Genomic DNA, 41,865 nt, shown 5'->3' with positions numbered 1-41,865 from the left:
ATGGGTGTTAGGAAGTTCTTGCATATCTTCTTACCTCGTTTCTTGGTCGATTTGAGGTTAGTATAGCAAGAACTTTCTTTTTTTGCTTGATTTAACTTTTTTAACTAGCACTAAGGGTATATATATATATATATATATGGCAGTGCCTTTTCAAGCTTTTCTAACTCAATTTTCTGCATGAATTTACTCATATAATCCCAGTGTGGATTGCCATTAGAATCTGCTGGAAGCATTATTTTTTCTCTAGTAATTCTTTGGTCATTTATCTCTCTGCTGAAAGAATATTTTTCACTGATTCGATTAATCACTGTTGACATAAATAAATAGATATTTTTATCAGGGTTCTTCAAAGATAATCCAGTAACATGATCACTAGCAACATATTCATAAGCATGATAGAAACAAGAACCAACACTACCACTATTTGCCAATGATAGATTATTATTATAGCTCCTTACATTTTTAATATTCCCAATAAATGAATCCACTCCATTATTTAAAGCAGTAGAAGAAACATACGGAATATCACCATCAATGTGATCTGCTTTCTTAAGTCTTTTTCCTCTTTTTATTTCTCTAAAAATTTCTGTAAACGAAAATGTCTTCCACTCCACGTCTTCTAATCCTACTAAATCAAACGCAGTTTTCATCATTTTTTCTTCATAGTAGTCTATGATCTTCTGAGCTTGAATTCTTTGTTCTTGCTTGATGTAGTCTTCCATGAACTGCCAGTTGGGTTTATTAAATTCATCAATAGGCAACATAATACGAGTTCTGTTCAATCTTCCTAAGGTAGCTCCATTTCCACCCCAGTTAAATTTCTCCATCTGAATTTTTAGAAGGGGAATGATAAACTGTGCTACCTCTTTATTTAAAAACTCATTCTTTAGAACCTGAATGTTTTGTCCTGTGTAAAATGAATTAGGCTGATAGAAAACAGTCTGAGTATCTAACCCAATTGTAATTACATTCCCTTGATCCTTCTTAAATTTCGGGTTTTGTATGTCAGTTACGAATAAGTTTATGCCATTAGAAGCATCACTCCTGGTGATATATGGAATTGATCCCTCGCTTGCATTAAGCTTGTTCTTATCTATGCCACTTTTTGTAGATTGAATATCAAAGAGTCCTTCTTTGCCACCAATAAAAAAGCTTTCCCATTCATAATCACTTAATCGCAATCTACTCATCTTCTTCACCATCTTCTGCTACATATAATGGTTGCCAAGTATCTTGAGATGTTTGATAAGAGATAATATTTTTTTCCTCTTTCTTTATCTCTACTTCATCTTCAATGCCAAACAAATATCCTCTGCCATGGGTAATCATATTCACTTCAAAAGTAAGATAATCGGCTATTGTATTTCTAAAATCTTCTTCTGAAGGTATTTCATCATTGAAGTAATAGAAAGAATGCAACCACTCGTCCGTGTCTTCAACGGTTGTTTCAACACAGAATTTTGTAGGTGCTTCTATATGACCTTTCCAGACATCAAGTAGTTTTTGCTTTTTATCTTTTGCACTACCATCATCAATTAATCCTATATGCTTGCTCACTACATAACCATCATTCTCAAAGTTTATAAACTTACATAGCTTGCTCTTAGGATGAGGTCTTCCAGCGATAAAAATTCCAATACAAGGATTTGTACCCACACCATAAAAAGTGTTCTTATTCAAAGTGATAACACCCTCTAAAGTATGGTGTTTTAAAATATTTTTCTTAAGAGCCTGTTCCTCTTTTGTTTTTCCTGTAAAGGTTGATTGAGGAACAATTACAGCTACTCTTGCACCTTCAATAACTGATTTCAACAAGGTTTCAGTAAAGTTGATTTCATACAGTTTTGGATTTTGCTTTGAACCTTGTGAATAAGGTGGATTCATCATTCCAACCGTACAGCCTTTTAATTGTAACTGGCTTGGATTTTGTGCAAAGAAATCCTGATTCTCTAAATTACTCTTGCCATCTCCTCTTAAAATCATATTTGTTGTAGCAATAGTAAACATATAAGGTTGTTCTTCAATCCCAAATAATTGGTCTTGCCTGATTCTTCTTTTCTCTTCTTCATCATCAGTTTTTGAAAGCATATCATGCATAGCTGCAATTAAGAACCCTCCTGTGCCCTCTGATGTCAAGGTAATGTTATAAAAAAGAGCACTGATTTATTCAATGCCCTTCTCAATATTTAAGCTTTCAAAACCACTTCTATTTCACCACCACGAGAGACGATAACCTTATCAATATATCGCTCTACAATCTCCCTCGTGAGTGTGTCGGTCACCTCTAGCTTTTTGTATTCTTGTTCTTCTACTTCGTTTTCTATCATCTCAATATCCACATCAATCGAGCATTTCTTTGCAATGAAATCTTCTCTAGATAATTTACCAGTCTTGTACTGATGGAAGGCTTCTTCTTTTTCAGATTCTAATAAAGCAATCCGATCTAACTTCGTTGATTTCCACTGTGGTTCTTCCTCAATACTTCCTTCAGATTGAACTTTATCTTTCAGTAAGTTCCAAACCGTTTCTTCTATCAGTTCCAACTTCATCCGTTTTATTTCTAATTTTTTAGCCTTGCAAGTTCTACAAGACATATAGTTAAACTTTTTTATGCCGTTCTTTTGATGTCTCGTAGTACTCTCTCTTGCAAGAATATGACCACATTCTTCACAGACAATAAATCCTTCTAGTGGATATCTGATTTCTTTTAGCTTAGAATAGTCCATATTTTTAAACGCTTTGGATTTATTCTGTTCTCGAACCTTATCGAACATTTTTCTTGAGATAATTGCTTCATGATTATTAAATACTCGTCCCCAATCTTTTCTTGGAACTGGTATTGACTTTCCACCACTAGCAAATGATTTCTGAACCATGTTATAACAGTATGTTCCAGTGTAATTTTCATTACCCAGGATTTTAATGACTGTTCCATGCATCCAGATTGGCTCTTTATGGTTCTCAGTCGTTGTTGTCTTATAAGAGTAATCCATCCTCGAGGTTTGTTTCTTTCGTCTGTAAGGCGTGATGTAATTCTTCTCATTAAACAACTGAGCGATTTTTCTAGTTGGCATTCCTTTTAATGATAATTCAAAGGCTTCCCTTACTATATGAGCTACTTCATCATCTACGATTATTTTATGTTTATCATTTGGATCTTTGATATACCCAAATGGTGGTTGCCATGCCATAAATTTACCTTTAGCCTTCAAAGCGTTCTGAACTGACCTCACTTTTTGACTGGCATCTTTTGCATAGAAATCATAGAGTAAGTTTTTGAACTGGATATCCAGTTCTGTTCCATTCCCTTTTTCTTTACTACTATCATAATTGTCATTGATGGCAATAAATCGAACCCCCATGAAAGGGAAGATATTCTCAAGATAATCACCCATCGCAATGTAATCACGCATAAAACGAGATAAATCTTTTACAATGATAGTTTTCACTAAATTAGCTTTCACATCATTCATCATCCGTTCAAATCCAGGTCTCTTGGTATTTGAACCACTAAAGCCATCATCAATGTATTCTTCATAAGGAAAGTCCTTCAAATCACTTTGTGCTTTGAAAAATGAAGTAACATAATTCCTTTGAGAAATGATACTTTCACTTTCTTCTCTACCAGATTGTTCTTCTACCGATAAACGGAAGTACAGTGCTACTTTATTCATTAGATACCTCCGTTCTCACTAAAATCATATAAGAAATGAATCTCTATCTCAGTTTTTGAAATAACATCAATTCTTTCGATTAACTCCTTGATGACTTCAGCAGAAAGTTTTGTCTCTTTCCTTGCCTGAAAAATCGTTCTTGCAATTTTTCTGCTTTTTCTTTCATCTTTTTTAAGGTTTGAAATCATCATCTCTAGCCTAGAAATCTCCGAACAATAACTTGCATGTTTCCTTGATTCATCCTCCTTAAGCATGATGTATTTCGCTTTATCAAGGCTTCCTATGGCATAGCGTTCATATAAGCGAGCAATAGCAGCTTCCGATAAATCTTTTTTCATTGAAAGCTCTTTAAGTCCAGTCTCTGCAACTTCTTTCCTTCTCAAAAATTCATTTTTAATTTTCTCCAAGAAGCTCTTCTCTGAAATCAATTGAGAAGCGATTCCTTGAATCGTTTGAAGTACCATCGCATCTAAGTTTTCTTCGGTAATAAAGATATTCACTTTCTCTAAGCTTTTCCCTGTGAAATTATCCGGTTGGAAACAATAGAGTAATCTCTTTTCATTCTTCCCATAAATTCTTGTTCTTCGGTACAAGGCTCTTTCAGTATCCTTTAGAAATACAAGTCCTAGATAGCGATTTTCAGGGTCTCTCACTAAGTCATTCCTTTCAGAAGCAAAATAGTGATTGTCTTTACGTTCACGTCTAATCTTTTGAATTTGCTGAAACTCTTCATCCAATATAATCGCTTCATGAGCGTTTTTAGCTACAATCCAATCCTCTGGATCTGTAGAATGCTGTGTTTCTCCTTTGACGAGACTCTGCTTTCTTTTTCCTTGCTTGAGTGTGCCTGTATAGGTCTCATTGATTAGCATCTTTGCTACCGTGCCTTTACTCCATTCTTGACCATCTTCTGGTCGGTAAATTTCACCAGTTTTATGGTAATGAGTGGCTGTAGCAATTCTTAATCGATTAAGCTCAAGTGTAACTTCATATTGGCTTTTTCCTTCAAATGTCCAATCAAATATCTGACGAACGATTGGAGCTGTATCTTCATTGATGACCAGTTTCTGGCCCTTTGGTGTCTTTTCAATTTTATATCCATAGGGCGGAACCGAGCCAATGAAATAGCCTTCTTTTGCTCTTGTATGTTTGGCTGAAATAATTTTTGATGAAATGTCCTTTGCATACATATCATTGATGATATTTTTAAGCATGACCTCAAAGGACTTGTTATTATCCAGTCCATCTATGGTATCTAGATTATCGGTAACAGAAATAAATCGCACGCCCAGAAATGGAAATACTTTGTCTATCAGTTGTCCCATCTCAATATGCTCTCGACCAAGCCTGGACAAATCACGCACAATAATGCAGTTAATCTTTCCATTTCGAACATCTGACATCATCTGAATATAGGCAGGTCTTTCAAAGTTTGTACCAGAGTACTCATAATCTTCATAGACTTGAATCACCTGTATACCTTTGCTTTTTGCGTGTTCCTCACATATATAAGCTTGTGCTTTGGGAGAAGAAGATTTTTCTCTCCATTCTTCGTGTCTCTCACTTGAAAGCCTAACATAAACGCCAGCACGATAAACCGATTTTGATATTTCTTCTTTTTGTATTTCGTATCGTCTTGATGTTCTAGCCATGACATACCACCTCATCACCACTGACACGATTTAAAGGGAAGGCAATCAGTTTTCCTTCCTTTGATTTTTCCTTTATTTGTGCTTGCTTGATTAGTGTTTCCAGTGCATTCAGTTCATCCATATGGTTGAACACCACAGAGATTTTCTTCTCTTCACCTATCTTGATACGATTGACCAGATAGACTAATCGCTTGCGATCAAGCTTGCCATCTTCCTTTAGTTCATCTAAATCAATAAGCCACTGGCGATTGCGAATTTTCTCTTGAACCTCGTTCATTATTTTATTCTTGTTTTCTATTTGCACAGAAATTTCTTTAATCTTCAAAGCATAGCTTGCTCTAAATCGATTGAATTCTTCCTCCGTAATGAGATCATCTTCCAAGTCCATAAATAAGGATTGACGAAGTGTTTCGTATTTCTTTTTCTCTTGAAGCAGATCTTCTACCTCAGCTTTAAATTCAATCGAATTAAAATCTTGCCTTAAAGCATGGTGATAAATTCGTTCATTGTAGTGTAAGAAATCATTTAGGAGATGTTCAACAACATCCTTAAGCTCATCTTCCTTTACACTATGCCTAGAACACTCACCACTATCATTGTGGCTACCGCAGATATAAAAAACATTGGTCTTGTCTTTATACTTCACAACCCGTCTAATCATTTGCGAGCCACAATCTTTACAAAAGAGCATTCCACTAAAAAGACCTGGTATGCCTCGACTATTCACATCTCGAAGTAGCATTTCATTTGCGATGGCAAATATGCTTTGAGATATGATACCCTTGTGAGCATTTTCAATGACTACCCAGTCTTCCTTTTTTATATCGATTCGCTTATCACTTTTGTAGTTGAGCTTCATTTGTTTTCCTTGCTCTAGCGTTCCTATATAAACAGGGTTGCTGATGATTCTGTTAATCATCTTCGCATCCCATTTTTTGTCTTTACCAACAAAACCTACGCTGTCACCAAGTTTCTTTTCCCTGTGACGAGCAGGCGTTACTATTCCAAGCTCATTTAGGTACTTCGCAATGGAACTTGATGAATAGCCATCTACCTTCTTATTAAAAATGGTTTCAATGATTCCCTTTACTTCTTGGTCAATGATAAGTTGATATTTATCATTAGGATTTTTCTTGTAACCAAAAGGGGCAAACGCACCTATAAACTCACCCTTTTCTCGCTTCATCCGTTGAGAACTTTTCACCTTCATGGAAATATCACGACAATAGCTGTCATTGATAAAGTTCTTTATTGGTAAAACAAGGTGGGTATCATTTGCATCTGCATTCATTGAATCATAATTATCATTGATTGAAATAAAACGAACCTTTTTCTCTGGAAAAATCTTTTGGAGATACTTTCCAGTTTCGATATAGTCACGACCAAATCGAGATAGGTCTTTTACGACAATCGTTTCAATCTTTCCTTTTTCAAGCTCTTCCATCATTCTTTTAAATGATGGTCTGTTGAAGGTTGCTCCACTTACACCATCATCTACATACTCACATGAAATATTTAGCCCATGCTGTTTGCCATAGGCTTTTATGAGTTCTCTTTGACTGGAAATGGAATTACTTTCGATTTCTTCGCCATCATCTCGTGATAGCCGTAGATACATTACTGCTATTTTTTTCATTACTTTTCCTCCTTAAATCGTTACTCACTGCAAATGGTTATTTAAGGATTCAAAGCTTCCACATCTAAATCTTACCGCCCTTTACCTAAAATGTCAGCGGCTAATATTAGATTTGTGCGTACTCACTCAGCATGCAATGTTTGGTACACTCTGATAGTAAAATGTTGAGAAAATCTTCTTGATTCATCTCACATGTCACTTCAAATCCATTTATATAATCAACTAATATGACTTGTTCTAGTGTCTCGTTGTTTTCAAGGATCATTACTTTGCAACTCATAGCTTTTTCCTCGTTTCTATTAGTTTTGGTTTTTAAAATAAGTTTTTTGACATTAACGAGTGCTATGGGTTAGCTACATAGGAATCTCACCTCCGCCCCTGTTCAGATGAGCCGGCTTCAACTGTAGAAGTATCATTGTCCTCAAAGTGGTCACTGCGAATGAAAGTTCCCGACTTCCATTTTTCAGTCATCTTTTATCGCTCGCTTCCTTGTTTCCTCTGTCTGGACAAACAGGTATTCATTTTTACCAACTCGTGGTAGGAAGGTTTCGGCGAAGATGCATACACGCTACACTTTGATTAACGTCTCGTTATGGTCTATTCAGTTTTCAAGGATCAGTCCCTAATGGGAGAGGAGTCCTTTTTTTGTTTGCACTTACCGACTTGTCGTTTGGTAAAAAAGCAAAAAGGATCAAATTCCCCCTCACCTTTAGAGTGAAAATTCGACCCTCTTGAACACACCTAACTTAGAAATTTTCTAAAATTATTTTTAGTTTCTTTAGAATCTGATTCCTTTTTCTGATTAGGCTGGTTTGATGAAGTCCAAAGCTACTGGCAACATTCCTTGTTGTTTCATCACGGAAATAAAGGGCATCAATGATTTCCCTTTCTTCATTTGTTAGAGAAGCTAATGCTCTATTCAGTTCTTCAATTCTTTGTCGGGTTTCAACGAGTTTTTCTACATCGACATTTTGGTCAATAAGATTTCCCTCAAAGTTTCCGTCATGATCTAAGTCACAAAACAAAAGCAGCTGGTTTTCTCTATCCAGCCGCCTTTGATAATTCTCTTTATTTGTTTCATGCCAGTATGCTTGGTACACCTCTTTGCTTACTACAATTCGTTTTCCTTCAACGAAAATAAAATATTCTTTACTCATGGTATCCTCCTAATTAATTTCAAGTTTTGTTTCTGCTTTGTTCTTGAAATCAAAAAGGAGGAGCTCTGCACTGATACATAGTCCCTCCTGAAAAACGGCATAAAAAAAGACCCAGGATATTTCTCCTCGGTCTCTTGCCTTTCTTATTTAGTTTTCGGGTTGCCCCATGTTATCAGTCTATAGGTACTTCAGTACACATTCAATTCGAACGTACTCGGCAGCTGGTCCAATATCAGTCGGCATTCAATCTGCAACTACTTTGGCTTTATTTTCTTTTCCACCATTCGAGCCAGGTCCTCGGTTGTATAAATTGGAATCGTTGATTTTATCTCCTCATAATAAATCGCCTTAAGATTCTCTTCATGCAATTCCTGAATTATTCTAGGCAATTCAAATCCCCATAGGGAAACGCCTAAAAGAGTAATGGCTTCTCTTTTTCGCTGGTAGTAGCAGCTTCTTTCTAGGTTCAACATCTGCATACAAGCAGCATCTTTTGTTTTCATTTTTCCAAGATAGCACTGCATTAAAATAGCTGAATATATTTCTCCAAATTCTGGATAATCCTTAATTTTGACCAGAGACTTATCTATAATTTCAATTAGCCACTTTGATTCAAACAGGTGACTGACACCGCTCTCAAAGTCTTGTCTTTTAAACTCAGGAGCAAAAGTCGAAAGATAAATGAGTGCTTCATCTAAGTCTTTCCCATAGGTCTCTTGAGTCTCATAAATCATGGAATCAGCAGTATTCTTAAGTGACCAAACGACATTACGATATATCTCTAATAGAGCTTTTGATCGCTCGTAAATAGTAAGTACATCTAAGCTCTGTTCCTGGTATAGCCGCTCAATTTGCTTTAGTGTTTTAGTTTTTCTCAATTTTCTCACCTCTTAATTTTAAACTTGTATTATTGTACATGAAAGGATATAATATAGGTACTTAAGTTCTTATTAATGAATATAATAAACTATTTCACGATTAAAAACAAGTACTTAAGTTCCGAAATATTAAATAATAAGTACTTTGAAACTAACTAGGAGGAACAAAAATATGAATTTTGGAGAAAAACTAAAAAAATATCGCTCAGAGAACAAGATTACAAGGGAGAATTTCGCAAAGCAAATAGAAATAAGTCCAAAGACTTTGTACTTTTATGAAACTGGTCAACGCTTCCCTAAGAGTATGGAAACCTACGAAAAAATTGCGAAAGTAATGCAGTGCGATTACAACTACCTCTTAGAAAATGATGATATTTTCGTTTCTGAAGTTGCGAATAAATACGGTCAAGGTGAAGCTAGAAAGGCCCAAGCTTTAACTGAAGGTCTCGTTGCCCTCTTTGCTGGCGGTGAACTCTCAGATAATGATAAAGATGCTGCTATTCAAGCACTAACCGAAGCTTATTGGAAAGCAAAAGAAGAGAATAAAAAGTATGGTCGTAAGAACAAAAAGTAAGGTAGGTGTGTATCTTGTCAAATCGTTGGATCTATGAAAAGGTTCAATCTTTGATTAAAAAATACAAGACGAGGGACCCCAATGAACTTATTTGGTTTTTGAACATCAAGGTCTGCCCTCTTGAAGACACAAAGCACCTTCTTGGAATGTACCATGTCATACAACGCAATAGATTTATTTTCATTTCTACTGAGGTTGGAAGACAGAAAGATTTAATACTTGCACATGAATTAGGACATGATCAGTTACATCGTGACCAAGTCATTAGCGGAGTAGCATTCCATGAAAATGGTCTCTTTGTTGATAACTCAAAGAATGAACTTGAAGCAAATATTTTCGCAGCTCATTTGCTCATTGCTGATGAAGATATCATCCCACTTCTTCGTGGACAAATAGATGATGTAGACCTCTCTTATGAACTGGGAGTAGACATCAATCTGGTAAATTTAAAGATATCTGAAATGGTAAAACTTGGGTTACTTAATTTAAATGAATGTTGTGTTGAAAGACCTCGTGGGGACTTCTTAAAAAACTACCGACCAGATAAAGATGATTGGTCTGAATGCTAGGAGGCAATATGTACGCAATACTTTTTATGGTAATCGCATTCTCAGTTGTAGCTGCGATTACATTATTCAAATTAATTGCTGAACACTCAGTAAAAATTTCCGCCTATGCTATAGACTTCACACTAGTTTTTGGTCTATCGGCATACTATATCCATCAATTAGTGATTAGTAAAATGGTGACTGGCTGGATGGTTTATGTGCTAGATATTGGTGTTGGAATTCTTGCAACCTTAGCCTATGGAATTCTAATTGTTGTCATTCACAATAAGCTTCCAAAGATTAGTTCGGTGTTAAATTTAGTTATTTCAATCATAGGAATGTCAATCGCATTTCCTCTGGCACTTGATTTAATTTCTTCTGTTCTTAAAGTCTTTGGAGTAGTAAAAGAATCATTCACGCAAATTACTCTATTTGAAAATCAAACAGGAAATACAATCCTCAACTATGGAATCATTTTGGTTTTGGCTATCCCTGTTTATAGGGGACGAATGAAGTATCTGAATGGTGAGAACAAATAATTTTTAGAAATATTATTAAATCTACCAGCTGACATTTCTTGTCCTAAGCGGTACAATCTTGGTATCAACAACCGAATAACAGCTTAACGCTGATCTACAAATCATTCTTTTGTAGCAAGCACAGTAAGTGTACGGACACTTACGAAAAATTGATGGAGCAGGAACCCAACCCCCTGCTCCTTTTTTATATCAATTTTAACTTGTTAGGGAGAACCCTAAGACCCCGAAAAACATCATAAGGAGGGAAATATTATGGCGAATAGAGTACGAACAGAAAGACTAGAAATAAAGCTGACCAAGGAAGAAAAAGAGTTGTTTCAAGCAAAGATGAGACAAGCAAAATGTAAAAGCATGAACCATTTTTTAAGAAAATGCGTATTAGAAAAAGAAATTTATACCGTTGATTTAAAGCCTTTTAATGAACTACAAGGACTTCTTGCTAATGCTACAAGTAACATTAATCAAATTGCTAAACGTGTTAATTCTACGGGAGTTATTTATAAAGATGACATCAATGATATGAGGAGAGAGATAGAGCAGTTCTCAAAAGAACTGTGGCAGATTCATTCGCTACTACTCAATAGAACACAAAGAAACAAGGACGACTAAGATGGCTATCACAAAAATCCATCCCATAAAATCAACTTTGAATTTTGCCATTGACTACATCACAAACGCAGATAAAACAGATGAGAAGTTACTGGTTTCTTCCTATCTTTGCCACCCTATTTCTGCCCATACTGCATTTATTAAAACTAGGGAAGATGCAAACACAAGTGGATCAGTCATTGCCAGACACCTGATACAATCATTTTATCCAGGGGAAACAACACCAGATAAAGCTCATGAGATCGGTCTGGAGCTTTGTAAAAAAATACTGAAAGACGAATACCAATATGTGCTTTCAACCCATGTAGATAAGGGACACATTCACAACCATATCATCTTCAATAATGTGAATAGCAGGACTGGCAAATGCTATCAATCGAATAAGCGAAGCTATCACCAAATCAGATTCCAAAGCGATACTTTATGTAAAGAAAATAACCTCAGTGTGATTGACGAATACTATGAAGCCTATAAAAGAAAATATAAGACCAACGGCAAAAGCTGGTATGAGAATGAACAACATAAAAAAAGAACTTCTTGGAAAAGCAAACTACAATTTGACATCGATAGGTTCATCAAACAATCGAAAGACTGGAACGAATTCCTATCAAAAATGAGTTCGCAAGGTTATGAAATCAAGCAAGGAAAACACATTGCTTTTAAACATAAGGACAAAGAAAGATTCACCAGAGCTAAGACAATCGGCGAAGATTATACCGAAGAAAAAATTAAAGAAAGGATTCAAGAAGCTGTCAACACACGCTCAGAAAAGCCGAAATCAAGAGTTAAAAATATAATTGATGTTGAGTCTAACATAAAGGTTAAAGAGTCAAAAGGATATGAATTCTGGGCTAAGAAACACAACTTAAAGGTAATGGCAGACTCGGTTCTTTTTCTCCGAGAGCAAGGCATTAAGTCCGTTGCTCAACTAGATGTACTCATCCAAGAACAAGCCGATAACCGACAAGAATTACAAGAAAAGATTAAATCGATTGATGATAAATCTACCCAGCTATCAGCGGTCATGGAGCATGCTCACACCATTAAGCAGTTCAAGGAAATATACAAATATCACAAAGAAAACCCAAATGATACGCAATTTGAAAACGAGTATTCAAGAGAAATTGCTTTGTACAAAGTGGCTGCAACTGAACTACTGGAAACTTATAAAAAACTACCAGATACAAAAGAGATACTAACTGAATTAGATGTACTTCAAGAAAAAAAGAATACCCTGATGAAAGAGTATTCTGATTCAAAAACCAATATGGATGACCTGTTCACCATCCGTAAAAACTTTGAGCAATACATGGGGAAAGAGATGGAGAGATAGTTCTACTGTCTCCCTTTTTCTCATTCGTAAATTTTATTTTCAAAAATGAGCCACTTGATTTATTTAAGCACCTTATTGGCATAAGCTGGCTATTATATTCTTTTAACTTTACCTTTCAAGTATACTATTCCTGAGCATAAACACCGAGCAGGAGGTTTTTCAAAATGAAAGAACGAAAACTTAAAGTCACCTATGCACCTGGTGCAAAATATAAAGAACAAATCCCTCGCATTGTTCTGCAAGGGAAATGGTTGAAAGATCTTGGTTTTGAGGTTGGTGAGCATGTTATTGTAAGAGAATCATGCTCTGATGAAAATTCAATAATATTAGAACTTCACCTAGTTCTTAGGCAATAAAACAACTTTCTCACAAAACTTTATAAGCCTTATTAAACTTCCTATCGTTTTGAGATTCTTGTTGAAACACGTTAATTGTTTCAACATTTCCTCTATGTCCAATAGAAAATACTTGTTTAGATATTGCTAAGCAATGTTTGGGATTGATTGTTGAAAAAATATTTAAAACTGAATTCGCCGGAAGCTTATTAATCTCTATTGCTAAGGCATCAACAAACTTTGAATTAAATTTTCTAACACCTTCAAATTCCTTTTTATATCTGGATATTTTTATACAAGGTAGATCCATTTTTTCATCTGGTAATTGCCCCAAATTAATACTATAGGTATCCTCTAAAATGATATTGTACTCTCTTGTCTCCACATCAATCCCGAACTCGCTATATTCAACTATAGCATCTGTATCTTCGCAATCTAGATTTAATTCTTCAACAACATAGTCATCAAACACATCATTTATAGCTAGTTTAAACTGCATATAAATTGGCACACTAATTAAGCTGCATTTTGAGTATCCTAGGATCTTAGAACAAAACCAATACCATGAATAACTATGATTATGATATTGGGATCCTTTATTAAAAGTTTTTTCTTTGTTTTTAGCTCTAACAAATTTAAATAATATCAAAAGGAATAGTAATGCTGCTATTACAAAATTACCAGCTTTTCCCAAATAGTAGTATTTAATATTGTTAAAATCAATTTCTTGATTTCTAAAAATTAAGGAAATAACATTAGAAACATCCAAAATATAAACAGCTGGAAAGCATAAAATTAGAAGTATAATTTGTAGTATTTCTCTTCTTGAATCAGTTATTTTTTTCATCTAGTTTATGCTCCTTCCAGTAAAACGTGTTGATTAGAGTAATCTTTCCATCCTTGTCATATTGCCAAATTCGATAAGCATCTATACCTATTATCACATGGTAGAAGTATTCAACATTTTTTGAGTCTTTAGCAATCCGTTCCCAATTTTTTAAGTCTATTCCAGAATAGTTTGGAATTTTTTCTGGATGAGTATGCCATTCTCCGATATAACGATGAATTTGACGAGATTCATCGTATATCCTGTTAAACAGAGTTACATGACCTTTATCTTTTCTATGAAATCTATATTTTCTCCTGATATCTCTTTTAAGTGGCTCTGTTGCACTTATAAATACTAAATCATTATTTGACAGATTCTCCTTACCTATTATTATTCCACCAGCTTCCAATGAGCCACAACCTTTTTGAATATACTTTTCAAAAATAGAAATAACAAGTGGGGAAATCTTAATTTTTATTTCTGGCTCTTTTATATCATTTACCTCCACATATATCACAGCATTTATTGACCAAGTCTCTTCCATAAGTGATTTTTATTATTTCATTCTGGCTTTGATATACATCTGATACCTTCAAACCCGCTTGCTCAAAATAATACTTATCACCCTTCTGAGAATATAGAGCATTGTCCATCAATCTTCCCGTAGCAACTTCCTTTAACACATTTATGAATAGTAAGCTTGTTTGTACCGAAATTAATGAGCCATATGGAATATATGAGCCTTGGCAGCCTAGATTAGATTTTACTATTTTTTGACCTTTCTCAGTATATGCACTTTTATCAAATAGTTCTCCATTTTCATCTCTAGCAAACAGGCAGCCATAACAAGATTCCAAGTTTAAATCAAAAAATCCGACATGAGATCCAATATCTAATGGTTCATTCCATAAATAAAAAACTGGTGTCTTAATATTATTTTCATGTATATAGTAATTTATCCACCGATTCAATATCGCATCGCCCGTTGCAGCGATTATATAATCATACTCACTTAGTTCAATTGAACCATCTTCAACAAGCTCTTCAATCCGATCATCTAATGTATTAATGTTCAAATCTGGAAGCATATTCTTCCCATATATCCTAAGTGCTTCTGCTTTATATCCATGTTTAATTGATTCAATCCCCAGTAAATGCCTATAAATATTCTCCGCCTTCAGCTTATCATGGTCAACGAGAGTAATTTTATTTACACCAGACTTGATAAGGTTTTGGAATACATAGCTTCCAATAGAACCACACCCCACTAACAAGAAATTTTTATTCGAAAGGACGTTTTTACTTTCTGATGTTCTTCCAAGTAGATATTCGGTATCTAGTCTTTCGCAGATGAGAGGAATAATTTGCTTGACACTCTTTAGTTCAATCTCATCATTAACAATATTAAACTCACAGTTTTCCAAGATTACTGCAAACACATTTATAATTCCATTGGGTTGGTTAATTCCAAATACGATCAAGGATGAATTCATATTGGGATTATATTTGCAGTCTCTGATTGAACCACTCTTGAAAATCCGATTTAGATACTCTTTAGTTATCGGCAAAGAATAATTTGGTGGCAATATTGCTTCATCAGGACTTGAATAAAAGTACAATGCATTTTTTTGCGTTACACTCCCATATCCCCATTTATCAAAATCACTTGCTCTAGTTGAAGCAAAAAAAGTTAATACTTCAGTTCTCTTTTTATAGTCAGCATGTTTTTCGTTTTTACGTTGAACTTTACTTGGATTACTTGTTGGGCAAAACTTAATTTTCTGCGTTTTCTTTTCATTTGGTAATACAACTTTCAACATTTTTTTGTTTTTTATATTACCAATATACGAATCAAATTCATCAATAAAATCGTTAGAATTTGCATTTTGAAGTCCTAACTCTATTATATCTTTTGCACGTTCAATACATTGATCTAATATACCAAATAAAACCCAATCGATTACTGAGGCTTCTAAATCAAAAAGACATATTTTTCCATTACTTTCCAAATGTGGGATGAACGGTAATTCAGGCTCAACAATATATATATCTACCAGTCTGATTCTCCATTGCCAAGGGATTCCTATTACTATGGAAAATATACCGTTAGATGTAGATAGCTTTCCGTTCACCACGTATTCATAAGATATTCCTTCGAAAGTCGTCTCATTTCTAATTTGGCACTCCGACAGATTGCTATTGTCCAATAAGTGATTATACAAGGCTTCTCTATTCAATATCATGCTACATACCAGATGAGCTGGAAGATGGAATATAATTCAACTGATGCTTAGCTACTTCCGTTTCATCTGGAACTTCAAAATCATCACCGAATATTTTATTCAGTTTTTTACATTTTTCATATTCATCAATTTCATTGTTTACCGCTTCCAGGTCTGATTTAAATTTGCTAATTTTATCTTTAAAATCTGTCATCTGACCATCTGTCATTTTTTCAAAAACATCATTTGGCGTCTCAAAATTTAAAGTCCAAGGTAAAGATAATTCAATTCTGTATAGTGATCTGTAATCATCATTTGTACCTACAAAAACAAAGGCACGTTCAATCGCACTCACCACATTTATTAATTCATCTAAATCCTCATTTTTATAAATAAAATTATCAACAGCAAGTAGTGTCAAACCAATACTAGCTGGTGAAATATGACCTAAGTCAGAAAATCTTCTATTCTTCCATTTTTTTAGATAACGCACGACTCTCCTGAATTGATCTCGTTCTGCTTCGTTTAAAATTTCAGTATTGATATAATTGACTAACCCTTTAGGATCTGCCTTTTCCCATTTTATCGAATCAGTATTAGTGGAGATTCCCTTAGCGATGTATAATTGACTGCTTTTATCGTAAGAGTTTTCATAAGCATATACAACCAAATCAACATGATATGCTATTTCTCCACCTTTTTTATAAGTGACTGTCACGCATGGTTTCTTAATTTCAGCTCCATAGTCAGTGTGGTTAACTAGCAAATTGTGAATTTTATTCTTCAGTTCCATCGGTATAAAGTCAGCCTTATTAACGTTAAACAATAACGCAACATCTATATCGTACTCTTTCCCTTCTTCGGGTTTTATTCCTGTACGCATTATGTAACTACCTTGGTTATACACATCGAACGAAGGGATATCAGCATCATCTTTCAAAATCCCTATCAAAATATCTCTTTTTTCTGCTAATTCTTTTTTTGACTTATAGCCCGCCTTAATGTTATCGTTGAATTTCTCAAATTGTGTTTGTACGCTCATTTTTTGCCTCCATTTATTTATCTTCATCATCACTATTGTAATCTTCCATAATCGCCTTAAATACGGAATCAGATAACCACTTCTTAAACAGATCATTGTCATTAAATTGTTTGAAAAGCTCCATGTTGTCTTTCATGATACTTACCATAACGCTTACTAAGGCTCTAGAGAACTCTATTTTGATATTTTGTGGATCTGCATTTTTCAAGGCATTTCTCAATTTCTCATCCTTAACAACCATCTCAGGAATTGCCTTGATTTGTTTTGCCACATTATCCTTATCTTCCCAATCTATGTTCCCAAAAATATCATTGAAGCTATTGATGATATTATCTAGTGTATCAATTTCTGGATCTATAATTGTTGCAATGCCAGCTGTCGGAGTGGCAACTTCGCCATCCGTATCATCCATAACAATGTTGATTTCATTTTGTTTTTCTAAACGATAACTCTCTAAATCTATGGTATCCAGAACACCTTTTGAAAGGTCATCTTCTCTTGGTGTAGGAAGTCTATGCACAAGCAATTCAAAGAAGATATTCTTGATTGCCCATTCTTTTTGTCCAAATGGCAAGATTGAAGCAAGAAAATTATATGTTCTAATAAATGACTTAACGCCGCTCTTGAACTCGACCTGCTCCTCTTCTTCAAGTTTTATATACCTTGCTACACATGAATCCAGTATCGAGTCGTTATATTCTCTTGGTTCATTGTTCAAGAAGTTCTCAACTACATTAATGACTTGTTCGTCATCAAACACATCCATACTTTCAAGAAGTGAAAGCAAATCATAAAGTTTATTCGGATCTGTTTCCTTAACTAGCTTCGTTTGCTTATAGTATTTTTGGAAAGATTCCTCAATTTGTTTTGGGTCATTCGCAAAATCTAATACACAAGTATCAATCTTATTCTTCGCACTACGATTTAATCTTGATAGCGTCTGTACAGCCTTAATGTCATTCAAAACCTTGTCCACATACATAGTATGCAATAAAGGTTCGTCATATCCAGTCTGGTACTTATCAGCCACAATCAAGAATCGATATTTATCTTTCTTGAATTCTTTAGGAGTATCTTTGTCAGAAAATCCATTGATTAAACTTTCAGTAAGCTCTTTGCCTTTATATTCTTTTGTGCCAGAAAATGCGACAATCGCTTCGAAGTTACCCCCTAAGTCTCTTAGAATATCTGATATGGCATAGTAGTAGTCGATTGCACGTACAATACTATCCGTTACAACCATAGCTTTCGCTTTTCCACCAATCTTCTTTGAACTTGTTTCTACGAAATGGCGTACCATCTCATTTGCTTTTTCTCTAAGTGGAAACTCCTGTCCTTCAACAAACTTCCTTAATTTCTTTTTCGCTTTTCTAGAATCAAACTCTGGATTTTCTTCGATTGTTTTGAAAATTTTATAGTAGCTCTCATAAGTCGTATAGTTCTTTAAAACATCAAGAATAAAACCTTCTTCAATCGCTTGTTTCATTGAATAAAGGTCAAACTCACCCATACTTCCATCTTCTTTACGCATCCCAAACATTTCAATTGTTCTAGGCTTTGGGGTAGCTGTAAAAGCAAAATAACTCGCATTAGTTATCATACGGCTTGCTTCAATTAATTCTGCAATTTTATCTTCTATATCTAAATCGTCATCGCTAGCACTTAATTCTCCAGACAAGGACATGTTCATACTGCCAGCAGCTTTACCACTTTGAGAAGAGTGAGCTTCATCAATAATAATAGCAAAGTGTTTGTTTTTCATTGATTTCCCGATTGTATCTAAAAGATATGGGAATTTCTGAACAGTACTTATAATAATTTTTTTGCCATCTTTTAATAGCTCTTCAAGATTTTTAGCAGATTCAGCATGACCAATATTGCTGGATACCTCAAGGAATCTTTTTACATTCTTTGTAATCTGATCATCTAAATTTCTTCTATCAGTAACAACAATAATAGAATCAAAGAGTGGCTTCCCTTCACGTTCAACGCCAACTAATTGATATGCAAGCCAGGTAATCGAATTTGATTTTCCACTACCTGCACTATGCTGTATTAAATATTTTTTGCCAACACCATGCTCTTGAACATCGGCCAATAATCGTTTAACTACTCGCCATTGATGATATCTTGGAAAGATTTGAACTTCTTTTTTCTTTTCACCATCTTCTTTTTCTTCAATTACTTGAGCAAAGTTTTCTATAATGTTTGTAAGTTCCTTCTTGTCCAAAAAGACCTTCCAAAGATAATCTGTCATCGTTCCATCAGAAGGTGGATTGCCAGCTCCATCATCATCGGTGCCTTTATTAAATGGCATAAATCTCGTATTAACGCCATCTAATCGTGTTGTAAAAGAAACTGCATTTTCGTCTACAGCAAAATGAACCAAACAACGCTTGAATGAGAAAAGAATCTCCTTTGGGCTACGATCATTTTTATATTGCTCTTCAGCATTTTTATATGTCCAGCCTGAAGATGATGTACGGTTCTTTAATTCCATCGTAATTACAGGTAAACCATTAATAAAGATACATAAATCAAGTTCTAACCCTTTATCAACCTCAGAAAAAGTCAACTGATTGCTTACAGAAAAGATATTATAATCAAATTCAGTATAGGACTCTGGTCTTTTAGATGTTGGATTTAGAAAGAACATCACAACTGAATTTGAAGCTCGATAGTCTTTGATTCCATTCTTCAAGACATGAATAATGCCATTTCTAGTTATTTCAGTAGAAAGTCGATTAAAGAACTGTTCTCTACTCAGATTATCAACCAATCGTAGTTCTTCATAAGTCGTTGGTTGTGAAGTACGAATAAAACGCAGTAAGCGTTCTTCATCAAATGCAAACTTAGGATTGTAGCTCAGTTTTATCTCTTCTGGTGTTACGTATTCATATCCCGCTTTATCTCTCAAATATGAAATTATGCTTTGTTCTAATCCATTTTCATCCATATTGCGTTTTAATCCCATTCGTCTTCTCCTCCTTCTACTTGATCTTCGTCTTCTTCAAAAACACTTTCGACCTTTTCATACTCTGGAATATCAATATTTCTTATATCTATTCTCCCTGTCACTACCTCAGAGATTAAGGTTTGTTTTAAATCCTCCATAGATTTTATTTTACTTAAAATGGTTTCTATAGCTTTATTAATTCTATCTTCACTTTCCAATATTATTTCCACTACGTTTCTCTGTTCAGCCAAATCTGGAACAATAACTTTTAAGTTCAAGATAAATTCCGAATTAGCTCTCGGCATTTTAGTACCATAAGTTGAACTATTCACGAGATCAATAAATTTTGATGACAGCATTAAATATTTCAGGTATTCAGGTGTCACCTTAATCGGATCTAAAACTAGAAATTCCGAAGAACAAATAGCTTTATCTTCAACAATTATACTTTTTGCTAAATATGGTCTTAGTTTCCCAAATATAACCATATTTTTTTCTGCTGATATTCCGTCATTATTAAATTCTAATTCATCAAAGGAAATATTCATTACTCCTTTTTGGGATATGACATTTTCTAGTGCTATATATCTTCTGCATTCATTGTCCCGTCTAGTGATTTGATTCGCCAAATACTTAATTTTAGTACCATCACAAGATTTATCGTCTAGATTTAAAATTTTGTACCTTGAATCAATATACATCTGCATTGTTTGATTTAATTGCTTTATTTTTTCTTTTTCAATAAGAATTAACCTATCTATCTCATTGATTTTCCATTCCAGAAAATTAGCAATTTGCACTTGCTCTTTGAATGAAGGTATTGGCAAAGTAATACTCTTCATAGATTGAAAATTTGTACTCCATAAATCAGCAACAATTCCCTTGCCATTTCTATAAAACTCTTCTTGAAACGGGACAGACTTCAATAGATAATGCATATATTTAGGATGATTCTTATTTATTTTAAGAACAATGTTAATCAGAGAAACTGAACCTTCAAACTCACTTAATCCTGATGACCCTTTTCTATCCGATCTACCATTAATGACAAAATCATTGATTACCACTTTTTTTCTGTTATCACCATCATCTGTTTTAGCAACATTATCCAATTGCTTAAAAACACCGTTTTTTGTAACAGAAAGTGGCTCATAATCTTTGTCCGATACTTTTTCTCTTCTCTCCTCAAAATTAGCATTAATTTTCGATATTCTCCAATGTTCAGGAACTTCTTTAATCCAAGGAAGGTCTACGTCGTAATATTTTTCATATCTCATTGCAGCCCCTCCAAGATTCCAGCCATCATCCCCTCCGATTTTTTTTCTAGTTCCAAAATTCTTTCAATAATAGTCTCTATACTATCCAGTTCTTTTGGCTTATAAAAATGTTTTGTAAAGTTAATTTCATAACCAACTTTTGTGGTCTTATTATCAATCCACGCATCATTGTGATAAGGTAAAACTTCTTGATTAAAGAACTCTTCGATACCACCTTCAAATAATAATGGCACAATTTCAGTATCTCTTAAATCCGTATCAGGCTCTAATTCACCATTTGACTTCTTTATAGGTTCAGCTTTCTCATCTTTTTCCGAAAACATATCGAGCAATCCAGTAGCCGAAAATTTAGATAAGGTTAATTGTTTTAATCCTTTGTCCTTGGCTCTTTTGTTGAATTCTTTTTCAAAGGATACATAGTCTAAATAGTCATCAGAGTTTTCCAGACTTTTTAACACTTCATAATAAGCAATCATCTTCTCCGTGTTCTTTACTTCCGCCTTCGAAGCTTTCGTTTGCTTTAATCCATTTTGTTCAGCTTTTTTTATCTTTGAATCAGTAACCTCTTCATCAAAAACTCCTAAAGTTTCCATTAGAAGCTTTAATTTCTCAAGTTTTTCTTCAGCAACACTAACTTTAATTCTTAACGGCCTTTCAACAGTAATTTTATAGTATCCAAAATCCTCATTACTAAAAATCTTACTGTACTCATTTTCCTCAAAATTAGAATACAATGAAATAATTGTTTCCTTATCCTCCATGGATAATTCGCAATTTTTCTTTCCCATATTTTTTCTAAGAGGTTTCTTCATTGATGAGGCATCAATGAGTTGAATCTTACCTTTTCTTTTTTCTTCTTTGCGATTGCTTAGAATCCAGATATAAGTAGTTATTCCAGTGTTATAAAAAAGGTTCTCTGGTAACTGAATAATTGCTTCTATCAAGTCTGATTCAAGCATATAGCGTCTAGCATTACTTTCTCCACCTTCAGCGTCACCAGTGAAAAGTGCAGAGCCATTATGAACTTCTAAGATTCTGCTTCCCATATCAGTATTCTTCATTTTAGAAATATTATTTAGAAGGAAAAGCAGCTGTCCATCACTCACTCTTGGTAACATGGCATACTCCGGATTATCTCCATAGTTAATGATGAATCTAGGGTCTGAAATATTATCTCCCCCCATTTTTTCTTTATCTACCTTCCATGATTTACCATATGGAGGATTTGAAAGCATAAAATCAAAGCTCTTGTCGTAAGCTTGATCATCCGATAAAGTTGAACCATAATAAACATGGTCGCTTTCTGTTCCTTCACCTTTAATTAAAATATCTGCTTTGGCAATAGCATATGTCTCGGGGTTCACTTCTTGACCAAATATATGGGTTGATACAGTTTTTCCTTTTTGTGATGCAATGCTTTCCAGTTTTTCTGCTGCGACTGTTCCCATACCTAAAGTTCCAGCTGCACCATCATAGATTGTATAGGTTGAATCCTTTATTTTATCCATAACTGGAAGAATTGCTAAATCTGCCATCAATTCAACTACGTCTCTAGGTGTAAAGTGTTCCCCTGCCTCTTCATTATTTTCTTCATTAAATTTCCTAATGAGTTCTTCAAAAAGAGTTCCCATTGCATGGTTATCTAAACCTTTGTGCAATACTTTTCCATTATCATCTACCACTTCATAAGGGCTTAGATTAATGTTATTAGAAGTAAATTTTTCGATGACTGAACCAAGAATTCCAGCTTCAGACATTGTTGTAATCTGAGTATGAAACTTGAACTTTTGAAGGATTTCTTTTACATTGTCAGAAAATCCATCCAAATAACTTTCAAAATTCTTTCTCATATTCTGATTACTAGTTGAATTTAGAAGTTCTTTCAAGGTGAATTCAGAAGTATTATAAAAAGACTGACCTGCAACACCCGATAATGCTACACCTTGATTTAAGACGCCATTTTCATCTAGCATTTGTTTTGTTTCTAAAACTTGTTTTTTTGTTGGTTCTAAAACCGAATCCAATCTTCTTATTACTGTCATTGGGAGAATAACGTCCCTGTACTTTCCTCTCACATATACATCACGTAAACAATCATCGGCAACTGACCAAATGAAACTCACCAATCTATTGTGTTCTATAGCACTTAATCCATTATTTAGACTCATTATTTATTCTCCTCATCTCTTCTATTTACAGCTACCAAGTCTCCAAAATCAACATTTAAGCTCGTTGCAATTCTGTATAGAACTTCCATGCTTACAAATTCACCACGCCCCATTTTTGCAATAGTAGCTGGTGCTATTCCAATGGATTCATGCAGATCTTTTTTATTCATACCTTTATCTATTAACAGTTTCCATAATCCGTTATAATTCACTTTCATATATACACCTCAGACTTTCGCTTTTGTGAAGTTATTCTATTAGATTATATCATATAAGTACGTAATATTAAATATAAAGTTATCAACAAAACAAAAAAAGCCGGTGCAGCCCGAAGACCACACCGACAAATTCCTTATCTTTCTTGTCCTTTATTTTCTTTCTTTGCTAAGTCGTCACTCTTATCATTCTTCTGATAATCTTTGATTGCTCCTAGAATCGAAGTTTTCTTTTCTTGCTTTTCAACCTTCTCATTCATCTGTTCACGGCTCTTTAGCAACTTAGATGACAAGATACGAACATTGGAATGCTCCTTCCCGTTTTCATCAATAGAAGTTCTCAGTTGACCAAACAGTTTTACAAAGTCCCCGCGTTTAAAGTCTTTAGGAATTTCGCCTTTTTCTCCATAAGCAGAGCAGTTTGTATAGGTTTTATTACCATCATCATCTTTTAAAGCAACAGAGAAATTGACAACCTTGAAGGCTGTTCCATCCTTATTTTCTCGATCTACAACTTCAACTTCGCCAACGACATTGCCAACAATATTTACTAAATCATCTTGATCCACTTCAATAGCATCAGACTCTTTTAATTGTCCTTGTTCTCTTAGATTTTCAATCGAATAATCAAAGTCCTCGTGAAGTAAGCTACCATTATCACTTGCCATGAAGTCCTCAAACACAACATCCAAGGCTTCGTTATCATCAATTCCTTTTTCAACACTCACCAAAGCTTTTATAAAGTCCTTGTAGTTCTCATCAATCATCTGGTTAATTGTTTGTTTTGCTTCGTCAAAATTCATTTTCTATTCCTCCTATGTGTTAAATGATTAAGAGGCAGCACAGTGGCTACCTCTCTTTTTCTTGATTCTTCTTTTCTGATTGTTCTTCGTTTTTCTTGCTAGATTGATAGCTTCTAATTTGACTTAAGATTGATGTTTTTTCTTCGTTATTTTCAAGGTCTCCTATATCATCAACCGTGCTATCTCTGAAATTTGCATCATAACGGTCTTTAACTCCATCATTATCCATATCTTTATCAAGCGGATCATACCAAGTCCCATCCTCATCAATTCTAAGCCCTGTTTTAGCCTCTAAGTCATCTTCATCGACAAATACCATATCAGAGAAAGTCACGCTCTCGACATGGCGTTTTAGGGCTAGTAAGGCAAGCTCTTCGCCTTCTTGTTCCATAAATCTACCTGAACTTATAACTTCTCCATCTACTAACTGAGACCAGGAATAACTTTCCAAATCGAGTTCATACTGGATTTCATGCCTTCCATCTTCTGATTCTGTGTAGGCAATACCCACATGTCTTAAATCAGGATACAAAGCATCGAATTCTTCGTACTTATTTTCTTCATCATATTCTTCATTACAGAAGTCAATGATGACACGCTTTACATCTTCTAACAGTGGAGATTCATTTACTTTTTCCTCCACTTCTCCCATATCCAAGATCCGATTTAGTTCTGCAAGACGTAGGACTTTTTCTTTTAGTTCTCCTGCTTTCTCAAAAGGTTTCTCTACTTCCACCTTGGCAGTGATTAACTGATCTTTCGTTGCTTCTAGCTTTTCTTGAAAAATTTGAAGCCTTTCATCCATCTTATCGAGAACATTATCAAGCCTTTGGATATTACCATCAGCACTTACACCAAATTCACCCTGATGTTTGGCTTTACCTTGCAAGGTGAACTTATATAGGTTATGAAAGCTATCATAGGACGCTTCTAAATCAAAATTACGGTACTTTCCGATAACTTTACTGTCTCGGATGCCAACAGACTTAACAGACTCCAACAAGGCTTCTCCAGCGTCTTCTTTATCCGTGTATCGATGGTTATCAAGTGTTAAAGACGTGAACTTATCCTCACCCAACGCCTTTGGTTCTACTACCACTAAGTCTTGCTTAATGTTATCAATCAAATTCTCTAACCTTGCTATCTCATTTGGATAGGACTTTAGAATTTTATCATCCAGTCGATATTGATTAGACTTGTAGTTGGCTTCAAGCATTTTTAACTTCGTCACTTCATTGTCCAGGTCCATCTTTTCTTTAATCATGGGATTCCCTGTTGCTAAAGCTTTAATTTCTGCATAGCTTAGGCTTGATTCATCAACATCTTCAGCCACACGAACTGGAGTCTTAGACGTCATAATCTGTGAAATAAACTTTTGCTTGTTCTCGATTGTCTGCCATAAATAGCTATCGAAGGTATTTTCAGTAACGTACCTAAAGATATTAACTTCCTTGTTTTCATTCCCTTGACGCACGATTCTTCCTGCCCTTTGCTCTAAATCTGACGGTCTCCAAGGAACATCCAAATCATGGAGTGCAATCAGCTTATTTTGAACATTTGTGCCAGCTCCCATCTTTTGCGTAGAGCCCATCAGGATACGAACTTCACCACTTCTAACTTTGGAAAAGAGTTCATCCTTTTGCTTGTCACTATTGGCTTCATGGATAAAGGCTATTTCTCCTTTAGGGATTCCTAATGCAACCAACTTCTCTCGAATATCATCATAAATATTAAATTCTCCATCACCTTTGGGAGTAGACATATCCGAGAATAAAAGCTGAGCTGAACGCTCGTTAGATGTTTTATCCCAAATGGCAAAGACATTCTTTACACAGACATTGACCTTGCTATCCGGGTGATCTGGTAATAGAGGATTGATGAGCCTTTGGTCTAGAGCAAGTTTCTTTCCATCATTGGTGATTTTAAGCATATTGTCCTCTTCAGGTTCAACACTTCGATTTCTCACCTTATCTGCACGTTCAGATAGACTTGCGAGGATTTCTTTTTGTTCTTCTGATGGCATAGTCTTAATTACTTCGAATCGTGCTTCTGGTATTGGCAAATTCAGCATATCTGCTGTTTTAATATCCGCTACTTCTTTGAACATGCTCATGAGTTCTGGAAGATTGAAAAACTTAGAAAATCTCGTCTTTACTCTGTATCCTGTTCCTTCAGGTGAAAGCTCAAAAGCAGAAACTGTTTCACCAAAATTGGCTGCCCATGAATCAAAGTGTTCCAATCCATTCTTTTTTAATTCATTGAACTGAAGATATCTTTGCATGGTATAAAGCTCTGTCATAGAATTTGATACTGGCGTCCCTGTAGCAAATACAATCCCTTTTCCACCTGTCATTTCATCCATGTAGCGGCATTTCATATACATGTCCGAAGACTTAAAAGCTTCCGATTGACCAATGCCAGCAACGTTTCTCATCTTGGTATGAAGAAAGAGATTCTTGTAGTTATGAGCCTCATCAATGAATAACTTATCGACCCCAAGTTCCTCAAAAGTAATGACATCGTCTTTCTTAAAATCATCAGTCAGTTTCTCAAGCCTTGTTTGAAGTTTTTTCTTGGTCTTTTCTAATTGCTTAACGGTAAAGTTCTGATTTCTATCATACTTGTAATCGTTGATATAATTGATGATTTCATCAATCTGATCGTTAATATGATTCTCTTGGTATTCCTTACTCATGGGAATCTTTTCAAATTGAGAATGACCGATAATAACTGCATCATACTCACCAGTTGCAATGCGGCCGATCAGTCTTTTTCTTTTCTTTGGTTCAAAATCTTTCTTATCAGCCACCATGATGTTTGCACCAGGGTATAACTGCATGAATTCACGACCAATCTGTGAAGTTAAGTGATTTGGCACGACAAACAAGGATTTGCTGCACATACCAAGACGTTTGCTTTCCATTGCACTTGCCACCATCTCATAGGTCTTACCAGCTCCAACAACATGGGCAAGCAAGGTATTACCACCATAAAGGCTTCTAGCTATCGCATTACGCTGATGTTCTCTTAAATCGATTTTTAAGTTCATCCCTTCAAAGGATAAATTACTTCCGTCATACTCACGATTGCGAACGGAGTTGAACCGCTCGTTATACATATTCTCTAAGCGATTACGCCTATCTGGTTCTTGAAAGATCCAGTTCTTAAATTCCTCTTTTAGAAGTTCCTGCTTCTGTCCTGCCAGTAATGTTTCTTTTTTATTGAGTACGGAACTTTTTGAACCATCAGGATTGATAACTTGATCAAAGACTTTTGTTTCTTTTAGGTTTAGTGCATCTTCTATGAGCTTGTAAGCATTCACTCGGCTTGTACCAAAGGTTAATTCGGCAAGGTCATTGCCTCGATCAACGCTTTTACCTTCAACATTCCACTCACTGGTCATTGGCGAAAACTTCGCCTTAATATCCCAGCGATTATATCCAGGTGTTTTTAATATCTCGAACATGAAATGCTCTACATCTTTGCTTGGAATCCATGTTGCTCCTAAACGCACATTGATATCTGAAGCAGTGAGCCTCTCAGGCATCACTGCTTCAAGTTTTTGATGTTGATGTTGAAGTGCCATATATTCTTTTTCCAGTACTTGTGCTTCTTTTTCATCAATCTCAAATCGTTCTCCCCCTTGGTAGTAAGAACGCTTCGATAAAAGCTTAGAAACATGGGATTCGTACTCTTTGATGACACCGAGCTTTTCACGAATATTTCCGCTCAAGTACTCATCTGCTGTCACATAGTTAAAACGATACTCCGCATCATCCAGCACATTCTGGAAAGGTTTATTATTGCCAAACTGATCGAACTCTTGAATATCTAGATAGATTTCGCCATGTAGTTCTTGAATAAGTGTTTCTTTGTCCTTACCAGTCAATTCAGACATATAGTCGAAGTCAACTCGTCCTCTTTGGGATATAGACAAAACTAAGGCTTCTAGTGATGTATCAACATGGTCAATACTTTGTGCTTTGATAATCGTTCTCTTGCTAAATATATCGCCTTTCGCTTTAAAATTTTCCTCATCATCAAGCACCTCGATTGAGGATACTAATGGGAAATTACTATCTTCTTTTAAGGCTCTAGTATTAGATAAGGAATTCAGATAACCATGTTTTTTAGAAAAGGCATCATAGATTTCATTTAGAACAACTTGCTTGTTTTCAATGACCTCATCACTAGTCCCTTGCATCTGTGCTTCAATGACATATTTTAGAGCCTCTGTGACTTTCAAATAGTCTCCAATTTTTTCTTTATTCTTATCTGTCGTTTCTTTTTGAATGAGAATAGAGTTTTCTCTAAAATAGACCTGGTTATCAATGATGGTATAGGAGAAGTTTTTGATATCATCCGTTGCTGGAAGCGTTACTTCTTCATCAACATCAAGTTCAATTTCTTCATAGTGGTTTTCACTTGCAATTTTCTCTACAGCGTTCTGTAGTTGAACTTTGAAATCTACTTCATTTGGGATACAAACAACCCTGTTACCAAAGGGCCCGCTTTCCTCGGTCATTTTACCTAGAATCATCTCCGGATTTTCCACAAAATACTGATTGTAGTTTAGTCCTTTATCATCGCTTCCTAGGTGAATCCAAGGCTCATCCCGATCCCGAATGCTATCTCTTTTCTTTAGAAAGATGATATCGCTCGTTACTTCTGTGCCTGCTTGCCCTTTAAAGGTAGTATTTGGTAGTCTTATCGCTCCAAGGAACTCCGCACGTGCAGCAAGATACCTTCGAACACTCTCATCTTTTTTATCAAGTGTTCCACTAGAAGTAATGAAGGCAATCACACCACCATTTCGAACCTTGTCTAAGGTCTTAGCAAAGAAGTAGTCATGAATTAGAAAATTATTTTTGTCGTACTCTCTGTCATTTACTTTGAAGTCTCCAAAGGGAACATTACCGATGGCAATATCAAAGAAATTGTTTGAGAAATTTGTCTCTTCAAAACCTTTAATCTGTATATCACTCTTGGGATAGAGTTTTCTTGCAATGCGGCCACTAATACTATCTAACTCAACACCATAAACTTTTGAATCCTTCATCGAATCAGGAATACAGCCTACAAAAGCACCAACACCCATACTAGGCTCTAATATATTCCCTGTTTTAAATCCCATTTGTGATAGAGCTGAATAAACCCCTTCAATTACTTGTGGGGGAGTGTAGAAGCTTGTAAGAGTACTTTCTTTGGCACTATCGTATTCTTTGGAAGTCAGGTTTTCTTTTAAGAACTCTCGCACGGCTTGCCATTGACCAGTTTTGTTTTCATCAAAGGTATCTGCCAGTCCACCCCAGCCAACATAGCGACTTAGAACCTCTTGCTCTTTAAGTGTCGCATTACGATTTTCTTTTTCAAGTGCGAACAAGGTCTCTAGGGCTTTTTTATTGTTCTCAAGCCTTTCGGATGGTGTCAGATTTTCTTGGAAAACATCAGTAGACATGTGATAGTTGCTTGCAACTAGTTTTGGAGTAATGATATCTGCTTCAACATCAGCTACAAGTTCATCTTCATGAATTGGTTTTAGAATTGAATCAAGGTCTGATTCTTTACGATAAATAACAACTTCTGAACCAGTAATAAATCCGCCTAGAAATCCTTCATGATCTTTTACTGTCACCGTTTTAATATCACCCACCCCATCAAAGCCAGTGATTGTCCAAGCTTTTTCTCTATAGAGAACTTCATCTCCAATCAAGAAAGTTGGCCTTTCGAGTTGAATCTTCTCGAAAAGTTCTGTTTCATTTTCAAAGCTTACGATGGGGGTTGTTAGGTTCTTCTCATCTACTGGTAAAAGCCATAAATCATACTTCTTTGTAATTGTGTTAAGAGCAGCTTCTCGCCTTACTGTATACGCTCCATGGTCATAATAAACAAGTTGCCCAACCTTTAAACTTGGTAAATAATCTTCGTTTTCTAAATCAAGTGCACTTTTATCATTCGTTTTATCTGGCTCAACAATAACTCCTTTATTTGTTTTATTAAGCTCAAGCATTTCATTGCCTTTGGCTATGAGTTCAAGCGTAGTCAGAAAGCCTTGGTTTAACTCATTAATTTGTTCAATGGAAATGCCCGCTTCTACATAAGAGCGAAGGATATTAAAGTCACCAACATCTAGCTTTGAACCCGCTAAAGCATTTGATTGCTCAATAGATATTCTTTTTTCAAGCGACCAACGAGTCTGCTCCATCTGCCAGGAAGAAATCCCACTTTTCCTATAGCTTAAAACTTGGTCTAAGGATAAAGTTTCTAGTCCCTTTTTGATTTGTTCTTTTTGCTCATCATTTAAATTGCTAATATCAATCGGAGCCTGAGTTATAAAAACATTGGAATCACTCTGTGTCTCAGATCTTCTTTCATTGTCTGTATAAGCTACAAATTTAATCTCACCAACAATTTCATCAGGCAGATTTTCTTCATAGAAGATGATGTTTCTGTTCGCTTCAATTAGGGCAAGTTTTTTATAGTCTCCAGTTCCTCGATCTTCTTCAAGTTTATTGCCTACCACATAGCCATTGCCCATCGAGTAAAATCCCAGGTCATACTCAGCAAGTTTCTCATCCTGTTTTTGCCAGAATTTCGGCCGAAAATTATTCCACCACTCTTTTGAAACCTCTTGATAAATGTCTTTTCTAGCAAAGGACTCTTCTATCCAGTTATATGAGCTGCTTTCTCCATCGATTTGAGCAATGAGCTTTCCATCTTCTGCATTCCTATTTGAGTAAAAGACATCTAAACCCTCATCTGTTTCTTCATATGACAACTTTGGTAACTGGGTATCTTTCACCATAAAATCATTAATGGTATATGAGGTAAAGAGTCCGCTATCTATAAGTTCATCTACTTTTTGACTTTCTTCAAAGGTCACTCCTCTATAAAGGGGATAGGTTGTTTCGTCCATTTGAATTTCACTATTTGTTTTTTCAATTTTGATATGTGAAATATCATAAGAAGAAACTAGAACAAACTCATTCCCAACTTTTACAGCAACTTTTTCTTCAATACTTTCTGCTTCTAAATTGTTTGAAAATACTTCTGAGCCAAATACGCTTATCAGCTCATCGCTCGTTAGTTGTTTAGAAAGCTCTGTATCTAAAAGCTCACGATAAGTTTTGGGAAAGTCTTCTAGGATAAGCCTTTGAGCTCCAAGGCTCTTTAATTCATTCAAATTGAAATATCCAAGCTCTGGTTCAATACCAGCAACCAAGCCAAAGGCATCACCAGACGCTTCGTCATATTCAGTCAAATACCATGTCCAATTGCTTCTTAGTGGAATAACATAGGCTACATGAACTACTTGATCTAAAAGTGGTGTATCTTCTTGTCCGTAAAGTTTTGGAATATTATCTAGAATCTCATTTGGCATCAGTTCATCGGGATTATCTTTTGAATAAAAAGAAAAAGAAGCCGATTGTTCGACTTCCTCACCTTCGTTTCCTTCTTGATTTTCTAAGCTTCGACTACTTCCTTGATGATGATCTCCTTCAAGCTCGAAATCAGATTGTTCATTTGCTCCTCGTATTCCTGTGGCTTTTCTGTCTTCATCTCCTCCGTCAAGTCCCAAGCTTCCATCATTCTCGGTTTCTCGACCCTCATCATTTGAATGGCTCTTTCCTGTGTTTCCATGAGATGTGGCACTAATTTCTTCTCGTAATATAGGTCTGTCAGAAGTTCCCACTGTTCCTGATTCTCGCTCTCTGCTAGAAACTCTAGCCTCATCGCTGCGTATATCGGATTGGGATATCTCTCTATGAAATCCTTGCTCTCTTCTAGCTGATTCAGTGTTTTCTCCTTGATTCTCTCGGCTATCTCTTGCGTTGTTGCCAGATCTGAGAACTCGTCCGTCCTCGTTAAGTCTATCATTGGTATCTCTTCGAAATACATTATCTAATCCTCCTTCTTTATCGTTACTTTTATTATATTCGTCAGCCCTTACATTTGTCAGCAGCCTATTTTTCATTTTCTCATTACTTTTTGTAATGAGTTCTTCCAAAATTTCTTTATTAAGTCTTGTAAGTTCGTCACCCACTTGCATAAGCGAGATTCCATCTAGTCTTTCTAATCCCTTTTGAAAGGCTATAGAATCAACCTCAACTGATATACCTAACCTTGTCGAAAAACTTACAAGTGCTGATTGTTCTAGAAACGCTCTAAATGCACCTTGGTCTTCTTCCTGAATTCTAAGGTCATTCATCAAAGAGCTAAATATATTTTCACTTTTTAACCTGATGAGCGTATTGAAGTCTCCTCGTAAATCTCCCGTCACCTCTTGACCTTCCATTAAAATCATATTAGAAATGATCTCTTGATCCTCTTCTTTAAATTTCCATATACGGACTTCGTTGACCTCTTTATTCTTCGATATGGTTTGTTCTACATCAAAAATATGGTCTACCTTCTGGTAGTACCCATAATCTTCAATGATTGGAATCCCTTTTTGCCCCATCATTACCGTTCGGTTCAAATTCTGTCTCCAGAAGTCAAACTTGGCACAAGCTGTTGCTCCTGGATTTTTGTCGTATATGCTTAACTGGTTGATAAAGTCATATCGCCAGTTATTGCCCATCGTTTGCAAAAGCTGAACATAATTCTTATCATCGTTCAATACCTCTTGCTTGATGAGTTCTATCTGATGCTGAAAATCATTAATTCTCATGTTTTCCTCCTTCTGTTGTTTTATAGATTTGGTTCATTTCTATCCTTTTTCTTGTCTTGAAAGAACCTTCCCAAGTCAACTTCATAACCATAGTTGTCAAAAGCTTGTACTGTTACTTTCGTCTCAACTAAATGATATTCTCCAAGTCTTGTGTAGCCTTGACCATGAATTAGAAATACTAAACTTTTTTCATTAACATATACATCCATACCATTTTTGAAGTCTGTGCCTTCAAGGATATCGTTTAAGCTCTGCAAATCATCATTCGTAATATATTTCTCTCGATGATCCCTGTGATACTCATCTACATATTCAACGGTATACAGACAGTCATAGTTCTTGATGGAATAGATTTTTTCAAAGATGTTTTCTATTTCCTTCATATGTTTTTCGTGTTGTGCTTCATCACAATCTAAAATGCTAATCTTGTTTAGTGCCTTCATTTTCTTCTCCTTTTATAATTTCTTTTAAAATGCTTTCAAGAACAGGCACAACGATGCTGTTACCTGCTTGCTTGTATAAAATGCTTGATGTTGTTTTTTCTTTTTCTGGATAGATTTTTCTTAATCTCTTGAAATCCTCATCGTTAAACCCCATAAGCAAAAAACACTCTTTCTCGGTCAAATAGCGATACTTACCATTTTCTAAATCGACTAGCCCAGCATTTGGAATTCTCATTTGCTTGGTACTAATCGTATAAGCAAAGTCTCCAATAATTTGAACTCGTGCCTTGAAGTCTCTTCGGTAGTCATTATTGGTATCCATGAGCTTTAGCATGGAAGGCTGATGCACGAGGTACTTCTCTGAAACATCCGTTTCTAGGATTTCCTTGATACTGGGAGCTTGCCATTTTTCAAGATTCTCAAATTGAAACATATTGTCTTTTAAACCACTCACGACAAAGATTCGTTCTCGTTTTTGAGCTATACCAAAGTCTATAGCATTTAAAATCTCAAATTTATTTTGATAACCGAGTTCCTCAAGCTCTTTCAGATAATAAAAAAAGGATTCCCGCATATTCCGATCAAGGACTCCCTTTACATTTTCCCATATGACCCATTTGGGTTTTTCTTTCATCTCTTTGAGGATTCGTATTGTTTCAAACAGAAGACTGCTTCGAGTACCACTGCCAACCTCACCACCTTGCTTCATGCCTATTCGACTAAAATCTTGACAAGGACTGCCGTGCATAAGAATATCTATCTTCTCATCTGGCGGATGATAATCCGTTACTGACTGGGGTTTATAATCTTCTCCATAGAGCTGGTTATAGCTTTTCACACAATTTTTATCGTTCTCGATATAGTCAATGACCTTATATGGTATTTTCTGATTGATGAGTGCTTTTCTAATTGCTCCAATCCCTCCAAATAGTTCTAACACTAATATTTGTTCGATTGCTTTCACCTCCCTGGAATAAAAAAAAGAGGGACAAGCTTTCATCACTCATCCCTCAAAATCTGCTGTATTCAATTATTTATGGTACTGATTTACCAGGTTTGAAATATCTCTTTCAATATCCTTTAGAAAATCCTTTGAACTCTCTTTACCATCTGCAATCCTCGAAAGTTTCATCTCCCATTCCGCTGTCGTTTTAGGAGAACGAAACTCTTCAGATACAATCGTAATTAAGCTCATTCCCTTATGTGTTGCAAGAAGATTTTTCTTATCCCTTTCGATGAAGCCTTTATAAATTAAATTCTCAATAACACCTGCTCTTGTTGCCGGTGTGCCAAGACCTTTACGTTCAACTTCAATTCCTTTTTCGATATCCTCTGCCCCTGCAAGCTCCATTGCCTTTAGAAGTGTTTCTTCTGTGAAATGCTTTGGTGGTTGCGTGAATTTTTGCCTAACAATGCTTCCTTTGATGGAAAGAACATCTCCTTCACTTAGTTTAGGCAAAATTGTTTCATTCTTTTTGTTATTCAAAAAAGGTTTCACGAACCCAAAAAAGCCTTCTTCAAGAACAGTTTTTCCGCTTGCTGAGAATGTAACTCCATCAAACTCCACTATCACTTTTGTTGTGCTTTCAATCAGATTTGAACTCGCACACATCAAGAGTTTGGCTTGTATCAGGTCATAGATTTTCTGCTCCGAAGAGGGAAGGGTACCAGGACCGTTCTTCATTGCTGCAAGTGTCGGCAAAATAGCGTGATGGTCACTTACTTTTTCATTTTTGAAGATAGAATCTAGATTTTTAGCATCCCTTTCAAAGCCTCCCCCCATTGTGTTTAACATTTCAGAGACTGTATCTTTCATATCATCAGTTAAATAGCGACTATCTGTTCTTGGATAAGTCACAAGCTTCTTTTCATAAAGACTTTGAAGGTAATCAAGAGTTTGTTTTGCACTAAATCCAAAATATCTATTCGCCGCTCTTTGTAAAGCAGTTAAATCAAATAACGGTTCAGGTTTTGTTATCTTCTCTTTATTGATGACTTCGGTAACGATAAGATCTTCTGGAACTAGATTTGAGAGTTGTTCAGCAATTTCTTTTGAATCAATACGCTCTGTAGATAGCGTAAACTCATCTGTCACAATCTCAACTACATAGTAGGGTTCTTTGGCAAATCTTGAAATCTCACTATCTCTTTCAGCAATCATTGAAAGCGTTGGTGTCTGCACCCGACCAACCGAGTAGTTTTGATTATAAAGGCAGGAGTAAAGCCTACTAAGGTTCATTCCAACCAACCAATCAGCGATGGCTCTAGACTTCGCACTTTCAAATAAATTCTCAAAATCTTTGCCACTAGCAAGACTCTCAATCCCTTTTCTGATTGATTCATCTTCCATAGACGAAATCCAAAGCCTTTTGATAGGTTTCTTACATTTGGCTTCTTCATAGACTAAACGGAAGATAAGCTCACCTTCACGCCCAGCATCGCAGGCATTGATAACTGTATCGACCTCTTTTAGGTGAAGTAGTTTCTTAAGCACTCCATATTGCTTTTTCGTATTCTTAGAAACCTCGTATTTAAACTCTTTCGGTAAGATTGGCAGATCATTTAAATTCCATTTAGCATACTTCTCATCATATTTATCTGGACTTGCCATTTGAATCAGATGACCGACACACCAACTCACCATGTAGCCATTTCCTTGGGCATATCCATCTTTTCTACTACTCGCTCCAACAACTTTTGCAATAGATAAAGCTACGCTTGGTTTTTCTGCAATTATTAATTTCATTGTTCCTCCTTGTAAAATACAAAGAGCAGCCATTTCCGACTGCCCCTTGTTCCTCTTTAATTTTTAGCGATTAAAGAATGATGTTCTCATCATCTTCGTCATTTGTTTCTTCTACTTCCTCTGACTCATATTCTTCATCTGTGTCATCATCGTTTGCTTCAGATACATAATCATCAGGTTCTTCAAGTTTTTTCAGTTCCTCCTTTTCTTTGCCTTTTACAACTTTCAGGTAGTATCCACCTGCTATGACACCACCGATAACCAAAATCAAAATTAAGTAAGTTCCAAAGTTGCTCTTTTCTTCCACTTCTTGAACTGGCTCTTCTTCGATCTCAACTTGCTCTGGTTCTTCTTTAACAACTTCTTTTAAAGGTTCTTGAACCTCTTCTTCTTCCACCATGTGCATTAAATCGGCTTCAGAAACCTCGGTAAGAAGTAAGACATTCTCCGATTCCTCATCATGGTTGATGATGAGATAAAAATTCTTTCCCGATTTGGTTTGGAAGGTTACAAATTGTCTTGCATCCGCACTATAAAGCTCACTAGATTCATCTCCGTGATGAACTGGATATTCGCCATTCGCATTATCGACATTCTCAGTCACACTGGCATTTGCACCACCTGTACCAGACTTTTCGGTCTTCACTGCCACTTGGCTATTTTGATTTGAAGCACCGTAATAACTATCTGCTGTTTGTGATGTTGCGTCTCCTGTAGTTGAAGTTTGTCCTGTTTCTTTTGGTGTTAGCTTGTTTGGATACCTGATTTGAACTTCTGTTTCAGCTGCACTATCGCTTGATGTTGAGCTTGATGACTCTTTGATTGGCGTGCTAGTAGCAGTGATAGTCCCCGAGGTTGAACTCGTTGTACTGGTTGTACTAGTCGAATCTTTAACTGGAGAGGTCGTAACAGACTTTGTTTCCTCATTCTTTACAGTAGTATCTGAAGTAGTCGTATTTTTTTGACTATCCTTTGCTTCAATAAGTTTTTTAAGTTCCTCCAGCTGCTTGCTCATTTCATCATATTTCTTCTGAATGGATTCAAGCTCCTTAGAAGTTTCTTTATTTTCAGCTGTTTTCTTTAGTTCATCTATCTGCTTTTGAAGATCCGCCTTCTCAGACTGTAATTTCTCAATCTCTTTCTTTTGTTCCTCATTGACAGAATCTTGAGACTCAGCCGCCTTATTGCTTTCAGCTATTTTCTTTGATATCTCATCCAGCTGCTTTGTTAACTCCTCGATTTTTTTCAAGCTCTCATTTTTACCATTGATTTTGATTTCAATCTTGCAGCACTTTTCAGCTTCTTTCTCCAGAGCTTCAACACGTTTTTCAAGGTCTTTTAATTGTTCTTGAAGTTTGGTAGTTGCTTCTTCTGCTAGTTTAAGTTCTTCTTGAACCTTTTTATTCTCTTCAGTTAGTAATTCAGTTTGCTTTTTCAGCTCTTCAATTTGCTGATCCTGTTCTTTGTTTACTTCCTGTTCTGAAACAAGAGCTTCTTCAATCTTCTTCAGACGCTCATCAAGTTCAGCAGACTCATCTTCCAGGACCTGGATATCATCCACTTTTAAATCAGTTTGCGTTTCTTCAGATGTGACTTCATCGGCTGCCGCAACCATAATTGGATAACCAACGATACCTCCTACAAGCCCTGCCAAAATGAGTACTGTGCTCATTAGTGCTGTAGTCTTAGACTTCCATGTTTTTTTCATAAGTTCTTTTCTCCTTCTTTTCCTGCTTTAATTGCTTAAACTGTTCCATCACTTCTTCTAAAGTGATATTAGCTTCACGGAAAACGATAATGACCTCTTCGTTTTCAAGTTCTTCTTCTCTCAAAGATAAAAGCTCCAATTGTTCATCAATCAGAGCTTTCTTTTCTAGTAATTTCTTTTTCTTTTGTCTAACTTGTACTAGTTCTTTTCGCATAATTCTCCTTCCTTATGGTGTCACCACCGATGCATCAAAGTCTTTGTACATCTCATAGTAAGCATGGGCTGCACTGATTCTTCTTTCATAATGAGCATAGTTCACATTTGGTCTTTCAAAGAGCCAACAGAATTGACTTGTTGCTTCTTCAACGCTTGTAAGGCGCTTAAATCCATTTACACCACCTGGAAATACTGTTCCTTCTGCTCCATTCATTTCATAATCTAAGAAAGCAATCTGAACACCGATATCTGACCAAGGTTTGCCTTGTGACTGGGCAAATGAAATAAGTTGTGCCTTTCTGCCAAAGCTCCACTGGATTAAGCCAATCCCTTCTCCAGGGTTTGTAACAGAGCTTTCAACTGCTGAGGTATTGAAACCAGATTCAGCTTCAATGTTGCCCATAATTCCAGCTGCCGCTTCTGGCGTATAACCATGTGTAACCAGATATCCCCAAACCGTTTCTTGAACATCTCCACCTTGCCAGTTAAAGGAATTAAAGCTAGAGACACTCGGTCTAGTGTAACTGTTAAAGGCTTCTTCTGAATAAAGATAAAAGTATGGGTTCACCCTTGTTCCATCGGCTAGGTAAAGTTCAAAATGCAAATGTGAGCCAGTACTGCTACCAGTCGTTCCCATCTTTGCAATCTCATCTCCTTTTTTAACCTCTTGACCAACCCTTGAGCTAATAGAACTTGCATGAGCATACCTTGCCATGTTGCCTTCTTTATCTGTCAGCTCAACATAATTTCCATAGCCTGTATCAGAATGCTCTGTATAGGTGATAACCCCATCAAATACAGCTAAAAGAGGCGTTCCTTCGCTATCCGCAATATCGATGGCAGTATGGAACTTCTTTTCTCCTGTAAATGGATCTGCTCGGTATCCATACATACTGGTAATCTTATTTTTCCATTCTCCTTGAATCGGGGAATGAAGATTCATAAAGTTTCCCTTGGTCTCATTAAGAACTTCATAATGTTCTTGTTGTTCTTCATTTAATTTGCCATCAAGTACATCCTCTAATCTTTTTGAAGTTAATGTTGTGATTAAAATTCTTCTAGTCTTTTCCACCTCAACTTCCTCTGTTGTTGTTTCGCCAGTTTCAGGGTCTGTGCTCGTTCTGGTTTCAGTCACCGTATAAGTTTCAACTCTTTCTTCTAGTTTCAGCTGATACATACTCTTAAAAAGTTCATTAATCTCATCCTCAACCTCTGAAAAGCGATACTCTCCATACTTGGCAGTCAAATAAGCGACTAAGACTTGAGGATCATGCCCAATCGAACCCACTTGATACTGATAACGATCATAGCCTGGATAATTTGTTGGGATATTTTGTATTTTGATGATTAAATCAGCTTCCAGTTCTTGTAGAAGTTCATCCGATACTGTAATCTCCTTATCACTTGTCAAATAGGAACTGGAAAGAATCATGCCAGAAATTCCGCCTAATCCTCCCAGTAGCGAGACAGCGTTCAAAATAACCGATAGGAAAAGAAAAAGGCTAACAAGAATCACTCCGATTTTTGTCGCCTTCTTTTTAATCAGCTCTTTTGTACCTTTGATTGCACCTATAAAAGCCTTCTTTATTCTATCTTTGATTCCGACATCGTTCTGCTTGTAGATGCTTGCCTTCATCCGCTTTCTTTTTTGAAATTTCCTATAAACATTCATTTTCTGATAAGATTCTTCTGCTTTTGAAAGCTTTGTAGCATCTCTAAATTCTAACTTTGATTTTCTTAGTAGAATCTTGTCATCATATTTTATGATTGCCTTAACTTTTTTATTCTGTCTTTTAATTCGGTAGTCTTTGATTCCATGAACGAGCTTTGAACTTGCTCCAAGGGATTTTTCACTGGCATCCACACCAGCATTATCATCATTTTCTTTTCTTAAATACCTTTTTGTGGTTTCTAAAACGGCACCAGTGGATGCTAAGGCAAGTGAATTTTTCTTTTTCAGATTTCCTTTTGAATCTTGAACTTTATAAAGGTCTTTTCTTTGCTTATTTTGAATGTTTTTAATTTTTCTATCATCAGGTAAATCTTTCAGCAACTCCTCATTTTTAGTCCTTTTTGTCTCCAATACAGGTTCTTGAGCTTTACTGCTTCTATGAAACTCTTGTTTATAGTTTTTCCTCTTATAGTTTTTCTCTTGAACCAGCTTTCGATCTTTTTCCTCGTAGCTGATAGTCGAATCTCTAAAATCATTGTCATAGCGATCGATTACCCCATCATTGTCCATATCTTTTGAGAGCGGATCATATATTTCTAACACATACTCGCTTTTTTGCACGACAGCTGTTTGGGTTTCTAACTGAGCTTCTTTTTCTTTTTGAATCTTTGCTTGCTGGTTTCTTTGTTTAGCCTTTTTCTCTTTTTGATTTTGAGTAGATTCAATAGGATTTGCTTCATTTCTTCGCTCACCCGATTTATTCTTAACTGCTTTCTTTTCAGTATCTGGTGAGTATTCACTTTTATAATCTTGCTTGCTATATCCAGATAACTCATCTTTTGAAGGCTCTTTTATTTCATCACTACTTCTATGCCTTTTCCTACCACTACTTAATTCAGTTTCCGCAGCTTTTCTTCTACCAGCTCGATTACTTTGCTCCTTAACCTTCTCTTGAAAACGCTCAGATACTTCCACTCGCTTATTACTGTAATCATTAGAATGTTTGAGCTTGCTCCTTTCAAGCTCCTCTCGCTCAAGGAGTGGATTATCACTTGTTCTTCCAAGAGGCTTATCCGAAAAATCTCTTCTTCTTTTGTTTGACATAGAGCACCTACTTTACTTCTTCAGGCTTTGTTGTCATTTTCTCGTAGAGGATGGTATCTTTTGGAAACTTATCGACAAATGGAACAATCGTATTGCCAAAGACTAGCAGTCCTTCACCTGCATTGGAATTGGTAACGTAGTTCAACTGAAATGGCGATATTTTGAGCTTCTTCGCTAAGATATCTCTATCACCACTGGCTTGATTGAGCATGAGTACAAAGTCTGTGTTGTCAAAGATATTCTCAATTTCCTTGCTCATCAGAAGGTCTTTTACATTTTGGGTGATTCCTGTTGGAATACCGCCCCATTTACGAAACCTCTTCCAAATTTCCACCGAATACTGAGCTGTTTGCTCATCTTTTAAAAGCAAATGGAACTCATCAATATAGTACCTTGTCGCTTTACTTCCTCTGTTGAGTGACACCTTGTTCCATACCTGATCTTGAATGACTAGCATGCCAATTTTCTTCAGCTGTGTTCCTAGTTCTTTAATATCGAAGCATAAGAGCTGCTTGTTCAAATCTACATTGCTTTGATGATTAAACACGTTGAGCGAACCAGTCACATAGATTTCCATCTCCGTTGACAATTTTCTTCCTACATGTTCTTCTTGGTTCTTCAGCATATCGTATAAGTCTTGTAGGATTGGCATATTCTCAGCTTTTGGTTCATTAAAATAATTCTCATAAATCTTTGGCAAACAGCGGTCAACGATTGATTTTTCTTCGGCTGTCAGTCCTGTCCCACCCACGACTAGTTCAAGCATTGAAATGATGAAGTTGGCTTTGTCCTTTAAGGGAGCATCACCATCGCCATAGTTCATGTTGATATCTAAAGGATTAAGATAGTCTTTACTCT

30 protein-coding genes and 1 pseudogene (1 of these 31 only partly in view) are annotated in these 41,865 nt (G+C 35.8%); 6 read left to right on the top strand and 25 right to left on the bottom strand.

The window, feature by feature from the left end; all coding sequences use genetic code 11:
• Positions 1–110: 110 nt before the first annotated feature.
• From NPA36_RS06800 to NPA36_RS06765, 8 genes and pseudogenes are all read right to left on the bottom strand, one after another.
• Entirely contained in the window at positions 111–1,190 is a 1,080-nt protein-coding gene (locus NPA36_RS06800) for a restriction endonuclease subunit S (RefSeq protein ID WP_256945365.1), read from the bottom strand.
• Positions 1,183–2,124, bottom strand: a pseudogene (locus NPA36_RS06795) (HsdM family class I SAM-dependent methyltransferase); the annotation flags it as partial. The gene NPA36_RS06800 and the pseudogene NPA36_RS06795, both read right to left, overlap by 8 nt.
• A gap of 62 nt (positions 2,125–2,186) precedes the next feature.
• Entirely contained in the window at positions 2,187–3,674 is a 1,488-nt protein-coding gene (locus NPA36_RS06790; RefSeq protein WP_256945363.1) for a recombinase family protein, read from the bottom strand.
• Positions 3,674–5,326, bottom strand: a complete 1,653-nt coding sequence (locus NPA36_RS06785; protein ID WP_256945362.1) for a recombinase family protein — start codon at positions 5,324–5,326, stop codon at positions 3,674–3,676. Before NPA36_RS06785 ends, NPA36_RS06790 begins: the two co-directional genes overlap by 1 nt.
• Positions 5,319–6,962, bottom strand: coding sequence for a recombinase family protein (locus tag NPA36_RS06780; protein ID WP_256945361.1), 1,644 nt, complete (start codon positions 6,960–6,962; stop codon positions 5,319–5,321). Before NPA36_RS06780 ends, NPA36_RS06785 begins: the two co-directional genes overlap by 8 nt.
• Before the next feature lie 106 nt (positions 6,963–7,068).
• Positions 7,069–7,242 (bottom strand): hypothetical protein, encoded by a 174-nt coding sequence (locus tag NPA36_RS06775; protein ID WP_256945360.1) that lies wholly within the window; start codon positions 7,240–7,242, stop codon positions 7,069–7,071.
• A gap of 466 nt (positions 7,243–7,708) precedes the next feature.
• Positions 7,709–8,119, bottom strand: coding sequence for a sigma-70 RNA polymerase sigma factor region 4 domain-containing protein (locus NPA36_RS06770; RefSeq protein WP_256945359.1), 411 nt, complete (start codon positions 8,117–8,119; stop codon positions 7,709–7,711).
• 254 nt (positions 8,120–8,373) lie between these two features.
• A complete protein-coding gene (locus tag NPA36_RS06765) occupies positions 8,374–8,997 on the bottom strand; it encodes a hypothetical protein (RefSeq protein ID WP_256945358.1) in 624 nt (207 codons plus the stop codon).
• Positions 8,998–9,169: 172 nt separating this feature from the next.
• Between NPA36_RS06765 and NPA36_RS06760 the strand changes: the two genes are divergently transcribed.
• The 6 genes from NPA36_RS06760 to NPA36_RS06735 all read left to right on the top strand — a co-directional run bounded on the left by NPA36_RS06760 (position 9,170) and on the right by NPA36_RS06735 (position 12,956).
• Positions 9,170–9,571, top strand: coding sequence for a helix-turn-helix domain-containing protein (locus NPA36_RS06760; RefSeq protein WP_256945357.1), 402 nt, complete (start codon positions 9,170–9,172; stop codon positions 9,569–9,571).
• Between the two features lie 14 nt (positions 9,572–9,585).
• A complete protein-coding gene (locus tag NPA36_RS06755) occupies positions 9,586–10,140 on the top strand; it encodes an ImmA/IrrE family metallo-endopeptidase (protein ID WP_025434837.1) in 555 nt (184 codons plus the stop codon).
• A gap of 8 nt (positions 10,141–10,148) precedes the next feature.
• Positions 10,149–10,658 (top strand): hypothetical protein, encoded by a 510-nt coding sequence (locus NPA36_RS06750; protein ID WP_256945355.1) that lies wholly within the window; start codon positions 10,149–10,151, stop codon positions 10,656–10,658.
• 252 nt (positions 10,659–10,910) lie between these two features.
• Positions 10,911–11,267: a plasmid mobilization protein gene (locus NPA36_RS06745; RefSeq protein WP_256945354.1), complete on the top strand. Its 357-nt coding sequence runs from the start codon at positions 10,911–10,913 to the stop codon at positions 11,265–11,267.
• A 1-nt stretch (position 11,268) separates the two neighbouring features.
• Positions 11,269–12,600 (top strand): relaxase/mobilization nuclease domain-containing protein, encoded by a 1,332-nt coding sequence (locus tag NPA36_RS06740; protein ID WP_256945353.1) that lies wholly within the window; start codon positions 11,269–11,271, stop codon positions 12,598–12,600.
• 164 nt (positions 12,601–12,764) lie between these two features.
• Complete coding sequence (locus NPA36_RS06735) at positions 12,765–12,956, top strand: type I toxin-antitoxin system SymE family toxin (protein ID WP_256945352.1); 192 nt, start codon at positions 12,765–12,767, stop codon at positions 12,954–12,956.
• A gap of 10 nt (positions 12,957–12,966) precedes the next feature.
• Here the strand turns inward: NPA36_RS06735 and NPA36_RS06730 are convergent, their stop codons facing one another.
• The 17 genes from NPA36_RS06730 to NPA36_RS06650 form a co-directional block, all read right to left on the bottom strand.
• Positions 12,967–13,782, bottom strand: coding sequence for a hypothetical protein (locus NPA36_RS06730; RefSeq protein WP_256945351.1), 816 nt, complete (start codon positions 13,780–13,782; stop codon positions 12,967–12,969).
• Positions 13,766–14,272, bottom strand: coding sequence for a Mov34/MPN/PAD-1 family protein (locus NPA36_RS06725; protein WP_256945350.1), 507 nt, complete (start codon positions 14,270–14,272; stop codon positions 13,766–13,768). Before NPA36_RS06725 ends, NPA36_RS06730 begins: the two co-directional genes overlap by 17 nt.
• Positions 14,259–16,001: a ThiF family adenylyltransferase gene (locus NPA36_RS06720; RefSeq protein WP_256945349.1), complete on the bottom strand. Its 1,743-nt coding sequence runs from the start codon at positions 15,999–16,001 to the stop codon at positions 14,259–14,261. Before NPA36_RS06720 ends, NPA36_RS06725 begins: the two co-directional genes overlap by 14 nt.
• 7 nt (positions 16,002–16,008) lie before the next feature.
• Positions 16,009–17,028, bottom strand: a complete 1,020-nt coding sequence (locus tag NPA36_RS06715; RefSeq protein ID WP_256945348.1) for a nucleotidyltransferase domain-containing protein — start codon at positions 17,026–17,028, stop codon at positions 16,009–16,011.
• Between the two features lie 13 nt (positions 17,029–17,041).
• Entirely contained in the window at positions 17,042–20,002 is a 2,961-nt protein-coding gene (locus tag NPA36_RS06710; RefSeq protein ID WP_256945347.1) for a type I restriction endonuclease subunit R, read from the bottom strand.
• Complete coding sequence (locus NPA36_RS06705) at positions 19,993–21,261, bottom strand: restriction endonuclease subunit S (protein WP_256945346.1); 1,269 nt, start codon at positions 21,259–21,261, stop codon at positions 19,993–19,995. Before NPA36_RS06705 ends, NPA36_RS06710 begins: the two co-directional genes overlap by 10 nt.
• Positions 21,258–23,429 carry a type I restriction-modification system subunit M gene (locus NPA36_RS06700; protein ID WP_256945345.1) on the bottom strand — a complete coding sequence of 724 codons (2,172 nt, stop codon included), beginning with the start codon at positions 23,427–23,429 and terminating at the stop codon, positions 21,258–21,260. Before NPA36_RS06700 ends, NPA36_RS06705 begins: the two co-directional genes overlap by 4 nt.
• On the bottom strand, positions 23,429–23,647 hold the full coding sequence (locus NPA36_RS06695) for a helix-turn-helix domain-containing protein (RefSeq protein ID WP_256945344.1): 219 nt from the start codon (positions 23,645–23,647) through the stop codon (positions 23,429–23,431). Before NPA36_RS06695 ends, NPA36_RS06700 begins: the two co-directional genes overlap by 1 nt.
• A gap of 134 nt (positions 23,648–23,781) precedes the next feature.
• Positions 23,782–24,447, bottom strand: a complete 666-nt coding sequence (locus tag NPA36_RS06690) for a DNA-binding protein (protein WP_256945343.1) — start codon at positions 24,445–24,447, stop codon at positions 23,782–23,784.
• 46 nt (positions 24,448–24,493) lie between these two features.
• Positions 24,494–33,118, bottom strand: a complete 8,625-nt coding sequence (locus tag NPA36_RS06685; RefSeq protein WP_256945342.1) for a helicase-related protein — start codon at positions 33,116–33,118, stop codon at positions 24,494–24,496.
• Between the two features lie 20 nt (positions 33,119–33,138).
• Positions 33,139–33,561, bottom strand: coding sequence for a hypothetical protein (locus NPA36_RS06680; protein ID WP_256945341.1), 423 nt, complete (start codon positions 33,559–33,561; stop codon positions 33,139–33,141).
• Entirely contained in the window at positions 33,539–34,516 is a 978-nt protein-coding gene (locus NPA36_RS06675; RefSeq protein ID WP_256945369.1) for a DNA cytosine methyltransferase, read from the bottom strand. The genes NPA36_RS06680 and NPA36_RS06675 overlap by 23 nt, the downstream gene beginning before the upstream one ends.
• Positions 34,517–34,591: 75 nt before the next feature.
• On the bottom strand, positions 34,592–36,307 hold the full coding sequence (locus NPA36_RS06670) for a DNA topoisomerase 3 (protein WP_256945340.1): 1,716 nt from the start codon (positions 36,305–36,307) through the stop codon (positions 34,592–34,594).
• A 70-nt stretch (positions 36,308–36,377) separates the two neighbouring features.
• Entirely contained in the window at positions 36,378–38,015 is a 1,638-nt protein-coding gene (locus tag NPA36_RS06665; protein WP_256945339.1) for a CD1107 family mobile element protein, read from the bottom strand.
• The gene (locus tag NPA36_RS06660; RefSeq protein ID WP_256945338.1) at positions 37,993–38,229 is read right to left on the bottom strand and encodes a conjugal transfer protein; all 237 of its coding nucleotides are present in this window, start codon (positions 38,227–38,229) and stop codon (positions 37,993–37,995) included. The genes NPA36_RS06665 and NPA36_RS06660 overlap by 23 nt, the downstream gene beginning before the upstream one ends.
• Positions 38,230–38,241: 12 nt before the next feature.
• Complete coding sequence (locus NPA36_RS06655) at positions 38,242–41,007, bottom strand: phage tail tip lysozyme (RefSeq protein WP_256945337.1); 2,766 nt, start codon at positions 41,005–41,007, stop codon at positions 38,242–38,244.
• Between the two features lie 7 nt (positions 41,008–41,014).
• A protein-coding gene (locus tag NPA36_RS06650; protein ID WP_407932796.1) for a VirB4-like conjugal transfer ATPase, CD1110 family crosses the window boundary here: on the bottom strand, positions 41,015–41,865 show its 3' end. It continues 1,570 nt past the right edge of the window; 851 of the gene's 2,421 nt are visible here — the last part of the coding sequence; its start codon lies off the right edge, out of view; the stop codon is at positions 41,015–41,017.

The sequence above is a fragment of the Granulicatella seriolae genome (assembly GCF_024543085.1).
In the GTDB taxonomy this organism is placed as follows: Bacteria; Bacillota; Bacilli; order Lactobacillales; family Aerococcaceae; genus Granulicatella; species Granulicatella seriolae.
This window is presented reverse-complemented; position numbering and strand designations above follow the sequence as displayed.

What these genes read in the sequence shown, in the direction of transcription:
- NPA36_RS06775 (WP_256945360.1), bottom strand. Translation starts at nt 7,242, where the DNA reads ATGAGTTGCAAAGTAATGATCCTTGAAAACAACGAGACACTAGAACAA.
- NPA36_RS06740 (WP_256945353.1), top strand. Translation starts at nt 11,269, where the DNA reads ATGGCTATCACAAAAATCCATCCCATAAAATCAACTTTGAATTTTGCC.
- NPA36_RS06655 (WP_256945337.1), bottom strand. Translation starts at nt 41,007, where the DNA reads ATGTCAAACAAAAGAAGAAGAGATTTTTCGGATAAGCCTCTTGGAAGA.
- NPA36_RS06735 (WP_256945352.1), top strand. Translation starts at nt 12,765, where the DNA reads ATGAAAGAACGAAAACTTAAAGTCACCTATGCACCTGGTGCAAAATAT.
- NPA36_RS06790 (WP_256945363.1), bottom strand. Translation starts at nt 3,674, where the DNA reads ATGAATAAAGTAGCACTGTACTTCCGTTTATCGGTAGAAGAACAATCT.
- NPA36_RS06695 (WP_256945344.1), bottom strand. Translation starts at nt 23,647, where the DNA reads ATGAAAGTGAATTATAACGGATTATGGAAACTGTTAATAGATAAAGGT.
- NPA36_RS06700 (WP_256945345.1), bottom strand. Translation starts at nt 23,429, where the DNA reads ATGAGTCTAAATAATGGATTAAGTGCTATAGAACACAATAGATTGGTG.
- NPA36_RS06715 (WP_256945348.1), bottom strand. Translation starts at nt 17,028, where the DNA reads ATGAGCGTACAAACACAATTTGAGAAATTCAACGATAACATTAAGGCG.
- NPA36_RS06665 (WP_256945339.1), bottom strand. Translation starts at nt 38,015, where the DNA reads ATGAAAAAAACATGGAAGTCTAAGACTACAGCACTAATGAGCACAGTA.
- NPA36_RS06660 (WP_256945338.1), bottom strand. Translation starts at nt 38,229, where the DNA reads ATGCGAAAAGAACTAGTACAAGTTAGACAAAAGAAAAAGAAATTACTA.
- NPA36_RS06690 (WP_256945343.1), bottom strand. Translation starts at nt 24,447, where the DNA reads ATGAATTTTGACGAAGCAAAACAAACAATTAACCAGATGATTGATGAG.
- NPA36_RS06770 (WP_256945359.1), bottom strand. Translation starts at nt 8,119, where the DNA reads ATGAGTAAAGAATATTTTATTTTCGTTGAAGGAAAACGAATTGTAGTA.
- NPA36_RS06685 (WP_256945342.1), bottom strand. Translation starts at nt 33,118, where the DNA reads ATGAGAATTAATGATTTTCAGCATCAGATAGAACTCATCAAGCAAGAG.
- NPA36_RS06780 (WP_256945361.1), bottom strand. Translation starts at nt 6,962, where the DNA reads ATGAAAAAAATAGCAGTAATGTATCTACGGCTATCACGAGATGATGGC.
- NPA36_RS06760 (WP_256945357.1), top strand. Translation starts at nt 9,170, where the DNA reads ATGAATTTTGGAGAAAAACTAAAAAAATATCGCTCAGAGAACAAGATT.
- NPA36_RS06785 (WP_256945362.1), bottom strand. Translation starts at nt 5,326, where the DNA reads ATGGCTAGAACATCAAGACGATACGAAATACAAAAAGAAGAAATATCA.
- NPA36_RS06705 (WP_256945346.1), bottom strand. Translation starts at nt 21,261, where the DNA reads ATGAGATATGAAAAATATTACGACGTAGACCTTCCTTGGATTAAAGAA.
- NPA36_RS06750 (WP_256945355.1), top strand. Translation starts at nt 10,149, where the DNA reads ATGTACGCAATACTTTTTATGGTAATCGCATTCTCAGTTGTAGCTGCG.
- NPA36_RS06800 (WP_256945365.1), bottom strand. Translation starts at nt 1,190, where the DNA reads ATGAGTAGATTGCGATTAAGTGATTATGAATGGGAAAGCTTTTTTATT.
- NPA36_RS06745 (WP_256945354.1), top strand. Translation starts at nt 10,911, where the DNA reads ATGGCGAATAGAGTACGAACAGAAAGACTAGAAATAAAGCTGACCAAG.
- NPA36_RS06730 (WP_256945351.1), bottom strand. Translation starts at nt 13,782, where the DNA reads ATGAAAAAAATAACTGATTCAAGAAGAGAAATACTACAAATTATACTT.
- NPA36_RS06680 (WP_256945341.1), bottom strand. Translation starts at nt 33,561, where the DNA reads ATGAAGGCACTAAACAAGATTAGCATTTTAGATTGTGATGAAGCACAA.
- NPA36_RS06670 (WP_256945340.1), bottom strand. Translation starts at nt 36,307, where the DNA reads ATGAAATTAATAATTGCAGAAAAACCAAGCGTAGCTTTATCTATTGCA.
- NPA36_RS06710 (WP_256945347.1), bottom strand. Translation starts at nt 20,002, where the DNA reads ATGGGATTAAAACGCAATATGGATGAAAATGGATTAGAACAAAGCATA.